The following is a 57671-nucleotide window of genomic DNA, read 5'->3' as shown; positions in this document are numbered from 1 at the left end:
ACGTGGCCCTCCACGGCGGGGGCATGGAAGCCGGGAACTTCTTCGGCGGACAGGGTGGCGGTGGTCTCGCCGATGAGGTCTGCGGCCTCGCCCCACCCGGAGCCGAGGACCAGGGCGGTGTCGTGCCGGTCCACGCCGGTCTCCTCGGCGATGTAGTCCGCTGCGGCGCGGGCAGCGGCAAACGGGTCCGTGTTCAGGAAGTCTGTTGTACTCACCCGTACAAGTTATCGTGCCGCCCGTGTTGGCCCGGTCACGCCTGGCCCGGAAACCGCCCTGTTTTCTTGGTGGTGGGCGGCAAATGGGCGAGAATGGATGACTGTGACTACGCATCCAGATTTCAGTTCCCCCAGGTTCGCGATCCTGGGAGGTGGCCCGGGCGGATACGAAGCCGCCATGGTGGCTGCCTCCCTCGGGGCGACGGTCACCATCATCGAACGCGCGGGCCTCGGTGGCTCCGCCGTGCTGACCGATGTGGTTCCCTCCAAGACCCTCATTGCCACGGCTGACCTGATGACCCGCGTGGCCGAGGCCGGGGAACTGGGTGTGAAGTTCGACGTCGACGGCGGCGACTTTGTGCCGGTGATGCGCGCCGACCTCAAGCACATTAACGACCGCCTCCTCAACCTGGCCCGCAACCAGTCCAACGACATCCGCGACGGCTTGGAAAAGCTGGGAGTACGGATCATCGCCGGTTCAGGCCGGCTCCTGGACAGCCACACCATCGAGGTCCTGACGGTGGACGGCACCGAAACTGTTGAAGCGGATACCATCCTGCTGGCCGTGGGCGCACACCCCCGCGAGCTGGAGACGGCCCGCCCCGACGGCGAGCGGATCCTGAACTGGACCCAGATCTACAACCTGGACGAGCTGCCTAAGGAACTCATCGTGGTGGGATCCGGCGTCACCGGCGCGGAGTTCGCCTCCGCCTACAACGGCCTGGGGTCCAAGGTCACCCTGGTGTCCAGCCGCGACCGCGTGCTGCCCGGCTCCGACGTTGACGCCGCCGTCGTCCTGGAGGAAGTCTTCGAACGCCGCGGCGTCCGGGTCCTGTCCCGGTCCCGCGCCCAGAGCGTGGAACGCACGGACGACGGCGTGGTGGTAACCCTTTCGGACGGCTCCACGGTAACCGGCAGCCACTGCCTGCTCTGCCTCGGGTCCATCCCCAACACGGCAGGCCTGGGCCTCGACGAGGCCGGCGTGGCCGTCAGCGACAGCGGTCACATCAAGGTGGACGGCGTTTCCCGCACCACCGCACCGAACATCTACGCCGCCGGTGACTGCACGGGCGTCCTGCCGCTGGCCTCCGTGGCCGCCATGCAGGGCCGCATCGCCGTAGCGCACTTCATGGGCGACGGCGTGACCCCGCTCAAGCTCCACCAGGTGGCGTCCAACATCTTCACCTCGCCCGAAATCGCGAACGTTGGCGTCGCCGAAGCCGACATCGAGTCCGGCAAGTACCAGGCCGACGTCGTCAAGCTCTCCCTGCGCAGCAACGCCCGCGCCAAGATGCGCAACGCCAAGGACGGGTTCGTCAAAATCTTCGCCCGGAAGGGTTCCGGCACGGTGATCGGCGGCGTGGTGGTGGGGCCCAACGCGTCCGAGCTGATCTTCCCGATTTCCATCGCGGTCAAGCAGAAGCTGCACGTTGACGACGTCGCCAGCACCTTCACTGTCTACCCGTCCCTGACCGGATCCATTTCCGAAGCCGCACGCCGCCTGCACGTCCACATGTAAGGCACACGCACATAAGGGCCAAAGGGCCCGCTTTCCATGGGCAACCCGTTGTTACACTCTGCTCATGATCGGGCTTCCCTTTGCGGGAAACGGGTTGGTGCACGCCAGCCTGTTAGGGCTGGGAATCCTCGCAGCCTTGCTGTTCTACGCGTATGAAAAGCGCCGCCGCGGCCTGTCCGACCCACGATTGTGGCCCATTGCCGGTTTTGCTCTCGCCTTCGGGGCCATCGGCTCAAGGGTCCTTACCTGGGATGTTTCGCGGCAGGTCTCATTGGCGGACTGGTGGGGCAACGGCGACCGCAGCATCCTCGCGGGCCTTGTGGGCGCGTGGCTCGGCGTCCATGTCGGTAAGCGGCTGACAGGTTACCGTGAATCCACGGGGGACTTACTTGCGCCCGCCGTCGCCTTGGCGCTGGTCATTGGCCGCGTGGGCTGCCTCCTCACGGAACTGCCCGGCATCCCGACCGGGGGAGCGTGGGGTATATCGCTGACGCCCGGGCAGGCCGCAGTGCTGGGTGGACCCGCAGGGGTAGGGCTTCACCCGTCCTTTGCTTATGAAATCGTGTTCCATGCGGCCGCATTCGCGCTCATGTGGCGTTATCGGGACCGTCTGCCTCGTCCTGGCGACCTCTTCATCTGCTACGTGACTTCCTACGCGTTGTTCCGGTTCGGAGTCGAATTCGTCCGCGGCAACGAGGTGCTCTGGCTGGGAATGAGCCGCCCACAGTGGTTCCTGCTGGCGGTTCTGCCCCTGCTGGCCTGGCGGATGCTGCGGGTCTTTGGGGAACCACTCCGCCCGGAATTGGAAGGAACGGCGGCATGAGCAAGGACAAGCCGCCCCAAGAAGACGAGGAACTCCGTGAACCAGCGCTCGGCCCCATGGGCTTCGGAATCCTGTTGGGGACTATTGCCCTTTATGCCGTCTATGTAGGGGTACCGATTGCTTTCGGCGGACCCTCGTCGATGCGTTTCCTGACCGGGCTGTCCGCCTTCATTCCCATCGCCGTCTACCTGGCGGTAGCCGTTGTGCTGGCGGTCCGGCCACGCACGTCCAGGTGGGGTGCGGGCTTGCTGATTGGCCTGGGAATCTTCACCCTGCTCGGCGGCGGGATCTGCGTTGGAACTCTCGCAGCGCAAATGAGAGCTTGAGATGAATCCTTCACCACTCCGCCCAAATTGAGGAAAGAGCAGCATGAGCGAGGATAACCCTGAAGAAGCCTGGAGCCCGCTGCCACCGCCCCGGGAAGAGGAGCCGCCGCCTGTACCAAGACGGGGTTCCATGGTGCTCGGAATCCTGCTCGGAGCTGTTGCCCTTTACGCCCTCTATTTCGGGACAACAGCTGGTATTGCTCCGGACGAAGGGTACAAGACCTTCCTCGCCGGGCCTGCAGCTTTAATACCAATCGCCGTCTATCTGGCGATAGCCGGTGCCCTGGCGATCTGGCCACGCACCTCCCGCTGGGGCGCGGGGCTGTTGTTTGGCCTCGGGATCTTCATCTTGCTCGGCGGTGGGATCTGCGTCATGGCCCTCTCCCAGATGAGTAGCCGGATATGAATCCCGCCCCATTTACTTCCCGGCAGGCGCTGCCCGGTCCCGGCCAGCCGCTGCGCGGAGACCGCATCCACAGGTACGTAACAGCCTTCTGTCCCCTCTGCCACGAGATAAATCCTCCGCTCGCGCAGGTGCGGCGCCTGTCCGGTGCGCTGCTGATCCGCGATGGTCGGGTCTGGCTCGAACGCGGCTGCCCCGATCACGGACTTGTCAGCACCTTGTACGACGAGTCTCCGGAAATCCTTCGCTACCTGGAGAAGTGGCAGGCGCCGACCAAGCAGCACATCCCGGACCAGGCCGGAAATTACCGCCAGGTCCCGGAGGCTTATGCCTACGGGCTGCCCGCCATGCAGACGCAGCACACGTGCATCCTCCTGCAGGACATCATCGAACACTGCAACCTGCGCTGCCCCACTTGCTTCACGGCCTCCGGTCCCCAGCTGCAGGGAGTGGCGCCGCTCAGCGAGGTGCTCGCGAGCATCGACACCCGGCTTGACCGCGAAAATGGCCGCCTGGACGTTCTGATGCTCTCCGGCGGCGAGCCCACGCTTTATCCCCATCTGGCTGACCTTCTTGATGAGCTCGTCGCCCGGCCAATCGTCCGGATCATGGTGAACAGCAACGGCATGTTGATAGCAACCGACGACGAACTGCTCGCACTCCTGGCCAGGCACAGGGACCGCGTAGAGGTGTACCTCCAATACGACGGCCCGTCCAAAGAAGCATCCATCCACCACCGCGGGGGAGACCTCACCCGCTTTAAAGACGCCGCCATCGCGCGTCTGTCCGAGGCAGGTATTTTCACCACCCTGACGATGACGGCGGCCCTGGGTGTCAACGATGGAGAGGTCGGCGCCGTCGTCATGAGGGCTTTGGAAACCCCGTTCGTGGGTGGGGTGGCTCTTCAACCGGTGTTCGGCTCAGGGCGAGGGCACGGCATCGACCCCACAAACAGGCTCACCCATACGGGCGTGCTGGAGCGGCTCGGGGCACAAACCGGAGGGGTGGTCTCATGGCACGACCTGACAGCACTGCCCTGCTCCCATCCGCATTGCGCCTCGGTGGGCTACATGCTCAAAGACGACGCGGGAGTCTGGAGGTCCCTGACATCATTGATCGGGCACGATCAGTTGCTCACGTGGCTGGAACTCAATCCTGACAGCATCGCCAACCGGATCGCCGACAGCGCCATCCCGCTCGAGCTGCGCAGCCTGATGAAGTCCTCGCTGCTGGACCTGCTCAGCGAGCAGTCGTCACTGTCCCATCCGCGCACCGTGGACCTTTGGAAGAACATCTGCACCCAGTGCGACCTCGGCATCGGAACGCTCACCACACTGGCCGCCGGCAAGATCCCCGGCCAGCAACAACGGCTGCGCCGGCTGCTCGCTGAACGAATTACCCGGATCATGGTGAAGCCCTTCATGGACATCTCGACCATGATCGAGGAGCGGCTCACGCAATGCTGCGTCCATGTGGGCACCAAGAGCGACGCCGGCGATCATCAGTGCGCTCCCTTCTGCGCGGTCCAGGCCTGGCCGGCCCTGGCACGGCAACGCATGAGCACCGCAACGGGCCGCGAACTCCTCCCGGTCCGCCGGATCTAAGGAGTACTGGTGAGTGCTTCAGATGCGCGGCGCATTGCAAACGGAGCCCTGCCGTCGGAGCTCATCGCCGCCACCAAGGCCGGGAACCCCTCCCAGGAAGGTCCTGGCCCGGATGGCCATGCGGCTGCACCATTCGATCCGCTGCGCTTGTGCATCTTCGCCACGATTGCCCTCTTGGGCTGGCTTGCAGGCCCCCTGGCGCTGTCTGTCTTTGCAGCCATAGGACTCATCGGATACTGGAAAGCGCGCCGGCGTGGCCTCAAGAAGTCCAAGTGCTATCTCCGGGACACGCGGCTGGTGCTGGCTTACCTGGCCGCCCTGTTGGCGGGTGGAATTTACGGGGTTTTGAGGCTGGCCGGCGAACTCCTGAGCCTTTAAGCCTGCGCCCGTATTCCCTGTGTCGGCGTCCGAAAGCGGCTGCCGGGACGGTCCTGTGCAGGGTGAGGTCAGGCCGCGGGCACCGCCTGGAAGTGCCGTTCGATCAGGCCCTTGATGTCCTCGTGGCAGCCGCCGCATCCGGTTCCCGCGCGGGTGGCCTTGGAGACGTCCGCCACGGTGGAGCAGCCGTCGGCCACGGCAGCCGTGATGGTGGACCCGCTGACTCCGGCACACCGGCACACGGTGCCGGCCGGGTCTGCCGCGGCGGTGCCGGGCAGCTGGTCCGGCCCGTCCAGGCGAAGGAGGAGCGACCGGTCCGCGGGCAGTTCCGCGCCCCGTTCAAAGAGTCCTACCAGTTCTGCAGCGGTGCGGGGCATGCCCACCGCCACCAGGCCTTCGAGCACCCCGCCGCGCGTGGTCATCTTGACGTACCGGCCATGCTCGGGATCGGCCCACTGGGCCACCTGCAGGCGCGGCCTGCCGTTGGCCGCCCCCGCCGTCAGCGCTTCCTCGTCCCACGGCTCGGCAGCGTTGTTCCCGGCCACGGCCATGTTCATGCCGCGGGCCTTCAGGACCACGACGCCGGGCTGTTCCGGCGGCAGGGCGGGCAGCAGTTCCGCCTCGTCCGCCTCGCCGGAGGCCAGCAGGGTGAGATAGCCCGCCAGCCACTCGGCCTGCCGCCAGCCCGGACCCACCAGGCCGGAGGGTCCGGCGGTGTTCCGGCACGCGGCGCAGCCCGGATCCGGGCACCGGACCTCGGCGCAGTCGCCGATGGCGAAGATGTGCGGTTCGTGGTGCGCCCGCAGCCGGTGGTCCACCAGGATTCCGGTGCCGGTGGAGAGCCCGCAGCCGTCGGCCAGCTCCGTCCGGGGACGGACGCCGCAGGAGATGACTAGGAGGTCCCCGTCGATCGCCGAACCGTCGTCAAGCAGCAAAGCCGAGAAGCCGCCGTCGGGCGCGTTGTGCTCAAGGCCGGTGGAACGTGCGTTGCCGGCCACCCGGACCCCGCAGTGGCGGAGTCCCGCAGCCAGGACGGCCCCGCCGCCGCGGTCGATGCTGCGGCCCAGTGGGTGCGGCCCGTTGTGGACCACCGTGACGGTGGCGCCTTCCTCGGCGGCGGCCAGCGCCGTTTCCAGGCCCAGGACGCCGCCGCCCAGGACGACTACCCGCTTGCCGCCGTCCACCGCCTGCCGCAGGACAGCGGCATCACGAAGGTCCCGCAAGGCAGTGACGCCCGCCGGCAGCACGGGGGAGGACGGATCCGGGTTGATGCCGGTCAGGTTCGGGATGACGGGCCGTGACCCGGTGGCAAACACCAGCCGGTCGTAATGCACCGGCGCTCCCTCATCGAGCAGGACCTGCTGCCGGGCACGGTCCACGCGCTTGACCCGCACGCCCAGGCGGACCTCGACGCCGGCCGCGGCCAGTTCGGCCGCATCAGCAAGGGCCAGTGCGTCAGCGGTGGTGCGGCCGACGCCGAGGTCGGCCACGAGGACGCGGTTGTAGGCGGCCTCGGCCTCCTCACCGAGCACGGTGAGCCTGACCTGCCCCGCGCGCACGGCGGGGAGGAGGTCGTCCACCAGCCTGGCGGCCACGGGGCCGAATCCCACGATGACAATCTGCTCGGTCATGAGGCCTCCGTCGTTTGCAGCATGCGGGCGGAATCGGGTGCGGCCACGGGCCGGACCCATACGGTGTTGAATTTGAATTCGGGCATCCCGGAGATGGGATCAGTGGCGGCTCCGGTGAGGCGGTTGGCACTTTCCGAGCCGGGGAAGTGGAAGGGCAGGAAGATCGTCTCGGGGCGGATTGCCGTGCTCAGCTCCGCCGGGCAGACCACCTCGCCGCGCGCGTTGGCCACGGAAACCAGTGAACCGGCGGTGATGCCCATGGCCTCTGCCGCAGAGGGGTGGATCTGCACCCCGGCCTCGGGCCGGGCGGCGAGAAGTTCGGCGACCCGACGGGTCTGGGCTCCGGACTGGTAGTGCTCCAGGAGCCGGCCGGTGATGAGGGTCATGGCTTTGGCGTCGGGCTCCACGAAGGCCCCGCCATCACCGGCAGGAGTACGACGGCGGCGCGGCACCACCGGGACCATCACCGCCTTTCCGTCGGGGTGCGCGAAGCCGTCTCCGAACAGCCGCGGCGTTCCGCTGCTGCCGGCCGGGTAGGGCCAGTAGGCGGCCTCGCCGCGGTCCAGCATGGCGTAGTCGATGCCCGAGTAGTCGGCCAGGCCGCCCGCGGAGGCACGCCGCAGTTCCTCGAAGACTGTTTCCGGATCCTCGCTGTAGCTGGACGGGGCATCGAGCCGTTCCGCCAGGCGTGCCATGATCCACAGCTCGCTGCGGGCGCCGGCGGGAGGGGAGATGGCGCGGCGCCGGCGCAGGACACGTCCCTCCAGGTTGGTCAACGTCCCTTCCTCTTCCGCCCATTGCAGCACGGGAAGGATCAGGTCCGCCTCTGCGGCGGTTTCGGACATGAAGAAGTCGCAGACCACCAGGAAGTCCAGGCTCCGCAACCCCTCGATGACCGCGTTCGCGTCAGGTGCTGCCACCGCGATATTGGAGGCATGAACGAAAAGGCACCGGACGCCGTCGGGCTTTCCCAATGACTTCAGCAGCTGGACGGCGGGCAGGCCGGGTCCGGGAATGGTCTCCTCCGGGACGCCCCAGACGGCGGCGACGTGGGCGCGGGCGGCGGGGTCGGTGATCTTGCGGTAGCCCGGGAGTTGGTCGGCCTTCTGGCCGTGTTCGCGGCCGCCCTGGCCGTTGCCCTGGCCGGTGAGGGTGCCGTAGCCGCTGCGGGCCGAACCCGGCAGGCCCAGCAGGAGGCTGAGGTTGATCGCGGCGGTGGCGGTGTCGGTGCCGTCCACGTGCTGTTCCACGCCGCGGCCGGTGAGGATGTAGCTGCCGCCTTCGCGTGCGCCGGCGGCGAGCATGCGGGCGGTTTGCCGGATCAGCTCGGCGGGCACACCGGTGATGGACTGGACGCGTTCGGGCCAGAAGGCGTTGACGCTGCGGACCACGGCGCTGTAGCCCGAGGTGCGCTCCTGGAGGTAGGCGGTGTCCACCAGGTTCTCGTGGATGACCACGTGGGAGATGCCCAGCAGCAGGGTGAGGTCGGTGCCCGGCAGCGGCTGGAGGTGGAGGCCGCCGCCGTCGGCCGTGAAATCTGCGGTGGCGGAACGGCGCGGGTCCACCACAATCAGCCCGCCGGCGTCGCGGGTTCCGCGCAGGTGCTGCACGAACGGCGGCATGGTTTCGGCAACGTTTGAGCCGAGCATCAGGATGGTGCCGGCGGTGTCCAGGGCCTCGAGCGGGAAGGGCAGGCCGCGGTCCACACCGAACGCCCGCATCCCTGCTGCGGCGGCGGATGACATGCAGAACCTGCCGTTGTAGTCGATGCGTGAGGTGCCCAGGGCCAGCCGGGCGAACTTGCCCAGCATGTAGGCCTTTTCATTGGTGAGTCCGCCGCCGCCGAAGACCCCGACGGCGTCCGCACCGTGGCGGGCCTGTGCATCCTTGACCGCAGCGGCGGCCAGGTCCAAAGCCCGGTCCCAGCTGATGGGCCGGTGCACGCCGTCGGGACCTTTCAGCAGCGGTTCGGTGATCCGGCCCGCGTGGTTCAGGAGTGTGGGGGAGGTCCAGCCCTTGCGGCACAGGCCGCCCCGGTTGGTGGGGAAGTCCCGGCCTGCGACCTCCAGTGCAGGTACGGGCGCTACAGGTGCAGGTGCAGGCGCGGTGCCTGGCCCCGGCTGGGCAGCCGGGGCCAGGTCCGCAGGGGACGTGAGCGTCATGGCGCACTGCAGGGCGCAGTAGGGGCAGTGCGTGTCGGCGCTTTTGGTCATGTTAGACGTGTCCCATCGCGTTCCGGCCGGCGTTGCGGATGTAGCAGGTCCAGCAGACCAGCAGCATCAGGACGTAGGCACCAACGAATCCGTAGAAGGCCGGGGTGTAGGAGCCGCTGGCGGTGCTGGAGGCGTTCAGGACCTGGGGGATGACGAAGCCGCCGTAGGCGCCGATCGCGGAGATCAATCCAAGTGCCGAGGATGCCAGGCGCTGGGTGGCCACGGAGCTTGCCCCCTTGCGTGCGGCCCGGCTGGAGGTGGCGAAGATGACGGGGATCATCCGGTAGGTGGCGCCGTTGCCGAAGCCGCTGGCGGTGAACAGCATCAGGAAGAGGACCAGGAAGAGCCAGAAGTTCTTCAGCGGCAGCGTCCAGATCATGGTGAGGGTGATGACGGCCATGGAAGCGAAGGCGGTCACGGTCATCCGGGCCCCACCCATCCGGTCCGCCATGCGTCCGCCGTAGGGGCGGGCGAGCGAGCCCACCAGGGGACCCAGGAACGCAAGGGACAGGGCTACGGTGCCTACTCCGATGGAGGAGAACGCGGGGAAGTAGTCCTTGATGAGCTTGGGGAACACGCCGGCGAAGCCGATGAAGGAGCCGAAGGTGCCGATGTACAGCAGCGCCATGATCCACAGGTGCGGTTCCTTGAGCGCCGCGACGGAGCCGGCCACGTCACCCTTGGCGCTGGTGAGGTTGTTCATGTACTTGAACGCGCCGAACGCGGCGAGAAGGATGAAGGGCACCCACATCCAGCCGGCCATGGGAAGGTTGACGGTGCCGGCGGCCAGCAGGGTGATCACGATGGGAACGGCCAGCTGTGCGACGGCGGCGCCCAGGTTGCCGCCGGCGGCGTTCAGGCCCAGCGCCCAGCCCTTTTCCCGGGCCGGGTAGAAGAACGTGATGTTCGCCATGGAGCTGGCGAAGTTGCCGCCGCCGAAGCCGGCGAGGGCTGCGACGAGCAGCATGACACCGAACGGCGTGTCCGGGTTGGAGACACACAGGGCCAGCCCGGTGGAGGGGATCAGGAGCAGCAGGGCGGACACGATGGTCCAGTTGCGGCCGCCGAAGCGGGGGACCATGAAGGTGTAGGGGATGCGGAGGGTGGCGCCCACCAGGCTGGGCATGGAGATCAGCCAGAAGATTTCCGAGGTGGAGAAAGTGAAGCCGGCGGAAGGAAGCTGGACCACCACGATGGACCACAGCTGCCAGACGACGAAGCCGAGGAATTCGGCGAAGATGGACCAGTTCAGGTTGCGGCGGGCGATGGCGCGGCCGGCGGTTTCCCATTGTTCCTTGTTCTCGGCATCCCAGTTGGCGATCCAGCGGCCGGGGCGGAACTCAAGGGCAAGGGTGTCTGTGGTGCTGGCAGTGCCGGGCTGTACGCCGGCATCGACGGTGCGGTCAACAGTCACGGGTTACCTCCTTCAAGGGGATGTTGTTCCTCCAAGGTAGGGACGGCGCGTTTCGCGGACGGTCGATGTTTGTTAACGCGCTGTGACTTTTGCCTATCCGGTCCGCCGGGGTGGCGTGAGGCGGCCTGCCGGGCCCGGAATGTGGGACGGGCAACAGGGGTCCGTATGGTGGACGTTTCGTCCATTGACTGGACGTGACGAAGTAAGATCAGACTCTAACTATTCGAGCCGGGAGGCAGCCCTGCCTGCGCCCGGCCGGTCTCACGAAAGCGTTTACCTATGTCATCCACCGATACCACCACGGTGCCTGGTCCGCACCAGCCGGTGAACTCCCGCGGCCGCGTCATCGTGGCCAGCCTGATCGGCACCACCGTGGAGTTCTACGACTTCTACGTCTACGCCACGGCCGCCGTGCTCGTCTTCCCGAAGCTCTTCTTCCCGGGCGCGAATGAAACCACCCAGCTGCTGAGTTCCTTCGCCGTGTTTGGCGTGGCCTTCATCGCCCGCCCGCTCGGCTCCATCGTCTTCGGGCACTTCGGCGACAAATTCGGCCGCAAGGGCACGCTGGTGGCTTCGCTGCTGACCATGGGTATCGCCACGTTCCTCATCGGCTGCCTCCCCACCGCGCTGGTCCCGGGCTGGGAATTCTGGGCGCCGGCCCTGCTGGTGGTCATGCGCTTCGCCCAGGGCCTTGCGCTCGGCGGTGAGTGGAGCGGGGCCGCGCTGCTGGCCACCGAGAACGCCCCAGCCAACAAGCGCGCCATTTACGGCACCTTCCCGCAGCTGGGCGCCCCGATCGGCTTCATCATCGCCAACGTCATCTTCCTGGTGGCGAGCTACACCCTGGCGCCGGAGGCTTTCCAGGCGTGGGGCTGGCGCGTGCCGTTCCTGCTCAGCGCCGTCATGGTGATCCTTGGCCTCTACGTCCGGCTCAAGCTGATCGAAACCCCCGCCTTCACCAAGGTGGTGGAATCCAAGGAGGTCGCCAAGCTGCCGCTGGGCCGCGTCTTCAAGAACAGCTGGCGCCAGCTGATCCTGGGCACGTTCATCATGCTGGCCACGTACGTGCTCTTCTACCTGATGACCACGTTCACGCTGACCTACGGCACCAAGCCGACCCTCGAGGGTGCCAAGGCCGCTGCCGAAAAGGCCGGCAAGCCGATGACCGAAGCCGCTGCTGCCGCCTTTGTTCCCGGCCTTGGCTACACCCGCAACGACTTCCTCTGGATGCTGATTGCCGGCGTCGTCTTCTTCGGCATCTTCACCCTGGTCTCCGGACCCCTGGCCGAGAAGTACGGCCGCCGCAAGATGCTCCTGGCCGTCACCGCGGGCATCTTCGTGTTCGGCCTGCTGTTCGTTCCGTTGTTCAGCGGCGGCTTCGTGGGCACCATGGGCCTGCTGATCATCGGCTTCTCGCTGATGGGCCTCACTTTCGGGCCCATGGGAGCGCTGCTGCCGGAGCTGTTCCCCACCAACGTCCGGTACACCGGCTCGGCCATCAGCTACAACTTCTCCAGCATCCTGGGCGCGGCCGTGGCACCGTTCATCGCCGTGGCCCTGTGGGAAGCGGCCAAGGGCAGCCCCGTCCTGGTGGGCGTCTACCTGACGGCAATGGCCGTGCTCACCCTGATTGCGCTGTTCCTCACCCGGGAAACCCGCGACCTGGACTACGAGAACAACGTGGCCTGACTCTTTGAGCACAATGCCCGGCGCGCCCTTCCGGCCCGCCGGGCATTTTCATGCTCAGCGGGCGTAGCGCGCCACGAAGTTCTTCAGCACCCTCATGGGCTCGGTGACTGTGACCTTGCGGGCCGCCGCCATCAGCTCTTCTGCGGATTCGGGCGGAAAGTAGCCGGCGTGCCGGTAGATATCGATCCGCGTCACCAGGCCGTCGGGGTCCAGTTCGGGATGGAACTGGGTGGCGTAAAGATTGGTCTTGATGCGGAACATGTGGACCGGGCAGGTGGCGGCCCGCGCCAGCAGCACCGCATGCGCGGGCAACGAACTGACGGCCTCCTTGTGGCCGGTCAGGGCCGTGAACGTGCGGGGCATGCCCTGCAGCAGCGGGTCCTGCAGCCCGGCCTCGGTCAGCTCGATCTCCACGGCGCCCAAGGGCTCGCCATAGGTCCGGTCGATGACCGCGCCCTGGTGCCTGCCCAGCGTCCCCACCCCGTAGCACGCACCCAGGAACGGGAAGTCGCGGGCCACCAGCTGGTCCAGGAGGGCGGACAATTCCCGCTCCACCCGGTGCTGCACCAGGCTCTTGTGCTCCGGCGGGTCGCTGGAGGTGAACGGGCTGCCGCCCACGATGACGCCGGAGAACTCCGAAAGATCCAGCGCGGGCAGGGGAGCGGCCTCAAGCCTGACCCTGCGCAGATCCCGTTCCTCAAGGCCGCCGAACCTCAGGTAGGCGGCGTATTCGTCCTCCGCGGCGGCGTTTTCCGCGCGGGAGGCGAGGAGCAGGAAAGGCAGCATGAGCTAAGTCTGCATCCTGCCGGCGCCGCCTGCCAGCACCGGCTCAGCCTGCGGGCTGGGTCAGTGACCGGCGCGACTGCGGCCGGGCTGCGGGGTCGGCGTGGCGGTGCACCAGCTTCCAGTAGCCTTCCTCGCGGCGGAAGATGCTGGTCACGCGCAGCGCGAACTCCTCGGTGGCGGCCGCCCCGTCCAGCCGAGCGCGGAAGTGCTCGGTCTCCAGCAGGTAGGCGGTGTCGCGGGCGGTGTAGGAGGTGACGGTGTCGAAGCCCAGCATCTCGCCGTCGCGGAACTGCCGTGCGGCCTGGTCCAGCCGGGCCTCCACCTGCGCCCAGCCGCGGGCTATGCCGCCGAACGGGTTGGCCAGGGTGACGTCGTCAAGGCGGGAGTAGAGCTCCTTGATCGCGGCAGGGTTTCCCCGGGTGATCTCGGGAACCGCCTGGTGGTAGCGGTCCACTTCTTCCTGGAAGCTTGGTGCGAGCATGGCTGCCTGGACCGCCTTCTAGTCTTCGATGGTGGCGATGATGGCGCCCGCGGACACCGTTTCGCCCGCCGTAGCCGTCAAACCGGTGATGGTGCCGGACCGGTGGGCGGTGAGGGGCTGCTCCATCTTCATGGCCTCGAGGACCACCACCAGGTCACCTTCGGACACAACGTCCCCGTGTGATACGGCCACCTTCACGATGGTGCCCTGCATGGGGGAGGTGAGGGCGTTGCCGGTGGCAGCCGCGGGACCGGCGGAGCGGGACCGCTTCTTGGACTTGCCCGGCTTGCCGGCGGCGGCTGCTGCGGTGCCCGGCGTGCCCAGGGATGCGGGGAGGACCACCTCGAGCCGCTTGCCGCCCACCTCGACCACCACGCGCTGGCGGTCCTCGGCGGTGCCGTCCGTGTCGGCCGCTGCGTCCGGGGTCCACGCGGGAAGGTTGTTGGTGAATTCGGTTTCGATCCAGCGCGTGTGGACCGTGAACGGGCCCTCGGCGGGTGCGAAAGCAGGGTCGGACACTACTGCGAGGTCAAACGGGATGACCGTGGGGATGCCCTCAACCACCATCTCCTCCAGGGCACGGCGGGCACGCTGCAGGGCCTGCGGCCGGCTGGCCCCGGTGATGATCAGCTTGGACAGCATGGAGTCGAAGTTCCCGCTGATGATGTCGCCCTGTTCCACCCCGGAATCCACGCGCACACCCGGGCCGGTGGGGTTCTTCAGGACGCGGAGTGTGCCCGGGGCGGGCAGGAAGTTGCGTCCCGGGTCCTCGCCGGTGATGCGGAATTCGATGGAGTGCCCGCGCACTTCGGGATCGCCGTAGCCCAGTTCCTCGCCCCGGGCCAGCCGGAACTGCTCGCGGACCAGGTCGATGCCGGTGACTTCCTCGGAGACGCAGTGCTCCACCTGCAGGCGGGTGTTGACTTCCAGGAAGGAGATGGTGCCGTCCTGGCCCACCAGGAACTCGCAGGTTCCGGCGCCGAGGTAGCCGGCCTCCTTCAGGATGGCCTTGGAGGATTCGTACAGGCGCCGGTTCTGGTCCTCGGTGAGGAACGGTGCCGGGGCTTCCTCCACGAGTTTCTGGTTGCGCCGCTGGAGGGAGCAATCGCGGGTGGACACCACGACGACGTTGCCGTGCGCGTCGGCCAGGCACTGGGTTTCCACGTGCCGCGGGGCGTCCAGGAAGCGTTCGATGAAGCATTCGCCCCGGCCGAACGCGGCCGTGGCCTCACGGACGGCGGATTCGTAGAGTTCGGGGATTTCTTCCCGGGTGCGGGCCACCTTGATGCCGCGTCCGCCGCCGCCGAAGGCGGCCTTGATGGCAACGGGCAGGCCGTGCCGGTCCACGAAGTCCAGGACTTCGTCCGCGGATTCGACGGGGTCAGCGGTGCCGGGGACCAGGGGGGCGCCGACTTTTTCGGCGATGTGCCGGGCCTGGACCTTGTCGCCCAAGGCGGAGATCGCCTCGGGGGAGGGGCCGATCCAGGTGATGCCGGCTTCGATCACGCGGGCGGCGAACTGGGCATTTTCGGCCAGGAAGCCGTAGCCGGGGTGGATGGCGTCGGCGCCGGACTGGCGGGCGGCGTCGATGATCTTGTCCATGACCAGGTAGGACTCTGCGGCGGTGGTGCCGCCCAGGGCATACGCCTCGTCAGCCAGCCGGACGTGAAGGGCGTCCCGGTCCGGATCTGCGTAGACGGCCACGGAGGCAATGCCCTCGTCCCGGGCCGCCCGGATGATGCGCACGGCGATTTCGCCGCGGTTGGCGATCAGCACCTTTGTGAGGCTCGGCTGCGTGGTACCTGCGGACTGCTCCAAATTTGCTGACAAGGCGTCTCCTTCTTTCCTTCAGGGAGCCTAGCGCGGTTTTGGAGGTTCCGCCGATATTACTTGCGGAATCCGCGTGTAAACCGGCCTTCCTTTGTAGGGAAGCTACAAGCAGTGCGGAAAGGGAGCGTTTTACCGCGGCGGCCAGAGGTCCGTGATGCGCACGTTGGCGGACGCGAGCAGGCCGCGCAGGGTGGAGATGGAAAGGCCGACGACGGCGTGCGGGTCGCCGTCGACCTTCCGGATGAAGGCCCCGCCCAGGCCGTCGATAGTGAAGGATCCGGCGCAGTGGAGGGGTTCACCGGTGGCAATGTAGGCGTCGATCTCTGCCGGGTCCATCTCGAGGAAGGAAACCTCGGCTGAGGCGACCGCCCCCACCGTGGCGCCCGAGCCGCGGCCGCCGCTGCCGTCGTCGTCCGTGTCCCTGCAGTCCACCAGCCAGTGCCCCGTGTGCAGCACGCCGGCGCTGCCGCTCATCCGGAGCATCCGCCCGCGGGCGACATCGGCGGTGTATGGCTTGCCGTGCGCCTCGCCGTCGAACTCGAAGACCGAGTCGCAGCCCAGCACCAGGGCGCCGTCCGCCTCGGGCAGCGCCGCCACGGCCTCGGCCTTGGCGCGGGCCAGCAGCAGCGCGGTGTCGTGCGGGTCCGTGACGCCGTAGTGCGCCTGCACCGCCGCCTCGTCGACGTCCGAGACCAGCACGGTGTGCCGGATGCCGGCCTCGGCCAGGAGCTTGGTGCGGGCGGGGGACTGGGAGGCGAGAATCAGATGGAGCACCGCTTCAGCCTAATGGACCAGCTCGCCGGAGACGGGTGCTGCCTGGCCGCGGTTGAGCTTGGCGCCCTCGACGTCCACATCCGGCAGGATCCGGTCCAGCCACCGCGGCAGCCACCAGGACTTCTCGCCCAGCAGGTACATCACGGCCGGGACGATGGTCATGCGGACCACGAAGGCGTCGAACAGCACACCGAACGCCATCGCAAAGCCGAGCGGCCGGACCATGGTGAGGTGGCTGAAGATGAAGCCGGAGAACACGCTGACCATGATGATCGCGGCGGCGGTGACCACGGCGGCGGCGTGACGGAAGCCGACCCTGACCGCCTCCTTCGCGGACGATCCGTGCATGTACGCCTCACGCATGCCGGAGGCGATGAACACCTGGTAGTCCATGGCCAGGCCGAACAGCACGCCGATCAGGATGATGGGCAGGAAGCTGAGCACGGCGCCGGGGTTGGCCACGTCGAAGATGTTCCCCAGCCAGCCCCACTGGTACACGGCAACCACGGCACCGAAGGCGGCAGACAGGGACAGCAGGAAGCCGCCCGTGGCCAGCAGCGGAACCACGATGGAACGGAACACCAGCAGCAGGAGGACCAGGGAAAGTCCGACGACGATCGCCAGGTAGGGCGGCAGGGCGGCACCGAGCTTGGTGGAGACGTCCACGTTGCCGGCGGTCTGCCCGGTCAGGCCCATGGCCACGCCATAGTCCGACCGGATGTCACCGTTCAACCCGCGCAGTTGGGACACGACCTGCACGGTGCTGGCGCTGGCCGGGCCTTCCTTGGGGATGACCTGGAACACGGCGGTCCGCCGGTCCTCGCTGAGCGCCACGGGCACGGCAGCCACCACGTTGTCCACGGCGCGGAGCTTGTCCGCGATGTCGTACTGCAGCTTCTGCGCCTGGGCCTCGTCCAGGTTCGCAGGGAATTCGCCAACGGCCACGATGGGTCCCGTCACGCCTTCCCCGAAGCTGCGGGCGGTCAGGTCGTAGGCCTGGTAGGCCTCGGACTCCACGGGCTCGGAGCCGCCGTCGGGAAGGGCCAACTGCAGCTGGGTGGCGGGAAGGGCCAGGGTGCCGAGCAGGAGGACACCGGCAATCAAGGCCACCCAGGGGTGCCGCGTGACCAGGCCGCCCCACCCGCGGGTGCTGCGCTCGCGGTCGGTGGCGATGTCGGCCGCTTCATGTCCCGGTTCGGCGTTGTGCGCTTCCGACCTGGCCCAGGCACGCCTGGAGATGATGCGCCGGCCGATCAGGGACAGCATGGCGGGAGTCAGGGTGATGGCCACGAGGACCGCCACTGCCACGGTTCCCGCTGCCGCAAGGCCCATGACGGTGAGGAACGGCAGCCCGGGAACCACCAGGGCGGCAAGGGCGATGATCACGGTCAGGCCGGCGAAAACCACCGCGTTGCCGGACGTGCCGTTGGCCCGGGCAACGGACTCTTCCGCGTCCATGCCGGCAAGGAGCTGGGTGCGGTGCCGGTTGACGATGAACAGGGAGTAGTCGATGCCGACGGCGAGGCCAAGCATGAGGGCCAGCATGGGGGAGATGGAGCTCATGTCGAACAGGCCGGAGAGTGCGAAGGTGATGCCAACGCCCACGCCGACGCCGATGACGGCCATCAGCAGCGGCAGCCCGGCGGCGATCAGCGTGCCCAGCATAAGGATGAGCACCAGCGCCGCAACGGCGATGCCCACGATTTCCGCGGTGCCGAACAGGGCTGAGATGTCCTCGGTAATCTCTTTACTCGCCAGCGCCGTGACGCCGGCAGCGGAGGTTTCGTGGGCGATCTCCTGCACCTGCTTGCGCACGGCCGGGGACAGCCCGTTGATGGAGGTCTTGAACTGCACCTGTGCCACCGCTGCCTTGTTGTCTTCCGACACGAAGCGGATGGCCGAGGCTGCCTGGGCCTGGCGTTTGCCCTGGTCCAGCTTGGCCTTGCTGGCCGCCAGTTCCCGGGTGCCGGCGTCGAGCGTGGCCTGGCCCTGGGCCAGCGCCGCCTTCTGCTGGCCCAGCTGCGCTTCAATCAGTGCTGCCGGCGCCCCGGCTGCGGTCAGCTGCTGCTCAGCTGCCGCCAGCTGTGCCTTGCCGGCGTCAAGCTGTGCCCGGGACGCGTCGAGCTGCGCCTGGCCGGCCGCCAGCTGCTGTTCGCCGTCGGTGATGGCCTTGCCGGCCTGCTCCACCTGCGCCTGGGTGGCGAAAGGGTCCACCGTGCCACGGACCTCGGGGAGCGTCTGAAGCTTCTTCAGCGCATCCGTCACGGCCGCCCGGCTCCCGGCCGTGAAACCGCCGTCCGGAGCTTCGAAAACGATCGTTGCACTGCCGCCGGAGGCCGAGGGCAGCTCCTGCTTGAGCTTGTCCGCGATCCGCTGGGTTTCGGTGCCGGGAATCTGGAAGTTGTTGGACAGGGTGCCGTGGAATGCTGCAGCGGAGCCGCCCACGGCCACCAGCACGGCCAGCCACAGCGAGATGACCAGCCAGCGCCGGCGGTAGGAGAACGTGCCGAGGCGGTAGAGGAGGAGTGCCATGCGGGTGAACCGATCTGATCAGGAGGAACGGGTGGCGGATGGTGGGGCAGGGGTGTTGAAGCCGGTGGCCAGCAGGGCCATGGCGTCGATGAGCAGCTGGCGGAGCTCGGCCAGGGAAGCGGGTGTCAGGTCCGGGCCGCGGCGGTTGAACCAGACCTCCATGGCGGCTTTTCCGCAGGAGATGATGGAGCCGGCCAGGGCGTGGACGTACAGCTCGTCCTGCCCGCCGGGCGTGCCGGCGAGGCGTTCGCGGGCGACCGTGAAGACCTGCGCCCGGCAGTGGTCCCACGCCTCGAGTTCGGTGTGCGACATCAGCGGGCTTTGCTGGGTCAGCGTGAACAGTTCCGCCAGCGGGGCCACGGCTTTGGGATCGGCAAGGGCCACCAACGCGGCCTGGGCGGACTCCAGCATGGGCTCGTCCGCCGGCCGGAGGCGCAGCTGGATGATCGCTTTGTCCAGGAAGCCGTGGACGATGGACGCCAGGGCGGCGTCCGTGCTGCTGAAGTAGTTGAAGAAGGTACGCCGCGAGATTCCTGCGGCGTCGGCGATGTCCTCCACCGTGAAGTTGCCGGGGCCCTTGGAGCGCAGGAGTTCCAGTGCGGCGTCGGTGATCGCCTGGCGCGTGGCGGCCTTGTTGAGCTCGCGCCGGGAAGGAGGCGCCGGCTCGTCGTCATGCTGCGGGAGGAGATCTGTCACATGCTTACACTATGTGCAAGTTTGCACTCTATGCAACTTATTTTCACAGGAGAACGAAAGGTTCCCGACAGCCTTTCCTGAAGCTGTGCCCCGAAGCTTGGTATGTGCCGCTAAGAGGCACATCAACCGCAGCCGTCAGGCGACGGCGAATCAGGAGACAAGAGATGACACGCACGAAGAAGATGACCCTGGGCCTGTCAGCCGCCGCGCTGGCGCTTGGTGCCGGAATCGGCGTTGCCGGCATGGCCTCAGCGACCACCACCACGCCCACCCCCACACCCAGCGCAAGCTCCAGCGCCCCCGCTGACGGAAGCACAGGCACCGCCCCGGACGGCATGGGCCGGCACGGCGGCCGCGGGGGCCACGGCATGGTGCAGGCTTCCGCCCTCGCTGCCAAACTTGGCGTGGACGAAACCAAAGTGAGCGACGCGCTGAAGGCCATCCGTGACGCCAATAAGCCCGCCACTCCGCCCGCCGACGGCCAGAAGCCGGACCCTGCCGCCCGGGAGGCAGCACTGGCCAAGTCCCTCGCCGAATCATTGGGCATTGATGAAGCGAAGGTGACCGCGGCGCTCCAGGAGATTCGCAGCGACGAACAGTCCGAACATGCGGCCGAGCTCAAGTCCCGCCTGGACAAGGCTGTAGCGGATGGAAAACTGACCCAGGCCGAAGCTGACGCCGTGACCAAGGCCGTCCAGAACGGCGTGATTGGCGGCGGCAGGCGCTGACCAGGCGCCGGGACAGAAGGACCTGCACCCAAAAATAAAGGAAGTCTCCAGGACGGGTTCCTGGAGACTTCCTTTTTGTCTTTTGGACGAGGCTTTTACGCCTTGGCATCCTGCAGTTCGCGGGGTGCGGTGTCTGCGGTGATGCCGTCGGTGGCGGTTTCGCCGGCGGCAGCATCGGCGTCGCTGTCATCCACGAACGGGGTGCCGTTGCGGGGAGCGTTGTACAGCGACTCATCCAGGATGCCCTGGCGCTTGGCCACGATGGTGGGGACCAGGGCCTGGCCGGCCACGTTCACGGCGGTGCGGCCCATGTCCAGGATGGGGTCGATGGCCAACAGGAGTCCGACGCCGGCCAGCGGCAGCCCCAGCGTGGAGAGCGTCAGGGTGAGCATCACCACGGCACCGGTGGTGCCCGCGGTTGCCGCGGAGCCGAGGACGGAGACCAGGGCGATCAGCAGGTACTGGCTGAAGTCCAGGTGGATGCCGAAGAACTGGGCTACGAAGATTGCCGAGATTGCCGGGTAGATCGCGGCGCAGCCGTCCATCTTGGTGGTGGCGCCCAGCGGCACGGCGAACGAGGCGTAGGCGCGGGGGACACCCAGGCTGCGTTCGGTCACGCGCTGGGTCAGCGGCAGGGTTCCCACGGAGGAGCGGGACACGAAGGCCAGCTGGACGGCCGGCCATACACCGGAGAAGTACTGCTTGACGGACAGGCCGTGGCTGCGGACCAGGACGGGGTAGACCACGAACAGCACCAGGACCAGGCCTGCGTAGATGGCCACCGTGAACTTGCCGAGCGAGCCGATGGTGTCCCAGCCGTAGACGGCGACGGCGTTGCCGATCAGGCCGACAGTGCCCAGCGGTGCGATGCGGATGATCCACCAGAGGACCTTCTGGATCACGGCAAGGGCAGAGGCGTTGAGGTTCAGGAAGGGTTCCGCGGCCTTGCCGACCTTGAGCGCGGCGACGCCCACGGCGATGGCGATCACGAGGATCTGCAGGACGTTGAAGCTGATCGAGGTGGTGACGGCTCCGGAATCACCGACGGTGGAGCTGGCACCCAGGCCCAGGAAGTTCTTGGGGAAGAGGCCCACGAGGAAGGCCCACCAGTCACCGGACTTGCCGGTGTACTTGGCATCCCCGCTGATGCCGGTGTTGGCGCCCGGCTGCAGCAGCACGCCCAGGCCGATGCCGATCAGCACGGCGATCAGGGACGTGATGGCGAACCACAGCAGCGTGTTCCATGCCAGCCTGGCGGCGTTGGACACCTGGCGCAGGTTGGAGATGGAGCTGACGACGGCGGTGAAGATCAGCGGGACCACGGCGGTCTGCAGCAGGGACACATAGCTTGAGCCGATGGTCTGCAGCGTGGCGCCGAGGGCGTTGGGGTTGGTCTTGGTGCTGCCGGTGTATTTTGCCAGCAGGCCGAGGCCCAGGCCGACGATGAGGGCGGCGATGATCTGGAAGCCGAACGAGCCCGCCCACTTGGGCAGCTGGAATCCGGTCTTCCCTGCGGGGGAGGGGGTGCTTGTCTGAGTGCTCACCAGAACAAGCTAGACCCACGCCCCATATCACGTCGAAAGAATATTGAGAAATATTACGCCGCTTCCGAAGAGGCCGGAGCGTGAAATCCCGAGAAATAAAGGCGGGCGGCGGTGTTTGTTACTTATTCCCGGCCGGGGTGTGGTTAATGTCTCGCGCCGCGTGGTACTTCCGCACCGTCAGGTAGAGGCGGTGCGCGGTAATCACGACCGCCAGCCAGGCGGCACCCAGGGCCCAGGCGGCCAGGACATCGGTGAGCCAATGGTGGCCCAGGAAGACCCTGCTGAGGCCAATCGCAACAGCGAAGAGGGCCGCGGCTGCCCCTGCGAGGATGCGGGCCCGATTCGAGTGAAGCCGCAGGATGATGAGATAGGCGACGATCCCTGCAATCACCACCGCGTTCAGCGAATGTCCGCTGGGGAAAGACGCGGAGTGCTCGTAGGGTGGCACGGCGTCGCTGAGGTCCGGGCGGGTGCGTCCCACCAGGCGCTTCCCGGCGATGGTCATCAGCAGCGATCCCAGGCCCGCCGTGATGATCAGGATGACGGGAGTCCAGGAGCGGCGCCGGAGGGCGAGGACCGCCATGATGATGATGGCCAGGACCGGCATGCCGACGGTCCCGCCGACATCCGTAAAGGCGGTGACGGCCACATCCAGCGCGGGGGTGCGGAGGTCCTTGCTGGCTGCCAAAACCGGATGGTCGAGTCCGGCCACCCCATCGGCTGCCACCACCGCTTCATAGACCTCACTGAAGGCCGCGGTCAAGGCAGCGGAAATCACTGCGCCCACCAGCAGGGTCAGGATCAGTGCACCGTGCGGGCCCAGTACTTGGCTGATGCGGCGGACCGCACCAACCAGGCTCCGGCCTGCCCGGCTGTCCCAACGGGTGAGGTCCTTGCCCCCAACGGACGTGTCCTGGCGCAGTTCACCCCGCACTCCGGTCCCGGCCGGTGACCCTTGGAAGTCATTCAATGCGGTCTCCCCGTTCCTTTGGCAATACGCACCACGGCTGGCTCTACGCGGCGCAGCACAATTAGTAAGCAAGCTTATTGATTGCTGTGCGCCCTGTCCACCAAAGGGGGCAGGAGCCGGCCGGAGAGTATGCGGGCTAGGTGAGAAGTGCCCTGCGAAGGGTATCGAGTCCAACGGAGCCGATGTTGAGGGCCTTGGTGTGGAACTTTTTGAGGTCGAATCCGGGCCGGGCTTCGAGTTCGGCGCGGATCTGTTCCCAGAGGCGCTGGCCTACTTTGTAGGAGGGGGCCTGGCCGGGCCAGCCGAGGTAGCGGGTGAACTCGAAGTTGAGCTGCCCTTCGCTGATGGGCAGGTTTTCCTTGAGGAAGCCGTAGCCCTTGTCGGCGGTCCAGGTCCCGGACCCCCAGCGTTGGGGCATCTCGAGTTCGAGGTGCACGCCGATGTCGAAGACCACGCGGGCGGCACGCATGCGCTGCATGTCCAGCATGCCCAGGTGGTCGCCGGGATCGTTGAGGTAGCCCAGTTCCTGCATGAGCTTCTCCGCATAGAGCGCCCAGCCTTCACCGTGGCCGGAGGTCCAGCAGACGTTCCGGCGCCACTTGTTCAGAAGTTCGCGGCGGTAGGTTGCGGTGGCCACTTGGAGGTGGTGGCCGGGAACGCCCTCGTGGTACACGGTGGTGGTTTCGGCCCAGGTAGTAAAGGTGTCCTCGCCGGCGGGGACGGACCACCACATGCGGCCGGGGCGGCTGAAGTCGTCGGACGGACCGGTGTAGTAGATGCCGCCTTCATCGGTGGGGGCGATCCGGCATTCGAGTTTCTTCATGACGTCCGGGATGTCGAAATGGACCCCGGCGAGTTCGGCAACGGCTTTGTCGGAAAGGTCCTGCATCCATGCGCGGAGCGCCTCGGTGCCTTTGAGCTGGCGTGCGGGGTCGTTGTTGAGGATGTCCTTGGCCTCGGCGACGGTGGCGCCTGCTTTGATGCTGCCCGCAACGCGTTCCTGCTCCGCGATGAGGCGGTCGAGTTCCCCGACGCCCCACGCGTACGTTTCCTCCAGGTCCACTTCCGCCCCCAGGAAGGAGCGGGAAGCCAGGGCATAGCGTGCCCTGCCCACTGCGTCTTTCTCGGGCGCGGCCGGGAGCAGTTCGGTGCGCAGGAACTCTGCCAGCCGGGTGTAGGCACCCCGGGCGGCGTCAGCGCCGGCGTCGAGCCTCTCCTGCGGCGCAGCGGGCAGTGGCCCGCCGGTGGTGGCGGCTCCGGCTGCCAGCTTGGCGAAGAAACCGTCCGGGGCGGCGTATTTGGCCACCTGTTCGATGACGATCCGCACCTGGCGGGCCGCGGCCACCCTGCCGGAGTCCCTGGCCATGCGGAGGGACTCGATGTAGCCGCTGATGGCGCCCGGCACGTTGTGGGCGCGCCCCGCGATGTGCTCCCAGTCCTGTTCGGTGTCGGTGGGCATGAGGTCGAAGATGGCCCTGATGTCCTGGGCCGGGGAGGCGATGTTGTTCAAGTCCGCGTATTCCCAACCGGAGGCGTGGATCAGCAGTTGCAGGCCCAGCCGTTCCCGCATGGCGTCCAGGGTGACGGCGTCCACGTCGTCTTCCGGCTCCAGGTCCTCCAGGGCAACCAGGGCTTCCCGTGCCGCCTCTGCGAATCCGGCAATGCCGGCAGGTGAGAAATCCTGGTACTCCGTTTCATGCCCGGGCAGGCCAAGGGTGGTGGCGAACGTCGGGTTGAGCCTGATCAGAGTGTCCGTGTAGTTGTCCGCGACGGCGTCGATCCGGGTATGCGGGCGCGCGGCGGGTGCAGTGTCTGTAGTCACATCACGAGACTAGTGGCCCGGACCGTGTGAAAGCTTGGGCCCACGCCGCCGAGGGACCCAAGTCGAGCGAAGCGAGATTTGGGAGGCGGTGGGGATCAGCCGCGGCTTCGTTTCCAGGCGCCGGGACCGGGCGTGGGGTCCAGCTTGAGCTGCTGCCGGCGCACCCAGTGCCGCACGGACGGTTTGTCTGCGCGTGCAGGTTCGGCGCTGCCGAGGGAAAGGACGACGGCGGTCAGCGCAGCCAGCTCCTCGGCCGTCGGCTGGCCCTTAACAACAGACAGCAGCGGTGCGGCGGGTGCCTCGGCGGCCTCAACCATCGGATCAGGGCCTACGCCCGCAGGGTTCCCTGGCTGAGCTTGCGAAGTTAGGGGGCGGGTGGGGATCACAGCGGGATGTTCCCATGCTTCTTGGCGGGGAGGCTGGCGCGCTTGTCGCGCAGGGCCCGCAGTCCCTTGATGATCTGGATGCGGGTGTCCGAGGGGGCGATGACAGCATCCACGTAGCCCAGCTCGGCTGCCTGGTAGGGGTTGAGGAGTTCTTCCTCGTACTGGCGGATCACCTCGGCGCGGCGCGCCTCAACGTCGCCGCCGTCCTGGGCGACGGCGGCGAGATCGCGCCGGTAGAGGATGTTCACCGCGCCCTGCGCGCCCATGACACCGATCTGGGCCGTGGGCCAGGCCAGGTTCAGGTCGGCGCCAAGCTTCTTGGAGCCCATCACGATGTACGCGCCGCCGTAGGCCTTGCGGGTGATGACGGTGAGCTTGGGGACGGTGGCCTCGGCGTAGGCGTAGAGGAGCTTGGCGCCGCGGCGGATGATGCCCTGGAACTCCTGGTCCTTGCCGGGGAGGAACCCGGGGACGTCCACCAGGGTGATGATGGGAATGTTGAAGGCGTCGCAGTGCCGCACGAACCGGGCGGCCTTCTCCGAGGCGGCGATGTCCAGGGTGCCGGCGAACTGGAGGGGCTGGTTGGCCACGATGCCCACCGTGTGGCCCTCCACCCGGCCGTAGCCGATCATGACGTTGGGGGCGTACAGCGCCTGCATCTCCAGGAAGTGCCCGTCGTCCACGACCTGTTCGACGACGGCACGCATGTCGTAGGGCTGGTTGGCCGAATCCGGGACCAGCGTGTCCAGGGCAAGGTCGTCGTCGTCGATCTCCAACTCCTGCTGGTGCCCCAGCACCGGTGCTTCGGAGAGGTTGTTGGAGGGCAGGAAGTCCAGCAGTTCCCGCACGAACTCGATGGCATCTGTTTCATCCGAGGCCAGGTAGGCGGAGGTTCCGGTGGTGGCGTTGTGCTGCCGGGCGCCGCCCAGGGTCTCCATGTCCACGTCCTCGCCCGTGACGGTCTTGATGACGTCGGGGCCGGTGATGAACATGTGCGAAGTCTTGTCCACCATCACCACGTAGTCGGTGAGGGCGGGGGAGTAGGCGGCACCGCCGGCGGACGGGCCCATGATCAGGGAGATCTGCGGCACCACGCCGCTGGCGTGGACGTTGTTGCGGAAGATGTCCGCGAACATTGCCAGTGAGGCCACGCCTTCCTGGATGCGGGCGCCGCCGCCGTCCAGGATGCCGACGACGGGGCAGCCGTTGCGGAGCGCGAATTCCTGGACCTTGACGATTTTTTCGCCGTTGACCTGGCTCAGCGATCCGCCGTAGACGGTGAAGTCCTGGCTATACACCGCCACCAGCCGGCCGTCCACGGTGCCGTAGCCGGAGACCAGGCCGTCGCCCAGGGGCTTCTTCTTCTCCATGCCGAAGGCGGTGGAGCGGTGCACCGCCAGGGCATCGAATTCAACAAACGAGTCTTCGTCCAGCAGCAGGGCAATGCGCTCGCGGGCCGTGTTCTTGCCGCGGGCATGCTGCTTTTCGATGGCTTCGGGGCCGGAGGGCTGTTCGGCGCGCGCCTGGCGGTCGCGGAAATCGGCAATCTTTCCCGCTGTCGTTGTCAGATCGTGGCTCATCAAGTGTCTCCGGCTCTGTAGCAGGTCAGTTCTGTTGGCTGGCGGGGCCGTGCTGTCCGGAGCTTTAAGTAGCATCCACACAAAAGACGAACCCTGCTGGCAAGTCTAATGACGCTGTGGACGCCCGCAGCTGTAGGGAACCTACAATTTTCTGCCGTTCCAGCAACCTCTCCACAATGTTACTCACCGGTAACTTACTTGGGTTACAGTGTTCCCATGACTTCAAGCGACGATGCTTTGCACGTTCCCGAAAGCCCCTACCGGGCGGCAGGTTCCCTGGCGGGCAAGACCATCCTGATCTCCGGCGGCAGCCGCGGAATCGGGCTGGCCATTGCCACGAGGGCGGCCCGGGATGGCGCCAATATCGTGCTCCTGGCCAAGACGGGGGAGCCGCATCCCAAACTGGCGGGCACCGTGTTCACCGCGGCCGGGGAGCTCGTGAAGGCCGGCGGCCAGGCGCTGCCGCTGGTGGGCGACGTGCGCCGGGACGAAGACGTGGCTGGCGCCGTGGCCGCAGCCGTTGAGCGGTTCGGCGGTATCGATATCGTCATCAACAACGCCTCCGCCATCGACCTCTCCACCACGGACGCCGTGGACATGAAAAAGTACGACCTGATGCAGGACATCAACGTCCGCGGCTCCTTCCTGTTGTCCAAGCTGGCGCTCCCGGCGCTCCGGAAATCGGAACAGGGGCACATCCTCACGCTCTCACCACCGCTGAACCTCGACCCCTTCTGGGCCGGAAAGCACCTTGCGTACACCATGGCCAAATACGGGATGAGCCTGACCACGCTGGGGCTGGCGGAGGAACTGAAGGCTGACGGCATCAGGGTCAACTCACTGTGGCCGTGCACCCTGATTGACACTGCTGCCATCCGGAACATGCCCCACGGCGAAACCATGGTGCTGGCCGCGCGTGGCCCGCAAATCATGGCGGACGCAGCCCATGCCATCCTGACCGGCAGCAACCTTGCCGCCGGCGGGCCGCCGTCGGGCAATTTCTATACGGACGAGCAGGTGCTGGCGGCAGCGGGGGTAACCGATTTCCGCCCGTACAGCCTCGGAGCGCCGGAGGACCGCCTCGTAGCGGACATCTTCCTGTAGGGCGGGAACGGGCGCGGGCTGGCACAGGTTGGCTCTGTAGGATTTAGCTATGGATGACGCACACACCCCCGGTACGCCCCTGAACCGGAGGGACCTGGCGGATGAGCGCTTCCTGTCCGCCACCGGCATCCCCCGGCTTGACGTGGTGGACTCCACCGGCTCCACCAACGCGGACCTCCTGCGCGGCGTCACCCTGGAACCGTCAGCGTGGCCGGACCTCTCCGTGCTGACCGCCGAGTACCAGACTGCCGCCAGGGGACGGCTGGACAGGCGCTGGGAAGCGCCGCCGCTGAGCTCGGTCTCCGTGTCCGTGGTGCTCCGCCCGGTCAACGCGGAGGGCAGGCCCTTGCCCACCCAGAGCTACTCCTGGTTGTCCCTCATCGCGGCCCTCGCGCTGCGTGAAACCCTGCTGGAAACGGCCGGCATTCCGGCCGAACTCAAGTGGCCCAACGACGTCCTGGTGCGCGGCAGGAAGATCGCCGGCATCCTGGCCCAGCTGGGCCCGATGGTTGACGGCAACGTGCCTCCCGTCATCCTGGGGACCGGCCTGAACGTTACGTTGCGCGAAACCGAACTTCCGGTTCCCACAGCCACCTCCGTGGCCCTGGAGGATGCCCGCACTACCGACCGCACCGCACTGCTGAAGAGCTACCTGACCAACTTTGCGGTCCTGTACCGCAGTTTCTGCAACGCCGACGGCGACCCCGCGGCCGGGATGGCGGGCGGGCCATCCCTGCACAAGAGGGTGGAAGCCGTGATGGTCACCTTGGGCAAGCAGGTGCGGGCGCAGCTGCCCGGTGACCACGAAATCATTGGACACGCCTCCCGCCTGGATGACTACGGCTCCCTATTAGTGGTTGATCGTGACTCGCGGGAGCACGTGGTCACCGCCGGAGACGTCGTGCACCTGCGGCCCTGGACGGCACCGGATGCACCCAGCCAAGGCGGTTATGCGTAAAACCCTCTTTCCCGGGGAGCAGGTCATCGTCACTACCCGTCCCCAGCCCAGGAAGCTGGCCGGGGCCGCCGTGGCCTTCGTGCTGGCGCCGGCGTTGGCGGCCTACGCCAGCGCCTGGATTATCCGCGGCGGGGCGGCCCGCATGGCGCCCGCCCTTGGCCGCCAGTGGACGCCGTGGCTCGTCACCGCCTGCGTCGTCGCGGCTGCGGCTGTATGGCTGGGCTACTGCCTGCCCCGCCTGCTCCGCTGGCAGGGCACCCGCTACACGCTCACCAGCCAGCGGATGGTGGCCCGCTACGGGCTGCTGAACCGGCGGGACCAGCAGGTGAACCTGGCATCGGTGCGTAACCTGACGGTCCACGAATCCTTGCTGCAGCGTTTGGTGCGTTCGGGGAATATATCCTTGGAAACCGGGTACCAGGGCGTGGTGACCTTTCGCGACGTGCCTGAGGTGGCCAGGTTCCGCGACTTTATCCTCGACGCCATCGGGGAACTGCCGGATGAAGGCCCGGATGACCGCGCGGCCCAGCCGGGCACAACGCATTACCCCGCCGGTGCTTTTCCGGAGGACATGAGAGAAGGTGGACGGGATGACCGATGAGGACCAGCAGGAACGCGTCGACAGCATCGCCCCTGCCACCGCCGCCTTTGAACCTGCTGCTGCAGCCGCCGGGGTGAACGCTGCAGGCGACGCCGCGCCCGAACGGGAGCCGGCCGATCCTGGGCCGTCCGTGGACCGGCATCCGCCCACCGGTGCAATGTCCGCCGAACGGCTGGCCATGAAGGCCCTCGAGGCACGCCTCCTGGGCGGGGAACGCAAGCTCCGACGTCGTGAAGTTGCCGCCGGTGCGGGACTCTCCCTGCTCTCTGCCCGCAAGCTCTGGCGTGCCCTTGGGTTCCCGAATTTCGGTGACGAGGACGTCGCCTTCACCGAACGCGACCAGGCTGCCCTGTCCACCGTGGTGGACCTGGTCCGCGCCGGAAAGCTCACGGAAGAAGCAGCCATCTCGGTGACCCGCTCCATCGGGCAGATGACCGACCGCATGGTGGTCTGGCAGATCGAAGCCCTGGTGGAGGACATGGTGCACGAGCAGGGCGTCACCGATGCCGTGGCCCGCAAACGCCTGGTCAACGAACTTCCCGCACTGGTGGACGCCCTCGAAGAGGTGCTGGTGTATTCCTGGCGGCGCCAGCTCAACGCAGGCGTCCAGCGTCTGGCGGTGCGCGCCGAGGCCGGGCTGCAGGCCAGCGAGGAAGGCCGGGAAGGCGATGAGGACGACGCTCCGCTGCCCCTGGCCCGCGCCGTGGGCTTTGCGGACCTGGTCTCCTACACCAGCCTGTCCCGCCGGATGAACGAAAAGACGCTCGCCCGGCTGGTCCAGCGCTTCGAAAACAAGTGCGCCGAAATCATCTCCGTGGGCGGTGGCCGGTTGGTCAAGACCGTGGGCGACGAAGTCCTCTACATCGCCGAAACCCCGGCGGCCGGTGCTGAGATTTCCTTGGCGCTGGCCGAGGCCTTCACCGAGGACGAGATCCTTCCCGAAGCGCGTGTGGCGATGGTGTGGGGAAGGATCCTCTCCCGCCTTGGCGACATCTATGGCCCCACTGTTAACCTGGCAGCCCGCCTGACCACCCTTGCGGACCCCGGTACGGTGCTGGTGGACTCCATGACCGCCTCGGCGCTGGAGCATGACGAGCGCTTCGTCATGATTCCCCAGGCCCCGGAAAACGTCCGCGGCTTCGGTGAAATCAACCCGGTCCGCCTCACCCGTGGCCGCGGCAAGGGCCTGGTCCTGGACTAGGGACTCCTGGCACCCGCGCCGCCCCAGGGCGGCGGCCGCACTCGGCGCGGTGGTTTATCCACTTGTTGGTGAATTGACGGTACTCTTGTGGTGCCCGGCTTCTGCGCATGCTGTGGTGACGGGAACGGGATGGGATCCGGGGAGCCCAGCATCCGGGTACGCGGGAAGTTCTCCCCATCGCGGCAGTCTCCGCCACTCGGTAGGCTTGCGCCGGGGAAAAGAGAGCCTTGCAGCGGTCTCTGCAACGGCTGCCTTACGGCTACACAATCTGAGGGAAAAATAACGCTGTGACAACTCTGCTGGGGAAGCTTGGGCTGGATAGGCGACGCAGGAAACTCGCGTCCGGTACTGCGTTTGGTGCTGTGGTGGCTGTAGTGGTGACGGGTGCTGTGTTGTATCCGGGGTTTAAGACCACCGAGGTGGAGTTGAACGACGGTGGCGTGTGGGTGGTGTCCAAGTCGAAGAACGCGGTGGGCCGGTTGAATTATCCGTCGCGGGTTTTGGATGGTGCGGTGACGCCGGCGTCCACCACGTTCGATGTGTTGCAGCATGCCGGTGAGGTGTTTGTTGATGATGAGACTGGTTCGACGTTGAACCAGGTGTCTCCGGCGAATATGCGTTTGGGTGGGGATAAGCAGTTGCCCGGCGCCGCTGATGTGAGTTTTGGTGCGCGCACCATTTCGGTGACTGACCCTGCGTCGGGAAAGGTGTGGGCGGTGTCGCCGTCCACCGTGAATGGTTTTGACAAGGAAGCCTCGGAACCGGTGCTGGTGGGTTCTGCCGGCATTGTCTCGGCGGTGGGCTCCGATGACCGGATCTATTCGGCGGACCCGAAGACCGGTGTGGTGTCCGTGACCGGGGTGGATGCGAACGGTGCGGTGGCGTCCTCGGAGTCCGAGACGTGGGACGGGCTGAAGGGCGCCGGGGATCTGCAGATGACCGTAGTGGGGGACCGGCCGGTGGTCCTGGACCCCGCGGCGGGAAACCTGTTCCTTCCGGGCGGCAAGCGGTTGGCGCTGGAGAACGCGCGGGATGCGAAGCTGCAGCAGGCCGGGCCGGGCAGTGATGTTGTTGCCGTGGCCACGCGGAAGGCGTTGTTGAAGCAGCCCCTTGACGGTTCCACCGCGAAGACGGTTTCGTTCGACGGCGAGGGTGTTCCGGCTGCCCCGGTGCAGTTGGGTGGGTGTGTGCACGCGGCATGGTCCGGGGCGAACAAGTACGTCCGGGATTGCGTCAATGACGGGGACGATAAGAAGGTGGACGTACCCAAGGCGAGTGCGTCGCCGTCGTATGTTTTCCGGGTGAACCGGGACCTGGTGGTCCTCAACGATGTGAACTCCGGGAACGTGTGGCTGGTGAACCAGAACATGCAGCTGGTCAACAACTGGGACGACGTCATCCCACCTAAAAACCAATCCGATGACCAGGACCAGGAATCGGCGGACAACAACACCATCAACATCCTCCCGGACCGGACCAAGCCCAACCGGCCGCCGGAAACCAAGCCCGACGCCGTCGGGGTCCGCCCCGGCCGCACCACCATCCTCAGCGTCCTGGACAACGACTCGGACCCCGACGGCGACGTGCTCACCGCAGCGGTGGGGGACTCCGGACCCAAGTCCGGCAGCCTGGAAAGCATCTACGGCGGCACGGCGTTCCAGGTCACCGTCCCGGCCGAGGCCAAACCCGGCACTGAGACCTTCAACTACAGCGCCTCCGACGGCCGCGGCCTGTCCGCCACCGGCCAGGTCACGCTCAGCGTGGTGGGACCTGACGAAAACAAACCGCCAAAGTTCAAGCGCGGCGAAGACACCACCATGCTGGTGGAACAGGGCAAGGCCGTCAGCCAGAACATCCTCACCGACTGGATCGACCCCGACGGCGACGACCTGGTCCTGCTGGACGCGAAAGCCGACAACGACCAGGACCAGGTCAAGGTCCGGCGCGACGGCCTGCTCACCTTCCAGGACTCCGGCGCAACCGCCGGCAAGAAAAACGTCCAGGTCACCATCTGGGACGGCCGTGCGACCGTCACCGGCAAGGTGGTGGTCAACGTGCAGCCGCCCGGCGCCCTGGCGCCCGTGGTCAACGCCGACCACGTCACCGCCGTCGTGGGCCAGGACCTGGTCATCTCCCCGCTGAAGAACGACGTCGATCCCAACGGAGGCGCCCTCCGCCTGGCCCAGGTGGAAGCCAACGGCCCCGCCGAACTCGGCCCGGTTACCGACGGTGGAACCTTTACCTTCCGCAGCACCACCCCCGGGCCGGTCTACCTGACGTACATTGCCAGCAACGGGCCGCAGAGTAGCCAGGGCCTCATCCGCGTGGACGTCGAATCCGGCAACGACGGCGGGGATCCCGTGGCAGTGCATGACGTGGCCCTGATGCCCACCGGCGGAAGCGTCCTGCTGGACCCCCTGGCCAACGACTCCGACCCCTCCGGCGGCGTCCTGGTACTCCAGTCCGTCAAACTCCCTGACAACGCCACCGTATCCGTCAGCGTGATCAACCACAGCGTCCTGCGGATCAGCGACATCCTGGGGACCAAGGACCCCATCCTGTTCGAATACACCATGTCCAACGGCAGGAAGTCGGCCACCGGCAGCGTATCCGTGGTCCCCGTCCCCGCCCCGGCGGTGGTGGAAGCCCCGCAGCCCAAACCCGACGAAGTCAATGTCCGCGTCAACGACGTTGTCACCATCCCGGTCCTGGACAACGACACCCATCCCCAGGGGCAGGAACTGACCGTGGACCCCGTCCTGCCGCAGGCCGTGGATCCTGCCGACGGCAAGAGCTTCGTCTCCGAGAACACGCTCCGCTTCATCGCAGGCGCCCAGCCCAAGACCGTGCGCGCCATCTACAACGCGGTGGATCCACAGGGCCAGAAAAGCGCGGCCGCCGTCACCATCCACATTCTTCCGCTGGAGGGCGCGGAGAATTCCCGGCCCCAGCCGCGCAACCTGACCGCCCGGGTGGTGGCCGCCGGCACCGTCCGGATTCCCGTGCCCCTCGACGGCATCGATCCCGACGGCGACTCCGTGCAGCTGACCGGCATCGACAGCACCCCTGCGATGGGAACGGCCACGGTGGGCAGCAACTTCATCGACTTCACCGCCGCTGGGGATGGTACCGGTACGGACACGTTCCGCTACAAAGTGGTGGACCGCCAGGGTGCCATCAACACGGGCACCGTGACGGTGGGCATCGCACCGCGCGGCGAGACCAACCAGAAGCCCACCCCGGTGGATGACGAGGTCCGGGTGCGTCCCGGCCGGCAGATCGCCGTCGACGCGACCGCCAACGATACCGATCCCGACGGCGACCGCATCCGGATCCTCACCGACGGCATCGAGGCCGACCCTGCACTGCAGGCCACCGTCAGCAGGAACAGCGGCCGCGTCATCCTCCTGGCCCCCAACGAGGCCGGAACCGTCAACGTCCGCTACACCGTCGTCGACGACCGGGACGCCGCCGCCCAGGCCACCATCCGCCTGGTGGTGGACAATGACGTGCCCCTCAAGGCGCCGGTTGCCCGCGACGACAGGGTGACGTCAGCGCAGGCCATGGGAAAGACGGCCGTGGATGTTCCCGTCCTCAAGAACGACGAGGACCCGGACGGCGTGGGCGAGAACCTGAAGATCAGCACCGAAACCCCCACGGCGCGGCCCGGCGGCAACGGGAACATGCTGGTTGACCTGGCCGAACAGCCCCAGCTCATCCCCTACACTGTGGAAGACGTGGACGGCCAGCAGTCCACCGCCATCATCTGGGTGCCTGGCCTGGGGCAGCAGGTTCCCACCCTCGCCAAGGACGAGGTCCTTGAAGTGGTGGCTGGCCAGTCCGTCGACGTCGACCTGAAAGAGTGGGTCGAGGTGCGGGAAGGCAGGTCGCCGCGGCTCACCCAGGTGGACCGGATCAAGCTCATTGGTGCCGACGGCGGCGACCCGGTCACGCGCGACGGCGCCGGCCTGAAATACACGGCAGGTGCCGGCTACGTGGGGCCGGGATCGCTGACGTTCGAGGTGACCGACGGCACCGGCCCGGACGATCCCGCCGGCCTGAAGTCCACACTCAGCATCCGCACCAAGGTGCTCCCGGACCCCAACAAGAACAACGCGCCTGAGCTGCTGGGCGCCGCCGTGGACGTTCCCAAAGGTGACTCGGCAAGTACTGACCTGGGCAAGCTGACCTCGGATCCCGACCAGGACGACGTCGGGAAAATGAAGTACCAACTGGTGGGCGACCCGCCCGGCGGCTTCAGCGCACGGATCGAAGGCAAGACCCTGAAGGTTTCCGCGGCGGATTCCACGGCCACCGGAACCAGGACCGCCGTGCAGGTCAAGGCCACAGACCCCCGCGGCCTCGAAGCCACCGCCACCTACCAGCTCACGGTGACCGCCTCGAACCGGCCCAAGCCGGTGGCCAACGACGACCTGGAACCCAACGCCGCCGCCGGCAAGCCTCTGACCATCAACGTATTGGCAAACGACGCCAACCCGTTCCCGGAAACACCGCTGAAGATCATTGCGGCCAACACCGAAACGGGCAGCGGCAATGTGGGCGTCAACGGCGACTCGGTAACGGTTACGCCTGCTCCCGGCTTCACCGGGACCATGGTGGTGGCCTACACGGTGGAGGACAAGACAGGTGATCCCTCCCGCCACGCGACAGCACGGCTACGGCTGACCGTCAAGGACGAACCTGCAGCACCCACCACGCCGCAGGCACAAAGTGTGGGTGATCAAACCGCTTTGCTCAATTGGTCCGCACCGGCAGACCGCGGCTCGCCCATCACCAAATACACGGTGTACGGGGAGGGCGGCTTCCGGCAGGACTGCCCCGCCAACACCTGCACGTTGAACGGCCTGACCAACAACACCACGTACCACTTCCAGGTGACGGCCACCAACGAGTTCGGTGAGTCGGACCGGTCGCCGGCGTCTGCCGACATCCGGCCTGACGTGAAGCCGGATACTCCGCTGGCGCCGTCGCTGAAGTTCGGCGACAAGCAACTGGCCGTCAACTGGACCGCTCCGGCCAGCAAGGGCTCCCCGGTGAAGTCCTACGACCTCGAGATCTCCCCGGCGCCCGCCGGCCAGAACGCCCAGATCCAGGGACTGACGGCCGTCAGTTACGTCTGGAAGGGCCTCCAGAACGGCGTCTCCTACAAGGTCCGGGTCCTGGCCCGTAACGACGCCAAGGACCCGTCCGAGTGGAGCCCGTATTCGGCGGCGGAAGTACCGGCCGGCGTCCCCGCGACTCCTGCCGCGCCCAGCGTGGCCCAGGCAACCCCGGTGGGTTCGCAGAGCCAGTTGCGTGTGGTGTGGACCGCGCCCAACAACAACGGTGATGCCGTGTCGTCGTACACGCTCACTACGCTGCGCGGCGGGGCGCCGGTCGCCAGCCAGCAGGTTGCGGCCACCTCGCAGAACGTGACGGTGGACAACTCCGAGTCGAGCTACACCTTCACGGTGTCAGCCACGAACAAGGCTGGTACGAGCGCAACCAGTGCACCGTCGGCTGCAACCCGGGCGGTGGGTAAACCTGGAACCGTTGGACAGCCAAGCGCAACCCTGGTGGATACCAACGCCAACGGCGGCAAGATCGACGTGCGGTTCCCGGTTTTGACGGACGCCCAGCGGAACGGCTCAGCGCCCACTGAGATCACCTACCGTTACAGCCTCACGTCAGGAGATGGCTCGGGCAGCATCCCTGCCGGCGGCGGCGTGGTTGCGGCGCCCAACGGTACCCAGACATCAGTCGTGGTGTGGGCTGTATCGTCCCGCAGCACTACCGCCGGCGACGCAAGCACACCTTCCAACGCCGTCAACCCTTACGGCCTCGCTTTTGCTCCGACAGTCACCGGCAGCAGCAGCAGCGGTGTTGGCGACAAGACGGTGTCGTGGACGTGGAACCAGCCAAGCGGCAACGGCCGGGCGGTGACTGGGTACCAGTACAGCCTGGACAACGGTCCGTGGCAGGACACCCAGCAGCGGAGCTTCTCGAAGAGTGTTGGCTACAGCGAAACCCACAAGCTTGAGGTGCGTGCCATCAGTGCCGGGCAGCCGGGCCGGATTGGCAGCGACACCTCCCGCAGCGGCGCGGAGCCGCCGCCCCCGGTACCAACGTCCTGGAGTATCACGGCGACCCCGGTTCGAAGCTGCACGGAACCGGGCTACGGAACCGACAGCTTCCGTGCCGGCAATCCGTCCGATTGCGTGGGCGGCGGCAAATGGATGCCGGCGAACCAGCCCGCCAATTCGGACTTCTACGTGGTCTGGTACAAGACGAACGAGAACCCCTCAGGCATTTGGTACCACCTCACCAGTGGCGCTGCCGCCGGGAACTACGTCCGAAGCGACACAACCAACCATCCCGGGAACCCGCCTGCCGGGATGCCCAAGCGCTAATCCACCCGGAACGCCTCTACTACCTTCGAAAAGGACCCCTTCATGACCATGACCATCGAGCAGGCCGAGTGGTTTGCCGACACATTCGAAAAGCTGGTTGCCAACGTGGGGCAGGCGGTGCTGGGCAAGGAACACGTCATCCGGCTGACCTTCACTGCCATGCTGGCCGAGGGACACGTCCTGTTCGAGGACGCACCCGGGACGGGTAAGACTTCCCTTGCCCGGGCCCTCGCCGCCACGGTGCAGGGCTCCAACAACCGCATTCAGTTCACCCCGGACTTGCTTCCCTCCGACGTGACCGGTGTGACGATCTACGACCAGAAGACGCAGAAGTTCGAGTTCCACAAGGGCCCGATCTTCAACAACATTGTCCTGGCCGACGAGATCAACCGTGCGTCGCCGAAGACCCAGTCGGCGCTGCTGGAGGTCATGGAGGAATCCCGGGTTACCGTGGACGGCGTCACGTACCAGGCAGGCCGCCCTTTCATGGTCATGGCCACCCAGAACCCGATCGAGCAGGCAGGTACGTACCGCCTGCCCGAGGCCCAGTTGGACCGGTTCCTGATCAAGACCTCCATTGGATACCCGGACCACGCCTCCACCGTCCGGCTCCTGGGCGGAAACAACCTGAAGGACCGGTCCAAGGATCTGTCCGCCGTGATCACCACCCAGGCCGTCGCGGACATGGCCGATCTCGCCGCAACGGCGCACGTTGACACCGCCGTGCTTGAGTACATCTCCCGGCTGTGCGAGGAGACGCGCAGCGCCCCGGAGACCCGGCTCGGCGTCTCCGTCCGCGGCGCCCTGGCCATGGTCCGCGCGGCCAAGGTCTGGGCCGCCGCGCAGGGACGGAACTTCGTGCTGCCGGATGACATCAAGGAACTGGCACCCGTGGTGTGGACCCACCGGTTCGTCATGGACCCCGAAGCGGAGTTCTCCGGCGCCACCGCCGAAGCCGTGCTCACCAGGATCCTGGCCGACGTCGCCGCCCCGCAGCAGCGCACCAACGCCTGAACCGCCCGGCCCGCAGTCCCAGGCCGCAGCCCCAACCACCGCCATCCCCGCGCAACAACGAAGGCACACCCTTATGTCCGACGGCACGTCCAGCGGCAGCCGGTTGACCCGGCTCGCAGAGCGTCTCCAGCAGCCCTTCCACCGGAACGGCCGCCCCGCCCGGCTGCATCCTGCAGCGGTATGGTCCGAAGCCAGCAGCACCGCCCTGCTCGCCCTCGCGCCCGCCTGGCGGGCCGTCCGGGACAACTGGCTGAAGTACGCGTGGCCCGTGCTGTCCGTTGTCAGCATCCTGGGCTGGTCCGTGCTGGCTGCCGCCATCCTGCTGTGGACCACCGGCCAGGCATTCGGCTGGCAGGAAGCCACGGCCGCGTCCATCGCCGCCTTCGTGATGTTCGTGATCGCCGTTGCCTTCATCCTCGGCCGGTCCTCCTACGGGGTGGTCCTGGACCTCGCCCGCACGCGGGTGGCGGTGGGGGACAGCGCTGTGGGCAGCATCGCCGTCTCCAACACCTCCGCCCGTCCGTTGCTGCCGGCCGCGCTGGAACTCCCGGTGGGCAGCACCACGGCCGTCTTCCATCTGCCGCGGATGAAGCCCGGCCAGATCCACGAGGACCTGTTCACCATCCCCACCGCCAGGCGAGCCGTGATCGTGGTGGGACCGGTCCGTTCCGTCCGGGCCGACCCGCTGCACCTGCTGCGCCGCCAGGTCCTCTGGACCGGGCCCGAGGACCTCTTTGTCCACCCGCGCACTGTTGCCTTGGCTGGCTCTGCCGCAGGCTTCATCCGTGACCTTGAAGGTATGCCCACCACGGACCTCTCCAGCGCGGACGTCTCCTTCCACGCCCTGCGGGACTACGTGCCGGGCGATGACCGCAGGCACATCCACTGGAAGACCACGGCCCGCACCAACAAACTGATGGTGCGCCAATTCGAGGAAACCCGCCGCGCCCACCTCGCCATTTCGCTGTCCGTCAACACGGACGAATATGGCTCCGAGAACGAATTCGAGATGGCTGTCTCCGTGGCTGCCTCCATTGGCCGGCAGGCAATCCGTGAACAGCGCGAACTCGATGTGCTCACGCAAAAGGGGCCGCTGCGCTGCGAAACCGGCCGCACCATGCTCGATGACATGACCCGGATCGTCGGCACCCCGATGCGCCGCACCGCCGTCGACCTCGCCAGGACCCTGGCCGACACCGTGCCCAACGCCTCCGTGGTGTTCTTCGTGGTGGGCAGCAATGTGACCGCAACCCAGCTTCGTACCGCCGCCGCGTCCGTCCCGCCCGGCGTCCGCAGCCTGGCGGTACGGGTGGAAGCCGGCGCGCCGCCCACCAGGGCCAACATCGCAGACCTCACTGTCCTGACGCTCGGCGACCTGGCCGACCTTGCCATCGTGCTGAGAAAGGCTGCCGCATGAGCGCCGCACCGGGCCAGCCCCCGTACACGCGACCCCCACACACGCGGTCCCCGCAAACCCGTATCCGCCGCAAGGCCGCCAACCCGGACTCAGCCTTCGCCAATGGCCAGCCCACCTGGCATTTCCTGCTCGACTCCGGAGCCCTGGTGGTCCTGCTGGGCCTGGGCCTGCTCGGCTTCGGCCTGAGCTTCGGCGGTGACCCCTACTACCTCCTGTCCGGGTTCGGCGGTATCATCCTGGGCCTGGCCATCGGCGCGGCCAACGCCCACCTGCGCCTGGGGCTGCTGATCACCACCGCCCTGGCCCTTGCCGGCTACCTGGTGTTCGGGACCTGGCTGGCCGTGCCGGACTCCGCCATCGCCGGATTCGTCCCCACCCTGGATTCGCTGCGGACCCTGCTCCTGGGCGTCGTCTTCGCCTGGAAGGACATGCTCACGGTGGGCGTGCCGGTGGGAACCGCCGGCGGCGTGCTCATCGTCCCCTTCCTGAGTTCCCTGGTCACGGCACTTGTGGCCGCGCTCCTGACCTGGCGGGCAAAGAGCCCCTACCTGCCCCTTCTCCCGGTACTGGTCCTGTTCGTCACGGGCATCGCCTTCAGCACCAACGCCGCCTTCCTGACCCTGGAACGCGGCATCGGACTGACCGTGCTCGGCATCGCGTGGGCAACTTTCCGCAGGGACGCCCTGCGCCGCAACAGCACGCGCAGGGTGGCGGTGAACAATCCGCAGACGGACAGCGCCACCGCACGCCGGGCCCGGGTCCGCCGACTGGGCATGGCCGCGGGAGTGATCGCCCTGAGCGTGGGAATCACCGCGGTGGCCGCACCCCTGGTCAGTGCCGGCGGGGACCGCAAGGTCCTCCGCAACGTGGTGGTCCCGCCGTTCGATCCCAAGGACTACATCACGCCCCTGGCCAGTTTCCGGACCTACGTCAAGGACAAGAAGGACGACACCCTGTTCGTGGTCAACGGGCTTCCGCGTGACGGCCGGGTGCGCCTTGGAGCCCTGGACGCCTTCAACGGCACCAACTACAACATGGACCCCAACGGCTCCGGCAACTTCAGCAAGGTGGGCGACGCCAAGTCCATCAACACCCTCGCAGACACATTCGGGGTGGTGCCCACGAAGGATTACTCGATCAGCATCACCGTGGAGGATTACCAGGGCTTCTTCGTCCCCGGCGGCCGGAAAACCACGGGCATCAGCTTTGACCAGGCCGGCACCGCCGCGGCTGCCGGCCTCTACTTCAACGCCGGAACGGACACCGCCGTCACCACCAACGGCCTGACCCGCGGCGACTCGTACAGGGTGCAGGTGTCCGACCCCGTAAAGCTCGAGCACGGGCAGCTGACGCAGTACGACTTCGCCAAGGTCTCCCTTCCCGACCCGCTGGAAGTTCCGCCGGTGGTGGGTTCCCAGGCCAATGACCTGTCCGCCGACGCTCCCACCGCCATCGACCGGGTGCGCCAGATCGAGGCGCACTTCCAAAAGACGGGGGCCTTCAGCAACGGCCTGGTGAGCGAGGGGCAGCTGCCCAGCGTCTCCGGCCACGGTGCCGCCCGGATCCGCAACCTGCTGACGGCCAAGCAGATGCTCGGTGACGATGAACAGTACGCGGTCGCCATGTCCCTGATGCTCCGGCACCTGGGCATCCCGTCCCGCGTGGTGATGGGTTTCTACCCGGAGCCCACCAGCCCGGAAAACGGCGCAGGCGAGGTGAAGATCACCGGGCAGGACGTCCACGCCTGGGTGGAGGTCGCGTTTGAGCGGGTGGGCTGGGTCAGTTTCGATCCCACCCCGCCCAAGGACAACATCCCCATCCCGCCGGATCCCGAGAATAAGTCCAAGCCCAAGCCGCAGGTGCTGCAGCCGCCGCCCCCGCCGCAGGAGCCCGCGGATCTGCCGCCGGACTCCTCACCGGACGCCCTGGACGCGGACCAGAAGAAGAACAACCCCTGGCTGTTCTGGGGCGCACTCCTGGGCGCGCTTGGAGTCGCCGCCATTCCGCTGGTGGTCCTGGCCCTGCCGCTGTTGCTGATCGCGTTGTTGAAGGCACGACGGCGGAAGTCGCGTTTCCGCGACGGCCACCCCGCCCAGCGTGTGGGCGGAGGCTGGAACGAGGTGGTGAGCCTGGCCACCGACCTGGGGGCCGCCGTCGACACCCGCTCGACGCGGCGCGAGAGCGCAGCGGTCCTGGCCGATGCCTTCCCGGCGGCCCAGGGGACCACCACCCTGCTGGCGCGCCGGGCCGACGCGTCGATCTTCGGTGCTGGGGAACCCACCGAGGAGGACGTCCGCGAGTACTGGACCCTCGTTGACGGTTCCCTCAAGGAGATGACCTCGGGCATGGGGTTCTGGCGCCGTCAGCAGGCACGGTTCTCGCCGCGCTCGCTGCTTGCCGACGCCCGGACCGCCATGAACTCCGGCAAGGGCACCAGCCTGCGCGGCGGCCGGCTGGTGCTGCCGGCGGTGTCCGGCTTCATTGCCGCCCGCCGCCGTCGTGCTTCCGGCAGTGCCGGTGCGCCGGACCGGCAAGGAGCCAGCCAACAGGGAGCCGCCCAGCAGGGAGCCGGCCAGGAAGGACGCGGCGGGCAATGAGCTTCGACGCCGAACGCTGCCCGCGCTGCCAACAGCACCTCCGGGCGGGGGCCACCTTTTGCACCGCCTGCGGAGCGCCGCTGCCCAACCGTGCGGCGCGGCGCCCCCGCACCACTGACCTGCCGGTGGAGCACGACGGGAGCCGTGCCGGGGAGGCGCGCCACGCGCACCCGCCCGGGATTCCCGGTACTATCCCGGTAGTAGAAAGGCCCCCGGCAGGTCAGCCGGCGGGCACGGCATTGAGGGGCACCGCCTACGCGGGCACCTTGAACACTGGCACCGCGCCGGGCAGGGCCGGCGGTTCCACAAGGGTGGAGGCCGCTCCAGGGGGAGGAACGGGAATGGCAGTGAACCTTGAGCTTGTTCCGGCTGCGGCGGGCAAGCGGCTTGGCGCTGCCGTGATCGACTGGCTGCCGGGGGTGGCGGTCCTGGTGGTGACGTTTGCCATCGGATTCGCCGGGATCACCCGGACCAGAAGCGGCGGCTTCATTGTCTACGACACCTCCTCCCTGGTGCTCTTTGGCGGCATCGGCCTCGGCCTGACCCTGGCCTACCTGTCCGTGGTGCTCGGCATGGAGGCCCGCACCGGCAAAACGCCGGGCAACCTGCTCATGGGGATCCGCAGCGCGGACCAGGACGGCTATGCCCCCGGCGCCGGTCCCGTGTTCCTGCGGGGCCTCATCACCGGGGCAGGCGTCCTGCTGGCCGTGCTGGCCGCGGTGCTGGTGGTGGTCTTTAAATGGTTTGACGCCGCCCTGTTCATCCTTGGCCCATTGCTCCTGGTCGGTGCCGTCTGGGCCGTGCTGGTGGTTGTTTCCAACCGGTGGGACAAGAACGGCGGCCTACGCGGCTGGAATGACAGCGCCGCGAGAACCCTGGTGTTCGACGTCAAGGCCGGCCGCGACCCCCTCACTACCGGCGGCATTCAGGGGCCCTACAGCTTCGCGCCGCTGGACCTGCCGCCCGTGCAGCCGGTGCTGTCCCCGGTGGCCGGCGCCACTGCAGGCCAAACGCCACCTCCGCAACCTCCAGCACCGCAACCTCCGGCACCCCAAGCACCTTCGCCGTCGAACACCATGCCGTACACCTCGCCGCCCTCCTTCGCGCCGGGTTTTGCACCGACGGGTTCCGGAGCCGGCCACCGGCTACCCCCGCAGCACGTGGACGACGACATCGAACGCACCCAGGTGCGCCCCGGAACCGGCGGCCCGGCCCCTGTGGCGGTCCTCCGGATCCGCCTGGACGACGGCCGCGACTTCCAGCTGGACCGCAGCGTCCTGGTGGGCCGCAACCCGGTGGGGAAAACCGGGGAGCAGAACGCACAGCTGCTGGCCGTGGACGATCCCGGGCGTTCCATCTCCAAGACCCACCTGCACCTGCTCACCGACGGCGCAGGCATTTGGGTGACGGACCGGCAGTCCACCAACGGAAGCGCCGTCACCACCCCGGACGGCCTGCGCACCCCCTTGGCGCCGGGCGTCCCCACCTTTGTTACCCCGGGATCCAGCGTGCATTTCGGAGACCGTACCTTTTACCTAGGACAGGCATGAACCAGCACCCCGCCAGTGTTTCCTCCACCATCCAGCCGGGGCCGGGACTCAGCCTCAGCTACGGCTACGGGACGGACAGGGGACTCCGCCGGGAGCTGAACGAGGATTCGTACATCGCGGCCGACCCCGTCTTCGCCGTCGCCGATGGCATGGGTGGCCATGAAGCCGGCGAAATTGCCAGCGGCCTGTGCGTGCGGGCCCTCGCGGAAATGCCCCAGGTCAGCACGGGGGAGCGGAGCATCACCGCTGCCGTCCTCCAGCAGTACCTGGTGCGCGCGGACAATTCGATCCGTGAGGCCACCGGAGCCCGTGCCGGCACTACCCTTACCGGTGCCGTCGTCGTGGAACAGATGGGCATGCCGTACTGGCTGGTCCTGAACATCGGCGATTCGCGCACGTACCGGCTCAGCCAGGGACGCTTCGAGCAGATCAGTGTTGACCACTCGGAGGTCCAGGAACTCGTGGACGCGGGCGAAATCACCGCCCAGGAAGCAACGGTCCACCCGCGGCGGCACGTGGTGACCCGGGCTTTGGGCACAGGGGATGAGACGGAGGCGGACTACTGGCTCATCCCCGTGGAGGAAGGCGACCGTGTCCTGGTCTGCTCGGACGGCCTGACCGGGGAACTGGCAGACGAGGAAATCCTCGGGATCCTCAGTACCATGGCGGACCCGCAGGACGCAGTGGACGCCCTGATCCAGGCCGCGCTGCGCAGCGGCGGGCGGGACAACGTGACGGCCATCGTGGTGGACGCCAGGAACGTTGCGGACGACGACGGCGCGGGCACCACAGCGCCCCGCCTCACCTCCGCTGACGGGGACGAAGTGACCCTGCCGCGCCCGCAGGCAACCGAAGCCGTGACGGAGCCCCTGCCCGCGCCGGTTGAGGAGAGCGCGGACCACAACAGCACTGCCCGGCACGGGGAGCAGGGCAATGACCGGCGCTAGCTACATCCCCGGCTCCTGGTTGGGCATCGTCCGGTCCCGCACCGCAGTCCTTCTGGGCCCCGGGTCACCCGCCGAACTCGCAGGTGCGCTGTGGGAACTCCTGGCCGGCCGCCCCGAGCCGCATGAGGTCCTCGCCGCCGTGACCAGCACTTCCGGCGGGTTCCTCACCCGCATCCCGTCTTTCGGCATCCTGGACTTCAACGGGTCCCTGCGGATCTTCCTGCGCGGCGACATCGACCTCACCGTCGACCAGCCCGGGGGAGCCGTGGACCTTGACGGCCGGGACGTGACCACCTGGAACGAACGCAGGTTCGTGGTCCCCGGGACCTGCAGGGTGGTGATCGCGGGCGGCGGCGCCGGCACCCCCGGGCACGCTGCCGAACATCCCGAACTGCCGCTTAGCGAGGGCGTGGTGCTGCTGCAGTCCCTGACCCTGGGCGCACCGTCCGGCCCCGCTGCCGTGGGTGGCCCGCCCGCGGCGGAGGGCATGCCCGAAACCGCACTTCTTTCCGAAGCCACGCTCCTTCCCGCAGCCACGTTCCGTCCCGAACACGGGGCCCCGGCCGAAACAGTACTGGGAGTCATTGACGAGGACCCGGCCGATGGACACCCGGCTGGCGGGGTTGCCGATGCACCGGCCGCGGAAGGCCTTGACCCGGACCGTGTTGACCCGGACGCCACGATTGCCCCGGACGGCATTATTGGGGTCGACGGAGAGACCGGCACTGGCGGGGAGCTGCTTGGGGAGGCCGACGCAGAGCCGGAACTCCCCGAAACAGCGGGTGGAGATGATACGAGCGGCGCGCCTGCCGGGACCGGCGCGGGTCCCGCGGAGGAGATGACGTCGTCTTATGACCACCTTTGGGACCGAACGGTGATGCGGCACATCGAAGACGCTGCCGTGCGCGAGGACATCGACGCCGATTCGGGCCACGTTTCCCGGCAGCAACCACCGGCCCTGGCCGCCGCCGAACCGATGCCCGCCCTCGGTGCCGCGGAGGACCCGGCCCCCGAAATTCCGCCGGCCAGTTCCGGTACCGGGCCCGGTCCCGCCTCCAGCGGCGTCCTCATCGATTCCGTCCCGTGGCGCATTGGGGGAGCCACGCCTGCCGCCCCGGCACCCTCCACGCCGCCGACCCCGGGCACCCCGGCCGCTCCGCAGGCAACCCCCTTTCCGGCCCCATCCACGCCAACGCCAACAGCATCCCGTGTTGGCCCCGCCGGCCCAGCATCTGTCTCCGTTCCAGTGCCCGGATCCGCCGCCGGCCAGGAACCCGTTGCGGCACAGGAATCCGGCGCCGGGTCCGGCGCGGGATTCGATGCCGGCTTCGACCCCGACCACGATGGCCAGACGGTCATGAAGGGCAGCTTGCGGGGGACCGCATCCGGTCCGGCATTGAACGCATCGGACGGACAGCAGGGCGCCGGACAGCAGGGCGCCCGTCAGCAGGGCGCCGGTCAGCAGGGTACTGGTCGGCCGGACGCAGGCGGCGGCCCGCTGGTGCTGGCGCGCGTCTGTGCGCAGGGCCACGCCAATCCACCCACCCGTGCCCAGTGCAGCGCGTGCGGGGCCGCCCTGTTGCCTGATGCCGTGCAGGTGGCGCGTCCCCGGCTTGGCCGGATGCGCCTGTCCACCGGCGAACTGCTGGACCTCGACCAGTCGATGGTCATCGGCCGGCAGCCGTCCGTGTCCCGGGTCCAGGGCGGCGTCATGCCGCGGCTGGTCCAGGTGGCAAGCCCCGGCGGCGACATTTCCAGGTCCCACCTCGAGGTGCGGCTCGAGGGCTGGCACGTGATGCTCTGCGACCTCAAGGCCACCAACGGCACGGTCCTGGTCCGGGAAGGCCAGCCGCCGCGGCGCCTCGCCCAGAACGAGATGGCCATCCTGCTCGACGGCGACATCGCGGAACTGGGCGACAACATCTCACTGCGTTTTGAGGAGATTCCTTGAGTTCCAAACGGCCTGTTGCGCCGCCGCCCCGCATTCCGGGGTTCACCTATATCAGCCTTCTGGGTTCCGGCGGGTTTTCCGACGTCTACCTGTATGAGCAGGACAGGCCGCGCCGGAAAGTCGCCGTCAAGGTGCTGCTCTCGGACCTCAAGACCGAGGGCGCGCGCCGTCGGTTCGAGTCCGAAGCCAACCTCATGGCCCAGCTGTCCTCGCACCCGTACATCGTCACGATTTTCGAAGCGGAAGTAACGGACGACGGGCATTCCTACCTGGCCATGGAGTACTGCTCCCGGCCCAGCCTGGACGTGCGGTACCGGCGCCAGCGCTTCAGTGTGGACGAGGTCCTGGCGGTGGGCATCCAGGTGGCGTCCGCCGTCGAAACCGCCCACCGGGCCGGCATCGCCCACCGCGACATCAAGCCCGCCAACATCCTGGTGACGGACTACAACCGCCCGGCCCTCACTGACTTCGGCATTTCCGGCACCCTGGCCGGGGACTCGGACGACGATTCGGGCATGTCCATTCCCTGGTCCCCGCCCGAGCAGTTCCGGGACGGCAGCGTCGACGGTGTCATGGTGGACGTCTGGGCCCTCGGCGCCACGCTGTACACCCTGCTGGCGGGCCGCTCACCCTTCGTGATGCCCGGTGCGGACAACTCGCAGCGCGAACTGATCAACCGGATCAGCAATATGGCGCTGCCGCGGCTGGGCCGCGCCGACGTACCGGAGTCACTGGAACTCGCCCTGGCCACGGCCATGGCCAAATCGCCCCAATCCCGGTACTCCTCCGCGCACGCCTTCGCGCTCGCCCTGCAGCGCATCCAGGCGGAGCTCAACCTTTCCGTCACGCCCTTCGAGGTGCTGGAGGAGCCCCCGCAGGAAGAGAGCCACCCGGACGACGGCACCGAGGAGACGCGCGTCCGCAGCATTGCTGCCATCGATCCGGAAGGGACCGGCAGTGCACCCACCTTCCCGGCCCGTACCCGCCCCAACCCTCCAGGCGCCGGGACTGACGCCGCGGGGCGCAGGGGTACCCTCCCGCCGTCGCACTTTGCCCCCGCCACGCCCGGCCAAGGGAAGCCGGCCCCGGCAGTGCCCTCCATTCCGGCCCGAACCACCTGGGCTGCAGCCGCCGGAGCGGCGTCCACCGGAGCAGCTGCTCCTGCAGCAGGAACGGACGACGGCGCCGGCCAGGGGGAGTGGGCCCAGTCCACCGTCCTGCGTGGCAGCGCAGGGGCGGCACACTACGGCGCACCGGTAACGGATGCCGCGGGAGCCGGGCAGGACACGTCCTACACCGCCGACGCAACCGTCCAGCGGGCCGTCTCAGTGGACGAGCCGCGGGAGGCACCGGACGCGGACCACGGGAAGCGCAATCTGTGGCTCGCGATTGCCGGCGGCACCCTCCTGGCGCTCGCGGCAGTGGTCGGCATCGTGGCGGCGAACACGGTGACAGGCACCCCCAAGGTTGTGGAAACCCAGCAGGCCAGCAAACCCCCCGCCGATGCCTTGGACAACGGCACCGTGCCCGACGTCGAGGGCCTCAAGGGTGCCATCGGTGCCGACGGCAAAGCCAGCTTCACGTGGACCAATCCGCAGCCGAAGGAGGGCGACACCTACAAGTGGAAGGTGTACAGCATCGGCGGCAACAGCGCGGAATTCCATGCCGTCGCGCAGCCCTCCGTGCAGATCCAGCCCAACCCCACCGGCCAGACCTGCATCCAGGTGATGATCGTCCGCTCAGACGGCGCGTTCTCACCCATGGAGGAGGGCTCCACCGCCTGCACCGGCCAATGACGGTCCCGCTTCAGTCAATCAGCTGCCACCCCTTGGTCGGAGTCCGGCCGCACCGCACCACCAACAACACTGACCTTAACCGCAACAGTTCTGCCTTGAGGAGGCACAGATCATGGGGGATCTAGCAATAGATTTCTGTGGCGAATGGTACGAGCCATCGGATGAGGACATCTTCAATATCGGCCGCGAAGGCGACCTGGAGGTGGACGACAACCCGTACCTGCACCGGCAGTTCCTGCAGGTGGCCCGCTACGACGGCATCTGGTGGCTCAGCAACGTGGGCAGCATGCTTTCCGCCACCGTGGCCGACGCCTCCGGCGGCATGCAAGCTTGGCTGTCACCCGGCGCCCGGATTCCGCTGGTCTTCAGCCACACCAACGTCATCTTCACTGCCGGGCCCACCACCTACGAGTTCGCCGTCCACCTGAAGACGCCGTCCTTCCGGCAGGAAGCCAGGGAAGGCGCCAGCAGCGGGGACACCACCATCGGCCCCGTGGTTTTCACGGACGCGCAGAAGGCACTGATCGTGGCGCTCGCCGAGCCCGTGCTGCGGCGTGAAGGCACCGGCTTCAGCAGCATCCCGTCCTCCGCGGCCGCCGCCAGGACTTTGGGCTGGGCGCTGACCCGCTTCAACCGCAAGCTGGACAACGTCTGCGACAAGCTGGACCGGGTAGGCGTGGCGGGACTGCGGGGCGGCGGCGGCAAGCTTGCAACCAACCGCCGGGCACGCCTGGTTGAGCACGCCGTCACCACCCACCTGGTCACACCCGATGACCTGTACCTGCTGGAAAAGATGAGGGGCGTGGACGAAGGATGAAAATCCGGCTGACACTCCGCCGCGAACCCGCCGACGCCAAGGATCTCGCCGTCACGGTGGATGGCCTGGCCACCGTGGCCGACATCGCCACCGTCCTGTGGACGGCGGACCCTGCCCGCAAGGGTACGCCTGCGCCCGACAACCTCTCGCTGCGGATCGACGAGGCCTTCGTGGGCGCAGGCATCAGCGGGAACATCCTGGCCCGGGAGGACAACCTCCTGGAATCAGGCCTCCGCCCCGGCTCGGTGGTATCGCTGGCCCAGGTCAGCGGGCAGTTCCACGAACCCGGCGCCGGCCGCGGTCCGGCGGCGGCAACATTGCGCGTGCTGTCCGGGCCCGACGCCGGCCGCGAATTTTCGCTGCCCATCGGCACGAGCTACATCGGCCGGGACCGGGACGTGGACATCCGCCTGACGGACCCGCTCACCTCCAAGCGGCACGCCCGGATCACGGTGGGCGACGCCGTCGAGATCGTGGACACCAACTCCGCCAACGGCCTCCTGATGGACGGCCTGCCCGTCACCCGCGCAACCCTTAACTCCTCCGACACGGTGACCCTGGGCGACACCACCGTCACCGTGGTGCCGCTGGGGCACCACCACGCGGCAGCCCCGACGTCGCCCCTGGTGAACTTCAACCGCTCACCGCGGGTGGTGCCCCGTTTCGAGGTCTCCAAGCGGGTCCTGCCTGCCGGGCCCAAGCGACCCGAGGACCAGCCCTTCCCCTACATCATGCTGGTGGCGCCCCTGATGATGGGCGCGGTCATTTTCGCGGTGACGCAGAACGTGCTCTCCATGGTGTTCATGCTGATGATGCCGCTGTTCATTTTGGGCCATTACGTGGACCAGAAGATGCGGACCCGGAAGCAGCAGAAGGAACAGCTCAAGCAGTTCCGCGCCTCCATGGCCGCGTTCCGGCAGGACCTCACCGAACTGCAGCAGGTGGAACGGGCGGTCCGGCTACAGGAAGCGCCCTCCGTCAGCGACACCGTGGACGCCATCTATAAGCTGGGGCCGCTGCTGTGGACGCACCGGCCGGAGCACCCCTCGTTCCTGGGCCTGCGGTTCGGCCTGGGAACCGCGCCGTCCCGCATCCTGCTGGAAGAACCGTCGAACAACGACACGGAAGTCCAGTACAGCCGGGAAATCCAGGACTGCATCAAGCAGTTCAGCGGGATCGAAGGCGTCCCCGTGGTTTCCCAGCTCCGCACCTCCGGAGCCTTGGGGATTGCAGGTTCCCGCGGCTTGGTGGACGACGTGGCCCGTGCCGTGGTGCTTCAGCTGGTGGGACTGCATTCCCCGGCCGAAGTAGTCCTCGCCGCCATCACATCCGCCCAGTCCCGGGAGCGCTGGAACTGGCTGCAGTGGCTGCCGCACGTGGGCTCCGGCCACAGCCCCCTGGGCGGGGACCACCTGGCCGCCGGTTCGGCCGGCGGCTCCTCGCTGCTGGCCCGCCTCGAGGACCTGGTCGACGCGCGGGAGGCAGCGGCCAGGCGGGCCGGCCCGGACCTGCGTCCCGGCATCGACCCGGCGAAGCATGAGCTCGAAGAGCCGGTCCTCCCGTCCGTGCTGGTCATCGTGGAGGACGACGCGCCGGTGGACCGCGGCCGGCTTACCCGGCTGGCCGAACGAGGTCCCGACTCCGGCGTGCACATTCTCTGGGTGGCCACCGACATCCAGTCGCTGCCGGCCGCCTGCCGCGACTTCATGATGGTGGACGGCGACCATGGCACCACCACCGGCCAGGTCCGGCTGGGCCGCCACACCTACCCGGTCAGCTGCGAGAGCGTGGACGCCGAACTCGCAGCCCAGCTGGCCCGGATGCTGGCACCCGTGGTGGACGTGGGCAAGCCCGTCAATGACGATTCCGACCTGCCGCGCGCCGTGTCCTATGCGACCCTGATCGGCAAGGACTTCCTGGACAACCCGCAGGCGGTGGTTGAGCGCTGGACGGAAAACAACTCCCTGCACGCCACCGCCGTGGCCAACCGCAAGGACAACGGCACCCTCAGGGCCCTCGTGGGATCCAAAGGCATCGAGCCCTTGTATCTGGACCTGAAGAACGAAGGGCCGCACGCCCTGGTGGGCGGCACCACCGGCGCCGGTAAATCCGAGTTCCTGCAGTCCTGGGTGATGGGCATGGCCGCGGCCTACAGCCCGGACCGCGTCAGCTTCCTCTTCGTGGACTACAAGGGCGGCGCCGCCTTCGCCGACTGCATCAACCTTCCGCACACGGTGGGCCTGGTCACGGACCTGTCCCCGCACCTGGTGCGCCGGGCACTTACCTCCCTTCGCGCCGAACTGCACTACCGGGAGCAGCTGCTGAACCGGAAGAAGGCCAAGGACCTGCTGGCCCTGCAGCGGGAGGCGGACCCGGAAGCCCCGCCGTACCTGGTGATCATCGTGGACGAGTTCGCCGCCCTGGCCAACGACGTGCCCGAATTCGTGGACGGCGTGGTGGACGTGGCCGCCCGTGGCCGCTCCCTGGGCCTGCACCTCATCCTGGCCACCCAGCGGCCCGCCGGTGTCATCAAGGACAACCTCCGCGCAAACACCAACCTCCGGGTAGCCCTGCGGATGGCCGATGAGGACGATGCCACCGACATCCTGGGGGTTCCGGATGCGGCCTACTTCGACCCCGCCATTCCGGGCCGCGGTGCGGCCAAGACCGGTCCCGGCCGGATCCAGGGCTTCCAGACGGGCTACGCCGGCGGCTGGACCACCGATAAACCGCAGCGTCCCCAGATCGACATCGTGGAGATGGCCTTCGGCTCCGGTCCCAGCTGGGAAGCGCCGGCACCCGCGAATCCTGCGGCCCCGGAACCCGCCGGCCCCAATGACATCGCCAGGATGACCTCCACCATCGTGCACGCCGCGGACACACTGGCCCTCCGGCCGCCGCGGAAGCCGTGGCTCGACGAACTGGCCAAGACCTACGACTTCTCCAAGTTGCCCAATCCCCGCACCGACGAACAGCTGCTGCTGGGCGTCGCCGACGATCCCGTGCACCAGGACCAGCCCACCGTGTTCTACGAACCGGACCGGGACGGCAACATGGCCATCTACGGCACGGGCGGTTCCGGCAAGTCCGCAGCCCTCCGGGGCATCGCGATTGCAGCGGCCGTCACGCCGCGCGGCGGTCCCGTCCACGTCTACGGCATCGACTGCGGCTCTGCCGGGCTGCGGATGCTGGAGGAGCTTCCGCACGTGGGGGAGATCATCAATGGCGACGACGTCGAACGGGTCGGGCGGTTGCTGCGGCTCCTCCGGGACATCGCCGAGCTCCGTTCCGCGCAGTTCGCCGAGGTGCGGGCCTCCACGATCGTGGAGTACCGGAAGCTGGCCAACCGGCCGGACGAGAAGCGGATCTTCGTGCTCGTGGACGGCATGTCCGCCTTCCGTGAGGCATACGAGCACAGCAAGCTGTCCGGGCTCTGGGACATCTTCCTGCAGCTGGCCACCGACGGCCGGACCCTGGGCATCCACCTGGTAGTGACGGGGGACCGGCCCAACGCCGTCCCCGCCTCGCTGCTCGCCTCCATCCAGCGCCGCCTGGTCCTGCGCCTCTCCTCGGAGGACGACTACATTTCCATGGACGTGCCCCGGGACGTCCTCACCGCCACGTCACCCCCCGGCCGCGGTCTGCTGGACGGACTCGAAGTCCAGCTGGCGGTCCTGGGCGGGAACTCGAACCTGGCCCTGCAGGCCCGCGAAGTCCACAAGCTCAGCGAAGCCATGCGGCGGCAGGGCCTGGAAACCGCCCCGGGCATCGAACGGCTCCCCGAGCAGGTGGACCTGGATGTCCTGCCGGCCGGCAGCCCGGACCTGCCCGTCATCGGCGTGGACGACGAAACCCTGCAGCCCGCCGAAATCATGGCCCGCGGCCCGCTGCTGCTGGCCGGCCCGCCAGGGGCGGGGCGCACAGTGGCGCTGGTCACCCTGGCCTACGCGCTGCGCCGCTCCAACCCCGACACAGAGCTGGTCTACCTCGGATCCCGCCGGTCCGCCGTCGCATCCCTGCCCATCTGGAACCGCGCCGTCGTGGGCCCGGACGACCTCGCCGAGGTGGCGGAGGACCTCGTGGAGCACTCCACCGGGAACCCGGGAACTGTGGCCTTCTTCATCGAAGGCCTCACCGAGTTCACCGACACCATCGCCGAGTCCGGGATGGCACAGCTGGTCACCGCGTCCCTCAAGGCAGACCAATGGGTCATTGGCGAGTCCGAGTCCTCCACCTGGTCCTCCGCCTGGCAGCTTGCCCAGCCCTTCAAATCAGGCCGCCGCGGCCTGCTGCTGAACCCGGGGGACATCGAAGGCGACAGCCTGCTCAACACCTCCCTGGGCAGGGTCAGCCCGGACTTCATCCCAGGGCGCGGGTACGTGGTGGGAAGGGGCAAAGCCCGGAAAATCCAGCTGGCACTCCCGCCCGAAAACCGGGACTGAACAGCTCCGATGGACGCGGGCCGCGGTCCAGCGGGATTTGCGGCCCCACAGGGCGTTGTAGAAGACTACCGGGGACACCAGAAAGCCGCGGTGGGGGGACTGCGCGCATCGAAAGGTAGCAATGACCCCGTCCGCACCGGTACTCCACACTGTCTCGACGACGGCATCAGCAGCTCTCCTGGCCCTGTCCCTCGGCTTCCTCACAACCAGCCCGGCACTCGCCGCAACCCCTGAACCCTCGCCCACAGGCACGCAGGCTGCATCAGACTGCGGGCTTGTCTGCGTGCCCATCCTCGCCAACAACCCGGACCCCGGCCGCCCCCGCAAATCCAAGGAACCGGCCCAGCCGCCCGCCCAGCCGGCACCCCCAGCAGAGCCATCCGCCCAGCCGGTCCAGCCCCAGCCGCAGGGTGCCGATACGCCGCGGGCAGGCACGCCGCCGCAGGCAGGCACTCCAGAAACGGCCGCGCCTCCCGTCACGGCAGCGGAAATCCCGGAGGAATCCGTTACCGGTAACCCCTCGGCCGCAGCCGGCTACCGGCCGCCAACCGGCCCCTCCAGTGGTATGGACTGGAACAGCCCCGTCACCAGGACTGCCGGGCCAGCCCAGGTGGCCGCCGCAGGCCCCGCCCGTAGCCCGGGCCCGGACGGACCCGCCCTCCTGCCGATCGCTCTTGGAACGCTGCTCGTGGGCGTTTCCGCCGGCGCCCTCGCCTGGTGGAACCGAAACCGGAACCGGCTCCGCTCGCACTGACGGCCGTTTGACCGCCGTGCCAGGCGGCTGTCCGAGGTGTAAGGCAAGATAGGTCTGTGAGCACAGGACCAGGACCCGCAGAACAGACCGCCACCCGGACCGCGGCACCACACGAGCCCCAGGCCGTCCCCACCGAAGCCATCCGCGAGGAATACGAAAACCTCGCGGACCTGGTGCGGAAGTACCGGTTCGCGTATTACCAGGAGGACGCACCCCTGGTCTCGGACGCAGAATTCGACACGCTTTTCCGGCGCCTCGAGGAGATCGAGGCGCTGCATCCGGAACTGGTGGCCAACGACTCGCCAACCCAGGAAGTGGGCGGCGAGGTGTCCGCCGCGTTCGCGCCCGTGGAACACCTGCAGCGGATGTACAGCCTGGAGGATGTCTTCTCGCTGGAGGAGCTCGAGGCCTGGCTCAACCGGGCCGAGGCCAGCATCGAAAAGATCGGGGACGGGGGAGCCAAGGCCGCCTGGTTGACCGAACTCAAGATTGACGGCCTGGCGGTCAACCTTCTGTACCGTGACGGCAAGCTGGTGCGGGCCGCCACCCGGGGTGACGGAACCACCGGCGAGGACATCACCCATAACCTGCTCACCATCAAGGAAATCCCGCAGGAACTGCACGGCAGCGGTTTTCCCGCCGAAATGGAGGTTCGCGGCGAGGTCTTCATCCCGTCCAAGGCGTTCGCCGAGTTCAACGAAGCGCTGATCGAGGCCGGCAAGGCACCGCTGGCCAATCCCCGCAACGCCGCCGCCGGGTCCCTGCGGCAGAAAGACCCCGCGGACACGGCCAAGCGGCCATTGAAGATGTTCGTCCACGGCATCGGGGCCCGCGAGGGGCTGGAGGCCGGCAGCCAATCGGAAACGTACGGGCTGCTCAAGGCGTGGGGCCTGCCGGTCAGCCCCTACTTCGAGGTGCTGGCGACCCGGGAGGACGTCCTGGGCTTCATCAAACGGTACGGGGACCAGCGCCACAAGCTGCTCCATGAGATCGACGGCATCGTGATCAAGGTGGATGACTTCGCCACGCAGCGCGCCCTGGGCAACACCACCCGCGTTCCCCGCTGGGCCGTCGCGTACAAGTACCCGCCGGAGGAAGTCCACACCAAGCTCCTGGACATCCAGGTCAACGTGGGCCGCACCGGCCGCGTAACCCCCTTCGGCGTCATGGAACCGGTCAAGGTGGCCGGCTCCACGGTGGAAATGGCCACCCTGCACAACCAGGACGTGGTCAAGGCCAAGGGCGTCAAGATCGGCGACATCGTGATCCTGCGGAAAGCAGGTGACGTCATCCCCGAAATCGTGGGCCCGGTCCTGTCCCTCCGCGACCAGCAGGACCCGCCGGTCCGGGACTTCGTGATGCCCACCGAATGCCCCTCCTGCGGGACACCGCTGGCGCCGGCCAAGGAGGGGGACGTGGATGTCCGCTGCCCGAATGCCAGGTCCTGCCCGTCGCAGCTTCGCGAGCGGGTGTTCCATGTGGCGGGCCGGGGCGCCTTCGATATCGAGGCCCTGGGCTGGGAGGCGGCCATTGCGCTGACCCAGCCGGCCGAACCCGAAGTTCCCCCGCTGACCTCCGAAGCCGGGCTGTTCGACCTCACCCCCGAGGACCTGGCCGGCGTCAAGATCCGTCGGGAGAAGAAAGCCAAGGGCGTCCCCACCGGCGAGTACGAGCTGGTGCCGTACTTCTACAGCAAGGGCACGGCCAAGTCCCCGCCCAAGCCCACCGCCACCACCCAGAAACTGTTCAAGGAACTCGAAAAAGCAAAGTCCCAGCCGCTGTGGCGGGTGCTGGTTGCCCTGTCCATCCGGCACGTGGGCCCGCGCGCATCACGGGCCCTGGCACAGGCATTCGGCTCCATGGACCGCATCCGGGCAGCGTCCGAGGACGACTTGGCCCACGTGGACGGGGTGGGTCCCACCATTGCGGCCGCGCTGAAGGAATGGTTCGCGGAGGACTGGCACCTTGACATCATCGACCGCTGGGCCGCCGCCGGGGTGCGCATGGAGGACGAACGGGACGAGTCCATGCCGCGCACGCTCGAAGGGCTGACCGTGGTGGTCACGGGTTCCCTGCCCAACTTCAGCCGCGACGAGGCCAAGGAGGCCATCCTGCTCCGCGGCGGCAAGGCCTCCGGATCCGTGTCGAAGAACACCAGTTACGTGGTGGCGGGTGAAAGCGCCGGCAGCAAGCTGGACAAAGCCGAGCAGCTGGGGATTCCGGTGCTGGACGAGGACGGGTTCCGGCAACTGCTCGACGGCGGCCCGGCAGTCTTCGCGGATCCGGCGGCGTCCCGGACGGACGAGGACGGTAACGAGGAAGCGGCTGTACCGGCCGCAGCAGGGGAAGACACAGTGGAGGAGAACGCATGACATCGGCTTTGGAACTGCTGGAGGTCGCCAAGCAGGCCGCGGCGGCCGGTGCCAGGGTCCTTTCCGGCCGGGACGGCAACGCGTTGGACGCCAGCAACAAGGGGGCGGCCGGGGACTGGGTTACCGCCTTTGACGTTGCCGCCGAAAATGCGGTGCGGGACGTCATTGCCGCCGCCCGCCCCGGAGACAGCATCACCGGCGAGGAACAGGGCACCACCCGCCCTGCCGATCCCACCGGCTACCGTTGGTCCATCGACCCCCTGGACGGCACCACCAACTTCATCCGCAACATCGTCTACTACGCCACCTCCGTGGCTGTTGCCGATGCCGACGGCGCCTGGCTGGCCGGCGTCGTCAACGCCCCTGCCTTGGGCCGGATCTACTACGCCGCTCGCGGCCAGGGTGCGTGGCTGGAGGAACGCGGAACAGCCACCAGGCTCGAGGGACCGGTCTCCGGCCGGACGGGGCAGATCCTGGCCACCGGGTTCAGCTACGAGCCCCACGTCCGTTCCCAGCAGGCTGACGCCTTCGCCACCCTGATGGACGGATTCGCCGACGTCCGCCGGCTGGGCTCCGCGGCCCTGGACCTGTGCATGGTGGCGGACGGAACCCATGACGCGTACGGCGAGCGCGGCCTGAACGAGCACGACTTCTCGGCGGGCGCCCTGATAGCCGAGGAAGCGGGGTGCTGGGTGCGCAGGCCGCGCCTGACCAGTCCGCTCGACGGCGGCCCCACCGACGATGAACGGCTTGAGGCCTGGACCTGCGCGGCCAGCCTGGAGCTGTCCGGCAAATTTCCGCTATAGGTGGGTGCTTGGTACTGATAGTTCGATCACGGAAACCGCGTTTCCACCAGCCCCGGGTCCGGGCCGCCACTACCATTGACGGGTGCAGCAGCAGTTAACAATCCGTCCCGCCGTCGAAGCCGATTTCGCCGCCGTGGCCCGCATCACGGGCGACTCCTACCTCTCCGCAGGCTACTTCGACGACCCCGCCCACCCGTACATGGTCAAGATCATGGACGTTGCGGCACGCGCCCTGCAGGCCACCATCTGGGTGGCTGAACGGGAAGGCACCGTCATCGGCTCCGTGACCCTGGCGCTGGCGGGCGAACCCTATGCGGACATCGCATTGCAGGACGAACTGGAATTCCGCATGCTGGTGGTGGACCCTGCCGTCCAGCGCAGCGGCGCCGGCAAGGCCATGGTGGACGCGATCGTTGGCCACGCCAAGACCCTTCCCGGCATCCGCGGAGTGTCGCTCACCACCGGCAAAGCCTGGGAAAGCGCCCACGGCCTGTACCGCAAAACCGGCTTCGAGCGGGTGCCCGAACGGGACTGGTTCGTCCCCGGAACCGACACAAAACTGCTGGTTTACCGGCGCGACCTGTAGCGGC

Annotated in this window: 41 protein-coding genes and 1 pseudogene (1 of these 42 only partly in view); 27 read left to right on the top strand and 15 right to left on the bottom strand. The window is 67.7% G+C overall.

All coding sequences use genetic code 11. The features are described 5' to 3' along the window. Positions 1–215, bottom strand: the start of a protein-coding gene (locus Q9R31_RS13105; RefSeq protein ID WP_311263161.1) for a purine-nucleoside phosphorylase. Its footprint begins 604 nt before the window's first position; the window shows 215 of its 819 coding nt (coding positions 1–215); the start codon lies at positions 213–215; its stop codon lies off the left edge, out of view. A gap of 103 nt (positions 216–318) precedes the next feature. Here Q9R31_RS13105 and Q9R31_RS13100 point away from each other — a divergent pair, with 103 nt between their 5' ends. From Q9R31_RS13100 to Q9R31_RS13075, 6 genes are all read left to right on the top strand, one after another. Further along, positions 319–1734 (top strand): NAD(P)H-quinone dehydrogenase, encoded by a 1416-nt coding sequence (locus Q9R31_RS13100; protein WP_311263160.1) that lies wholly within the window; start codon positions 319–321, stop codon positions 1732–1734. Positions 1735–1798: 64 nt separating this feature from the next. Continuing rightward, positions 1799–2557: a prolipoprotein diacylglyceryl transferase family protein gene (locus Q9R31_RS13095; protein ID WP_311263159.1), complete on the top strand. Its 759-nt coding sequence runs from the start codon at positions 1799–1801 to the stop codon at positions 2555–2557. After that, a complete protein-coding gene (locus Q9R31_RS13090) occupies positions 2554–2883 on the top strand; it encodes a hypothetical protein (protein ID WP_311263158.1) in 330 nt (109 codons plus the stop codon). Before Q9R31_RS13095 ends, Q9R31_RS13090 begins: the two co-directional genes overlap by 4 nt. Positions 2884–2926: 43 nt before the next feature. Beyond that, positions 2927–3289, top strand: coding sequence for a hypothetical protein (locus tag Q9R31_RS13085; protein ID WP_311263157.1), 363 nt, complete (start codon positions 2927–2929; stop codon positions 3287–3289). Beyond that, complete coding sequence (locus Q9R31_RS13080; protein ID WP_311263156.1) at positions 3286–4890, top strand: radical SAM protein; 1605 nt, start codon at positions 3286–3288, stop codon at positions 4888–4890. The genes Q9R31_RS13085 and Q9R31_RS13080 overlap by 4 nt, the downstream gene beginning before the upstream one ends. Positions 4891–4899: 9 nt before the next feature. Further along, the gene (locus Q9R31_RS13075; protein WP_311263155.1) at positions 4900–5268 is read left to right on the top strand and encodes a hypothetical protein; all 369 of its coding nucleotides are present in this window, start codon (positions 4900–4902) and stop codon (positions 5266–5268) included. Positions 5269–5336: 68 nt separating this feature from the next. On the opposite strand, the gene Q9R31_RS13070 is transcribed toward Q9R31_RS13075, so the two are convergent. Genes Q9R31_RS13070 through Q9R31_RS13060 form a run of 3 tightly spaced genes read right to left on the bottom strand, consistent with a single transcriptional unit; the run spans position 5337 to position 10526 of the window. Continuing rightward, complete coding sequence (locus tag Q9R31_RS13070; protein ID WP_311263154.1) at positions 5337–6899, bottom strand: FAD-dependent oxidoreductase; 1563 nt, start codon at positions 6897–6899, stop codon at positions 5337–5339. Continuing rightward, entirely contained in the window at positions 6896–9112 is a 2217-nt protein-coding gene (locus Q9R31_RS13065) for a molybdopterin oxidoreductase family protein (protein WP_311263153.1), read from the bottom strand. The genes Q9R31_RS13070 and Q9R31_RS13065 overlap by 4 nt, the downstream gene beginning before the upstream one ends. A 1-nt stretch (position 9113) precedes the next feature. Continuing rightward, on the bottom strand, positions 9114–10526 hold the full coding sequence (locus Q9R31_RS13060; protein WP_311263152.1) for an MFS transporter: 1413 nt from the start codon (positions 10524–10526) through the stop codon (positions 9114–9116). Between the two features lie 279 nt (positions 10527–10805). Here Q9R31_RS13060 and Q9R31_RS13055 point away from each other — a divergent pair, with 279 nt between their 5' ends. After that, positions 10806–12215: an MFS transporter gene (locus Q9R31_RS13055; protein ID WP_311263151.1), complete on the top strand. Its 1410-nt coding sequence runs from the start codon at positions 10806–10808 to the stop codon at positions 12213–12215. A 54-nt stretch (positions 12216–12269) separates the two neighbouring features. On the opposite strand, the gene Q9R31_RS13050 is transcribed toward Q9R31_RS13055, so the two are convergent. The 6 genes from Q9R31_RS13050 to Q9R31_RS13025 all read right to left on the bottom strand — a co-directional run bounded on the left by Q9R31_RS13050 (position 12270) and on the right by Q9R31_RS13025 (position 19314). Next, on the bottom strand, positions 12270–13001 hold the full coding sequence (locus tag Q9R31_RS13050; protein WP_311263150.1) for a glutamine amidotransferase: 732 nt from the start codon (positions 12999–13001) through the stop codon (positions 12270–12272). Between the two features lie 43 nt (positions 13002–13044). Then, entirely contained in the window at positions 13045–13482 is a 438-nt protein-coding gene (locus Q9R31_RS13045; protein WP_311263149.1) for a nuclear transport factor 2 family protein, read from the bottom strand. Between the two features lie 18 nt (positions 13483–13500). Then, complete coding sequence (locus Q9R31_RS13040) at positions 13501–15312, bottom strand: acetyl/propionyl/methylcrotonyl-CoA carboxylase subunit alpha (RefSeq protein WP_397428244.1); 1812 nt, start codon at positions 15310–15312, stop codon at positions 13501–13503. 129 nt (positions 15313–15441) lie between these two features. After that, positions 15442–16086 (bottom strand): nucleoside triphosphate pyrophosphatase, encoded by a 645-nt coding sequence (locus tag Q9R31_RS13035; protein ID WP_311263148.1) that lies wholly within the window; start codon positions 16084–16086, stop codon positions 15442–15444. Positions 16087–16095: 9 nt separating this feature from the next. After that, positions 16096–18618 (bottom strand): MMPL family transporter, encoded by a 2523-nt coding sequence (locus tag Q9R31_RS13030; protein ID WP_311263147.1) that lies wholly within the window; start codon positions 18616–18618, stop codon positions 16096–16098. A gap of 18 nt (positions 18619–18636) precedes the next feature. Continuing rightward, positions 18637–19314: a TetR/AcrR family transcriptional regulator gene (locus Q9R31_RS13025; protein WP_311263146.1), complete on the bottom strand. Its 678-nt coding sequence runs from the start codon at positions 19312–19314 to the stop codon at positions 18637–18639. A gap of 164 nt (positions 19315–19478) precedes the next feature. Here Q9R31_RS13025 and Q9R31_RS13020 point away from each other — a divergent pair, with 164 nt between their 5' ends. Next, on the top strand, positions 19479–20042 hold the full coding sequence (locus Q9R31_RS13020; protein ID WP_311263145.1) for a hypothetical protein: 564 nt from the start codon (positions 19479–19481) through the stop codon (positions 20040–20042). 95 nt (positions 20043–20137) lie between these two features. On the opposite strand, the gene Q9R31_RS13015 is transcribed toward Q9R31_RS13020, so the two are convergent. The 5 genes from Q9R31_RS13015 to Q9R31_RS12995 all read right to left on the bottom strand — a co-directional run bounded on the left by Q9R31_RS13015 (position 20138) and on the right by Q9R31_RS12995 (position 26344). Further along, entirely contained in the window at positions 20138–21586 is a 1449-nt protein-coding gene (locus Q9R31_RS13015) for a dicarboxylate/amino acid:cation symporter (protein ID WP_311263144.1), read from the bottom strand. A gap of 118 nt (positions 21587–21704) precedes the next feature. Further along, entirely contained in the window at positions 21705–22556 is an 852-nt protein-coding gene (locus Q9R31_RS13010; protein WP_311263143.1) for a phosphatase PAP2 family protein, read from the bottom strand. Positions 22557–22692: 136 nt separating this feature from the next. Beyond that, positions 22693–24378, bottom strand: a complete 1686-nt coding sequence (locus tag Q9R31_RS13005) for a DUF885 domain-containing protein (RefSeq protein WP_311263142.1) — start codon at positions 24376–24378, stop codon at positions 22693–22695. A gap of 95 nt (positions 24379–24473) precedes the next feature. Beyond that, positions 24474–24695: an acyl-CoA carboxylase subunit epsilon gene (locus Q9R31_RS13000; protein WP_311263141.1), complete on the bottom strand. Its 222-nt coding sequence runs from the start codon at positions 24693–24695 to the stop codon at positions 24474–24476. A 65-nt stretch (positions 24696–24760) separates the two neighbouring features. Further along, positions 24761–26344 (bottom strand): acyl-CoA carboxylase subunit beta, encoded by a 1584-nt coding sequence (locus Q9R31_RS12995; protein ID WP_311263140.1) that lies wholly within the window; start codon positions 26342–26344, stop codon positions 24761–24763. A 216-nt stretch (positions 26345–26560) separates the two neighbouring features. On the opposite strand from Q9R31_RS12995, the gene Q9R31_RS12990 reads away from it, so the two are divergent. The 19 genes and pseudogenes from Q9R31_RS12990 (at position 26561) to Q9R31_RS12905 (ending at position 57667) form a co-directional block, all read left to right on the top strand. Continuing rightward, a complete protein-coding gene (locus tag Q9R31_RS12990; protein WP_311263139.1) occupies positions 26561–27448 on the top strand; it encodes an NAD(P)-dependent oxidoreductase in 888 nt (295 codons plus the stop codon). A 49-nt stretch (positions 27449–27497) separates the two neighbouring features. Continuing rightward, on the top strand, positions 27498–28406 hold the full coding sequence (locus tag Q9R31_RS12985; RefSeq protein ID WP_311263138.1) for a biotin--[acetyl-CoA-carboxylase] ligase: 909 nt from the start codon (positions 27498–27500) through the stop codon (positions 28404–28406). Continuing rightward, entirely contained in the window at positions 28399–29007 is a 609-nt protein-coding gene (locus tag Q9R31_RS12980; RefSeq protein WP_311263137.1) for a PH domain-containing protein, read from the top strand. Before Q9R31_RS12985 ends, Q9R31_RS12980 begins: the two co-directional genes overlap by 8 nt. Then, on the top strand, positions 28997–30208 hold the full coding sequence (locus Q9R31_RS12975; protein WP_311263136.1) for an adenylate/guanylate cyclase domain-containing protein: 1212 nt from the start codon (positions 28997–28999) through the stop codon (positions 30206–30208). The genes Q9R31_RS12980 and Q9R31_RS12975 overlap by 11 nt, the downstream gene beginning before the upstream one ends. Positions 30209–30495: 287 nt before the next feature. Continuing rightward, entirely contained in the window at positions 30496–36618 is a 6123-nt protein-coding gene (locus tag Q9R31_RS12970; RefSeq protein WP_311263135.1) for an Ig-like domain-containing protein, read from the top strand. 42 nt (positions 36619–36660) lie between these two features. Then, a complete protein-coding gene (locus Q9R31_RS12965) occupies positions 36661–37632 on the top strand; it encodes a MoxR family ATPase (protein ID WP_311263134.1) in 972 nt (323 codons plus the stop codon). Between the two features lie 73 nt (positions 37633–37705). Next, a complete protein-coding gene (locus Q9R31_RS12960) occupies positions 37706–39049 on the top strand; it encodes a DUF58 domain-containing protein (RefSeq protein WP_311263133.1) in 1344 nt (447 codons plus the stop codon). Continuing rightward, the gene (locus tag Q9R31_RS12955; RefSeq protein WP_311263132.1) at positions 39046–41646 is read left to right on the top strand and encodes a transglutaminase-like domain-containing protein; all 2601 of its coding nucleotides are present in this window, start codon (positions 39046–39048) and stop codon (positions 41644–41646) included. Before Q9R31_RS12960 ends, Q9R31_RS12955 begins: the two co-directional genes overlap by 4 nt. Beyond that, positions 41643–41723 (top strand): annotated as a pseudogene (locus Q9R31_RS20190) (zinc-ribbon domain-containing protein); the annotation flags it as partial. The gene Q9R31_RS12955 and the pseudogene Q9R31_RS20190, both read left to right, overlap by 4 nt. Positions 41724–41987: 264 nt before the next feature. After that, positions 41988–43196 (top strand): RDD family protein, encoded by a 1209-nt coding sequence (locus tag Q9R31_RS12950; protein WP_311263131.1) that lies wholly within the window; start codon positions 41988–41990, stop codon positions 43194–43196. Further along, complete coding sequence (locus Q9R31_RS12945; protein ID WP_311263130.1) at positions 43193–44143, top strand: protein phosphatase 2C domain-containing protein; 951 nt, start codon at positions 43193–43195, stop codon at positions 44141–44143. Before Q9R31_RS12950 ends, Q9R31_RS12945 begins: the two co-directional genes overlap by 4 nt. Next, a complete protein-coding gene (locus Q9R31_RS12940) occupies positions 44130–46094 on the top strand; it encodes an FHA domain-containing protein (RefSeq protein WP_311263129.1) in 1965 nt (654 codons plus the stop codon). The genes Q9R31_RS12945 and Q9R31_RS12940 overlap by 14 nt, the downstream gene beginning before the upstream one ends. Then, positions 46091–47890 (top strand): serine/threonine-protein kinase, encoded by a 1800-nt coding sequence (locus Q9R31_RS12935; protein WP_311263128.1) that lies wholly within the window; start codon positions 46091–46093, stop codon positions 47888–47890. Before Q9R31_RS12940 ends, Q9R31_RS12935 begins: the two co-directional genes overlap by 4 nt. Before the next feature lie 112 nt (positions 47891–48002). Further along, positions 48003–48707: a hypothetical protein gene (locus Q9R31_RS12930; RefSeq protein ID WP_311263127.1), complete on the top strand. Its 705-nt coding sequence runs from the start codon at positions 48003–48005 to the stop codon at positions 48705–48707. Further along, positions 48704–53149, top strand: a complete 4446-nt coding sequence (locus Q9R31_RS12925; protein WP_311263126.1) for an FtsK/SpoIIIE domain-containing protein — start codon at positions 48704–48706, stop codon at positions 53147–53149. The genes Q9R31_RS12930 and Q9R31_RS12925 overlap by 4 nt, the downstream gene beginning before the upstream one ends. A 121-nt stretch (positions 53150–53270) precedes the next feature. Beyond that, positions 53271–53903, top strand: a complete 633-nt coding sequence (locus Q9R31_RS12920; RefSeq protein ID WP_311263125.1) for a hypothetical protein — start codon at positions 53271–53273, stop codon at positions 53901–53903. Positions 53904–53959: 56 nt separating this feature from the next. Then, a complete protein-coding gene (gene ligA / locus Q9R31_RS12915) occupies positions 53960–56275 on the top strand; it encodes an NAD-dependent DNA ligase LigA (RefSeq protein ID WP_311263124.1) in 2316 nt (771 codons plus the stop codon). Further along, a complete protein-coding gene (locus Q9R31_RS12910; protein ID WP_311263123.1) occupies positions 56272–57081 on the top strand; it encodes an inositol monophosphatase family protein in 810 nt (269 codons plus the stop codon). The genes ligA and Q9R31_RS12910 overlap by 4 nt, the downstream gene beginning before the upstream one ends. An 82-nt stretch (positions 57082–57163) precedes the next feature. Further along, complete coding sequence (locus Q9R31_RS12905) at positions 57164–57667, top strand: GNAT family N-acetyltransferase (protein WP_311263122.1); 504 nt, start codon at positions 57164–57166, stop codon at positions 57665–57667. Positions 57668–57671 lie beyond the last annotated feature (4 nt).

It is taken from the genome of Pseudarthrobacter sp. BRE9, assembly GCF_031844305.1.
In the GTDB taxonomy this organism is placed as follows: Bacteria; Actinomycetota; Actinomycetes; order Actinomycetales; family Micrococcaceae; genus Arthrobacter.
The sequence above is the reverse complement of the archived record's forward strand: the minus strand, read 5'-3'. Positions and strand labels throughout refer to the sequence as shown.

Bases quoted from the DNA above. Each gene is read 5' to 3' on its own strand.
- Q9R31_RS13095 (WP_311263159.1), top strand. From the start codon at position 1,799: ATGATCGGGCTTCCCTTTGCGGGAAACGGGTTGGTGCACGCCAGCCTG.
- Q9R31_RS13090 (WP_311263158.1), top strand. From the start codon at position 2,554: ATGAGCAAGGACAAGCCGCCCCAAGAAGACGAGGAACTCCGTGAACCA.
- Q9R31_RS13085 (WP_311263157.1), top strand. From the start codon at position 2,927: ATGAGCGAGGATAACCCTGAAGAAGCCTGGAGCCCGCTGCCACCGCCC.
- Q9R31_RS13080 (WP_311263156.1), top strand. From the start codon at position 3,286: ATGAATCCCGCCCCATTTACTTCCCGGCAGGCGCTGCCCGGTCCCGGC.
- Q9R31_RS13070 (WP_311263154.1), bottom strand. From the start codon at position 6,899: ATGACCGAGCAGATTGTCATCGTGGGATTCGGCCCCGTGGCCGCCAGG.
- Q9R31_RS13065 (WP_311263153.1), bottom strand. From the start codon at position 9,112: ATGACCAAAAGCGCCGACACGCACTGCCCCTACTGCGCCCTGCAGTGC.
- Q9R31_RS13055 (WP_311263151.1), top strand. From the start codon at position 10,806: ATGTCATCCACCGATACCACCACGGTGCCTGGTCCGCACCAGCCGGTG.
- Q9R31_RS13050 (WP_311263150.1), bottom strand. From the start codon at position 13,001: ATGCTGCCTTTCCTGCTCCTCGCCTCCCGCGCGGAAAACGCCGCCGCG.
- Q9R31_RS13045 (WP_311263149.1), bottom strand. From the start codon at position 13,482: ATGCTCGCACCAAGCTTCCAGGAAGAAGTGGACCGCTACCACCAGGCG.
- Q9R31_RS13030 (WP_311263147.1), bottom strand. From the start codon at position 18,618: ATGGCACTCCTCCTCTACCGCCTCGGCACGTTCTCCTACCGCCGGCGC.
- Q9R31_RS13020 (WP_311263145.1), top strand. From the start codon at position 19,479: ATGACACGCACGAAGAAGATGACCCTGGGCCTGTCAGCCGCCGCGCTG.
- Q9R31_RS13000 (WP_311263141.1), bottom strand. From the start codon at position 24,695: ATGGTTGAGGCCGCCGAGGCACCCGCCGCACCGCTGCTGTCTGTTGTT.
- Q9R31_RS12995 (WP_311263140.1), bottom strand. From the start codon at position 26,344: ATGAGCCACGATCTGACAACGACAGCGGGAAAGATTGCCGATTTCCGC.
- Q9R31_RS12990 (WP_311263139.1), top strand. From the start codon at position 26,561: ATGACTTCAAGCGACGATGCTTTGCACGTTCCCGAAAGCCCCTACCGG.
- Q9R31_RS12985 (WP_311263138.1), top strand. From the start codon at position 27,498: ATGGATGACGCACACACCCCCGGTACGCCCCTGAACCGGAGGGACCTG.
- Q9R31_RS12980 (WP_311263137.1), top strand. From the start codon at position 28,399: ATGCGTAAAACCCTCTTTCCCGGGGAGCAGGTCATCGTCACTACCCGT.
- Q9R31_RS12975 (WP_311263136.1), top strand. From the start codon at position 28,997: ATGACCGATGAGGACCAGCAGGAACGCGTCGACAGCATCGCCCCTGCC.
- Q9R31_RS12965 (WP_311263134.1), top strand. From the start codon at position 36,661: ATGACCATGACCATCGAGCAGGCCGAGTGGTTTGCCGACACATTCGAA.
- Q9R31_RS12960 (WP_311263133.1), top strand. From the start codon at position 37,706: ATGTCCGACGGCACGTCCAGCGGCAGCCGGTTGACCCGGCTCGCAGAG.
- Q9R31_RS12955 (WP_311263132.1), top strand. From the start codon at position 39,046: ATGAGCGCCGCACCGGGCCAGCCCCCGTACACGCGACCCCCACACACG.
- Q9R31_RS12950 (WP_311263131.1), top strand. From the start codon at position 41,988: ATGGCAGTGAACCTTGAGCTTGTTCCGGCTGCGGCGGGCAAGCGGCTT.
- Q9R31_RS12945 (WP_311263130.1), top strand. From the start codon at position 43,193: ATGAACCAGCACCCCGCCAGTGTTTCCTCCACCATCCAGCCGGGGCCG.
- Q9R31_RS12940 (WP_311263129.1), top strand. From the start codon at position 44,130: ATGACCGGCGCTAGCTACATCCCCGGCTCCTGGTTGGGCATCGTCCGG.
- Q9R31_RS12930 (WP_311263127.1), top strand. From the start codon at position 48,003: ATGGGGGATCTAGCAATAGATTTCTGTGGCGAATGGTACGAGCCATCG.
- Q9R31_RS12925 (WP_311263126.1), top strand. From the start codon at position 48,704: ATGAAAATCCGGCTGACACTCCGCCGCGAACCCGCCGACGCCAAGGAT.
- Q9R31_RS12920 (WP_311263125.1), top strand. From the start codon at position 53,271: ATGACCCCGTCCGCACCGGTACTCCACACTGTCTCGACGACGGCATCA.
- Q9R31_RS12910 (WP_311263123.1), top strand. From the start codon at position 56,272: ATGACATCGGCTTTGGAACTGCTGGAGGTCGCCAAGCAGGCCGCGGCG.